The 57554-nt window shown below is 67.4% G+C and carries 52 protein-coding genes and 1 pseudogene (1 of these 53 running past the window's edge); 19 read left to right on the top strand and 34 right to left on the bottom strand.

Going from position 1 to position 57554, the window contains the following annotated elements; all coding sequences use genetic code 11:
- The 3 genes in view from AC5RVD_RS11960 to AC5RVD_RS11950 are tightly spaced (at most 4 nt apart) and all read left to right on the top strand, a layout consistent with a single transcriptional unit that may run on beyond the window.
- Positions 1-751 carry the 3' portion of an ABC transporter ATP-binding protein gene (locus AC5RVD_RS11960; protein ID WP_494127102.1) on the top strand. 143 nt of this gene lie to the left of the window's left edge, so only the last 751 of its 894 coding nucleotides appear in the window; its start codon lies off the left edge, out of view; its stop codon occupies positions 749-751.
- Positions 748-1494, top strand: a complete 747-nt coding sequence (locus AC5RVD_RS11955; protein ID WP_494127023.1) for an ABC transporter permease — start codon at positions 748-750, stop codon at positions 1492-1494. The genes AC5RVD_RS11960 and AC5RVD_RS11955 overlap by 4 nt, the downstream gene beginning before the upstream one ends.
- Positions 1495-1498: 4 nt before the next feature.
- The gene (locus AC5RVD_RS11950; protein WP_494127022.1) at positions 1499-2434 is read left to right on the top strand and encodes a COX15/CtaA family protein; all 936 of its coding nucleotides are present in this window, start codon (positions 1499-1501) and stop codon (positions 2432-2434) included.
- A 23-nt stretch (positions 2435-2457) separates the two neighbouring features.
- On the opposite strand, the gene AC5RVD_RS11945 is transcribed toward AC5RVD_RS11950, so the two are convergent.
- A complete protein-coding gene (locus tag AC5RVD_RS11945) occupies positions 2458-3396 on the bottom strand; it encodes a dihydrodipicolinate synthase family protein (RefSeq protein WP_494112740.1) in 939 nt (312 codons plus the stop codon).
- 85 nt (positions 3397-3481) lie between these two features.
- Positions 3482-4441, bottom strand: a complete 960-nt coding sequence (locus AC5RVD_RS11940; RefSeq protein WP_493987289.1) for a heme o synthase — start codon at positions 4439-4441, stop codon at positions 3482-3484.
- A gap of 405 nt (positions 4442-4846) precedes the next feature.
- On the opposite strand from AC5RVD_RS11940, the gene tkt reads away from it, so the two are divergent.
- Genes tkt through pgl form a run of 6 tightly spaced genes read left to right on the top strand, consistent with a single transcriptional unit; the run spans position 4847 to position 12975 of the window.
- On the top strand, positions 4847-6952 hold the full coding sequence (gene tkt / locus AC5RVD_RS11935) for a transketolase (RefSeq protein ID WP_494112742.1): 2106 nt from the start codon (positions 4847-4849) through the stop codon (positions 6950-6952).
- A 10-nt stretch (positions 6953-6962) separates the two neighbouring features.
- Positions 6963-8087: a transaldolase gene (gene tal, locus AC5RVD_RS11930; RefSeq protein WP_494112743.1), complete on the top strand. Its 1125-nt coding sequence runs from the start codon at positions 6963-6965 to the stop codon at positions 8085-8087.
- Positions 8084-9697: a phosphoglucose isomerase-related protein gene (locus AC5RVD_RS11925; protein ID WP_494112744.1), complete on the top strand. Its 1614-nt coding sequence runs from the start codon at positions 8084-8086 to the stop codon at positions 9695-9697. The genes tal and AC5RVD_RS11925 overlap by 4 nt, the downstream gene beginning before the upstream one ends.
- Positions 9697-11256 (top strand): glucose-6-phosphate dehydrogenase, encoded by a 1560-nt coding sequence (gene zwf, locus AC5RVD_RS11920; protein ID WP_494112745.1) that lies wholly within the window; start codon positions 9697-9699, stop codon positions 11254-11256. Before AC5RVD_RS11925 ends, zwf begins: the two co-directional genes overlap by 1 nt.
- Before the next feature lie 53 nt (positions 11257-11309).
- Positions 11310-12194, top strand: coding sequence for a glucose-6-phosphate dehydrogenase assembly protein OpcA (locus AC5RVD_RS11915; protein ID WP_494112773.1), 885 nt, complete (start codon positions 11310-11312; stop codon positions 12192-12194).
- Positions 12184-12975, top strand: a complete 792-nt coding sequence (gene pgl / locus AC5RVD_RS11910; RefSeq protein ID WP_494112746.1) for a 6-phosphogluconolactonase — start codon at positions 12184-12186, stop codon at positions 12973-12975. The genes AC5RVD_RS11915 and pgl overlap by 11 nt, the downstream gene beginning before the upstream one ends.
- A gap of 45 nt (positions 12976-13020) precedes the next feature.
- On the opposite strand, the gene AC5RVD_RS11905 is transcribed toward pgl, so the two are convergent.
- The 14 genes from AC5RVD_RS11905 to AC5RVD_RS11840 all read right to left on the bottom strand — a co-directional run bounded on the left by AC5RVD_RS11905 (position 13021) and on the right by AC5RVD_RS11840 (position 27571).
- On the bottom strand, positions 13021-13407 hold the full coding sequence (locus AC5RVD_RS11905) for an RNA polymerase-binding protein RbpA (RefSeq protein ID WP_494112747.1): 387 nt from the start codon (positions 13405-13407) through the stop codon (positions 13021-13023).
- A gap of 152 nt (positions 13408-13559) precedes the next feature.
- The gene (gene secG / locus AC5RVD_RS11900) at positions 13560-13811 is read right to left on the bottom strand and encodes a preprotein translocase subunit SecG (protein WP_493938941.1); all 252 of its coding nucleotides are present in this window, start codon (positions 13809-13811) and stop codon (positions 13560-13562) included.
- 46 nt (positions 13812-13857) lie between these two features.
- Positions 13858-14673, bottom strand: coding sequence for a triose-phosphate isomerase (gene tpiA, locus AC5RVD_RS11895; protein WP_494112748.1), 816 nt, complete (start codon positions 14671-14673; stop codon positions 13858-13860).
- 120 nt (positions 14674-14793) lie between these two features.
- On the bottom strand, positions 14794-16032 hold the full coding sequence (locus AC5RVD_RS11890) for a phosphoglycerate kinase (protein ID WP_494127021.1): 1239 nt from the start codon (positions 16030-16032) through the stop codon (positions 14794-14796).
- A 35-nt stretch (positions 16033-16067) separates the two neighbouring features.
- Entirely contained in the window at positions 16068-17078 is a 1011-nt protein-coding gene (gap, locus tag AC5RVD_RS11885; RefSeq protein WP_494112750.1) for a type I glyceraldehyde-3-phosphate dehydrogenase, read from the bottom strand.
- 90 nt (positions 17079-17168) lie between these two features.
- Positions 17169-17366, bottom strand: coding sequence for a hypothetical protein (locus AC5RVD_RS11880; protein WP_494127020.1), 198 nt, complete (start codon positions 17364-17366; stop codon positions 17169-17171).
- Between the two features lie 134 nt (positions 17367-17500).
- Positions 17501-18481, bottom strand: a complete 981-nt coding sequence (whiA, locus tag AC5RVD_RS11875; protein WP_493987300.1) for a DNA-binding protein WhiA — start codon at positions 18479-18481, stop codon at positions 17501-17503.
- A gap of 15 nt (positions 18482-18496) precedes the next feature.
- Entirely contained in the window at positions 18497-19537 is a 1041-nt protein-coding gene (locus AC5RVD_RS11870; RefSeq protein ID WP_494127019.1) for a gluconeogenesis factor YvcK family protein, read from the bottom strand.
- Complete coding sequence (gene rapZ / locus AC5RVD_RS11865) at positions 19537-20451, bottom strand: RNase adapter RapZ (RefSeq protein WP_493978538.1); 915 nt, start codon at positions 20449-20451, stop codon at positions 19537-19539. Before rapZ ends, AC5RVD_RS11870 begins: the two co-directional genes overlap by 1 nt.
- 36 nt (positions 20452-20487) lie before the next feature.
- Positions 20488-22578, bottom strand: a complete 2091-nt coding sequence (uvrC, locus tag AC5RVD_RS11860) for an excinuclease ABC subunit UvrC (protein ID WP_494127018.1) — start codon at positions 22576-22578, stop codon at positions 20488-20490.
- 47 nt (positions 22579-22625) lie between these two features.
- Positions 22626-23291: a lysophospholipid acyltransferase family protein gene (locus tag AC5RVD_RS11855; protein ID WP_494120613.1), complete on the bottom strand. Its 666-nt coding sequence runs from the start codon at positions 23289-23291 to the stop codon at positions 22626-22628.
- Positions 23288-24010, bottom strand: a complete 723-nt coding sequence (locus AC5RVD_RS11850; RefSeq protein ID WP_494127017.1) for an HAD hydrolase-like protein — start codon at positions 24008-24010, stop codon at positions 23288-23290. The genes AC5RVD_RS11855 and AC5RVD_RS11850 overlap by 4 nt, the downstream gene beginning before the upstream one ends.
- 77 nt (positions 24011-24087) lie before the next feature.
- The gene (uvrA, locus tag AC5RVD_RS11845; protein ID WP_494112774.1) at positions 24088-26934 is read right to left on the bottom strand and encodes an excinuclease ABC subunit UvrA; all 2847 of its coding nucleotides are present in this window, start codon (positions 26932-26934) and stop codon (positions 24088-24090) included.
- 253 nt (positions 26935-27187) lie between these two features.
- Positions 27188-27571: a GntR family transcriptional regulator gene (locus AC5RVD_RS11840; protein ID WP_494112756.1), complete on the bottom strand. Its 384-nt coding sequence runs from the start codon at positions 27569-27571 to the stop codon at positions 27188-27190.
- Positions 27572-27680: 109 nt separating this feature from the next.
- Between AC5RVD_RS11840 and AC5RVD_RS11835 the strand changes: the two genes are divergently transcribed.
- Positions 27681-28325 carry an MBL fold metallo-hydrolase gene (locus tag AC5RVD_RS11835; RefSeq protein ID WP_494127016.1) on the top strand — a complete coding sequence of 215 codons (645 nt, stop codon included), beginning with the start codon at positions 27681-27683 and terminating at the stop codon, positions 28323-28325.
- A gap of 96 nt (positions 28326-28421) precedes the next feature.
- Here the strand turns inward: AC5RVD_RS11835 and AC5RVD_RS11830 are convergent, their stop codons facing one another.
- From AC5RVD_RS11830 to AC5RVD_RS11805, 6 genes are all read right to left on the bottom strand, one after another.
- Positions 28422-29348 carry a DNA topoisomerase IB gene (locus tag AC5RVD_RS11830; protein ID WP_494127101.1) on the bottom strand — a complete coding sequence of 309 codons (927 nt, stop codon included), beginning with the start codon at positions 29346-29348 and terminating at the stop codon, positions 28422-28424.
- 32 nt (positions 29349-29380) lie between these two features.
- On the bottom strand, positions 29381-29824 hold the full coding sequence (locus tag AC5RVD_RS11825) for a hypothetical protein (protein ID WP_494127015.1): 444 nt from the start codon (positions 29822-29824) through the stop codon (positions 29381-29383).
- Positions 29825-30000: 176 nt separating this feature from the next.
- The gene (locus AC5RVD_RS11820) at positions 30001-30291 is read right to left on the bottom strand and encodes a hypothetical protein (RefSeq protein WP_494112759.1); all 291 of its coding nucleotides are present in this window, start codon (positions 30289-30291) and stop codon (positions 30001-30003) included.
- A gap of 249 nt (positions 30292-30540) precedes the next feature.
- Positions 30541-30756 (bottom strand): hypothetical protein, encoded by a 216-nt coding sequence (locus AC5RVD_RS11815; protein WP_493987309.1) that lies wholly within the window; start codon positions 30754-30756, stop codon positions 30541-30543.
- A 6-nt stretch (positions 30757-30762) separates the two neighbouring features.
- Positions 30763-31176 carry a CBS domain-containing protein gene (locus AC5RVD_RS11810; protein WP_494112760.1) on the bottom strand — a complete coding sequence of 138 codons (414 nt, stop codon included), beginning with the start codon at positions 31174-31176 and terminating at the stop codon, positions 30763-30765.
- A 323-nt stretch (positions 31177-31499) separates the two neighbouring features.
- Positions 31500-31718, bottom strand: a complete 219-nt coding sequence (locus AC5RVD_RS11805) for a CsbD family protein (RefSeq protein WP_494108793.1) — start codon at positions 31716-31718, stop codon at positions 31500-31502.
- 299 nt (positions 31719-32017) lie between these two features.
- Here AC5RVD_RS11805 and AC5RVD_RS11800 point away from each other — a divergent pair, with 299 nt between their 5' ends.
- Positions 32018-32914, top strand: coding sequence for a glucose 1-dehydrogenase (locus AC5RVD_RS11800; protein WP_494112762.1), 897 nt, complete (start codon positions 32018-32020; stop codon positions 32912-32914).
- Between the two features lie 38 nt (positions 32915-32952).
- On the opposite strand, the gene AC5RVD_RS11795 is transcribed toward AC5RVD_RS11800, so the two are convergent.
- Positions 32953-33729: a trans-aconitate 2-methyltransferase gene (locus tag AC5RVD_RS11795; protein ID WP_494127014.1), complete on the bottom strand. Its 777-nt coding sequence runs from the start codon at positions 33727-33729 to the stop codon at positions 32953-32955.
- 90 nt (positions 33730-33819) lie between these two features.
- Between AC5RVD_RS11795 and AC5RVD_RS11790 the strand changes: the two genes are divergently transcribed.
- From AC5RVD_RS11790 to AC5RVD_RS11775, 4 genes are all read left to right on the top strand, one after another.
- A complete protein-coding gene (locus tag AC5RVD_RS11790; protein WP_494127013.1) occupies positions 33820-36375 on the top strand; it encodes a DEAD/DEAH box helicase in 2556 nt (851 codons plus the stop codon).
- A 123-nt stretch (positions 36376-36498) separates the two neighbouring features.
- Positions 36499-37677 carry a zinc-dependent alcohol dehydrogenase gene (locus tag AC5RVD_RS11785; protein WP_494127012.1) on the top strand — a complete coding sequence of 393 codons (1179 nt, stop codon included), beginning with the start codon at positions 36499-36501 and terminating at the stop codon, positions 37675-37677.
- Between the two features lie 29 nt (positions 37678-37706).
- Positions 37707-38201 carry a GNAT family N-acetyltransferase gene (locus AC5RVD_RS11780; RefSeq protein ID WP_494127011.1) on the top strand — a complete coding sequence of 165 codons (495 nt, stop codon included), beginning with the start codon at positions 37707-37709 and terminating at the stop codon, positions 38199-38201.
- 38 nt (positions 38202-38239) lie between these two features.
- Positions 38240-39496, top strand: coding sequence for an alpha/beta fold hydrolase (locus tag AC5RVD_RS11775; RefSeq protein ID WP_494127100.1), 1257 nt, complete (start codon positions 38240-38242; stop codon positions 39494-39496).
- Positions 39497-39820: 324 nt separating this feature from the next.
- Here the strand turns inward: AC5RVD_RS11775 and AC5RVD_RS11770 are convergent, their stop codons facing one another.
- The 3 genes from AC5RVD_RS11770 to uvrB all read right to left on the bottom strand — a co-directional run bounded on the left by AC5RVD_RS11770 (position 39821) and on the right by uvrB (position 44678).
- Positions 39821-41152, bottom strand: a complete 1332-nt coding sequence (locus tag AC5RVD_RS11770) for an MFS transporter (RefSeq protein ID WP_494127010.1) — start codon at positions 41150-41152, stop codon at positions 39821-39823.
- Positions 41153-41191: 39 nt separating this feature from the next.
- Positions 41192-42322, bottom strand: a complete 1131-nt coding sequence (locus AC5RVD_RS11765) for a TerC family protein (RefSeq protein WP_494127009.1) — start codon at positions 42320-42322, stop codon at positions 41192-41194.
- Between the two features lie 259 nt (positions 42323-42581).
- The gene (uvrB, locus tag AC5RVD_RS11760) at positions 42582-44678 is read right to left on the bottom strand and encodes an excinuclease ABC subunit UvrB (protein ID WP_494120601.1); all 2097 of its coding nucleotides are present in this window, start codon (positions 44676-44678) and stop codon (positions 42582-42584) included.
- A gap of 163 nt (positions 44679-44841) precedes the next feature.
- Between uvrB and AC5RVD_RS11755 the strand changes: the two genes are divergently transcribed.
- Positions 44842-45675: a VOC family protein gene (locus AC5RVD_RS11755; protein ID WP_494127008.1), complete on the top strand. Its 834-nt coding sequence runs from the start codon at positions 44842-44844 to the stop codon at positions 45673-45675.
- A gap of 12 nt (positions 45676-45687) precedes the next feature.
- Here AC5RVD_RS11755 and coaE read toward each other — a convergent pair whose 3' ends face one another.
- Both coaE and AC5RVD_RS11745 read right to left on the bottom strand, forming a co-directional pair.
- Positions 45688-46899 carry a dephospho-CoA kinase gene (gene coaE / locus AC5RVD_RS11750; protein WP_494127007.1) on the bottom strand — a complete coding sequence of 404 codons (1212 nt, stop codon included), beginning with the start codon at positions 46897-46899 and terminating at the stop codon, positions 45688-45690.
- A 131-nt stretch (positions 46900-47030) separates the two neighbouring features.
- Positions 47031-47264: a DUF6480 family protein gene (locus tag AC5RVD_RS11745; protein WP_494112506.1), complete on the bottom strand. Its 234-nt coding sequence runs from the start codon at positions 47262-47264 to the stop codon at positions 47031-47033.
- 116 nt (positions 47265-47380) lie between these two features.
- Between AC5RVD_RS11745 and AC5RVD_RS11740 the strand changes: the two genes are divergently transcribed.
- Together AC5RVD_RS11740 and AC5RVD_RS11735 are read left to right on the top strand one after the other, a co-directional pair.
- Positions 47381-48055 (top strand): IMPACT family protein, encoded by a 675-nt coding sequence (locus AC5RVD_RS11740; RefSeq protein WP_494127006.1) that lies wholly within the window; start codon positions 47381-47383, stop codon positions 48053-48055.
- Positions 48048-49253 (top strand): class I SAM-dependent methyltransferase, encoded by a 1206-nt coding sequence (locus AC5RVD_RS11735; protein WP_494127005.1) that lies wholly within the window; start codon positions 48048-48050, stop codon positions 49251-49253. The genes AC5RVD_RS11740 and AC5RVD_RS11735 overlap by 8 nt, the downstream gene beginning before the upstream one ends.
- Before the next feature lie 54 nt (positions 49254-49307).
- Here AC5RVD_RS11735 and AC5RVD_RS11730 read toward each other — a convergent pair whose 3' ends face one another.
- The 4 genes from AC5RVD_RS11730 to polA form a co-directional block, all read right to left on the bottom strand.
- Positions 49308-49616, bottom strand: a complete 309-nt coding sequence (locus tag AC5RVD_RS11730) for a PRC-barrel domain-containing protein (protein WP_493987326.1) — start codon at positions 49614-49616, stop codon at positions 49308-49310.
- 232 nt (positions 49617-49848) lie between these two features.
- Entirely contained in the window at positions 49849-51321 is a 1473-nt protein-coding gene (gene rpsA / locus AC5RVD_RS11725; protein ID WP_494112509.1) for a 30S ribosomal protein S1, read from the bottom strand.
- 288 nt (positions 51322-51609) lie between these two features.
- Positions 51610-52920: a GNAT family N-acetyltransferase gene (locus AC5RVD_RS11720; RefSeq protein WP_494127004.1), complete on the bottom strand. Its 1311-nt coding sequence runs from the start codon at positions 52918-52920 to the stop codon at positions 51610-51612.
- Positions 52921-53029: 109 nt separating this feature from the next.
- Positions 53030-55804 carry a DNA polymerase I gene (gene polA / locus AC5RVD_RS11715; RefSeq protein ID WP_494127003.1) on the bottom strand — a complete coding sequence of 925 codons (2775 nt, stop codon included), beginning with the start codon at positions 55802-55804 and terminating at the stop codon, positions 53030-53032.
- Here polA and AC5RVD_RS11710 point away from each other — a divergent pair.
- On the top strand, positions 55803-56312 hold the full coding sequence (locus AC5RVD_RS11710) for a hotdog fold thioesterase (RefSeq protein WP_494127002.1): 510 nt from the start codon (positions 55803-55805) through the stop codon (positions 56310-56312). The two genes, polA and AC5RVD_RS11710, sit on opposite strands and share 2 nt — an antisense overlap.
- Positions 56313-56495: 183 nt before the next feature.
- Here AC5RVD_RS11710 and AC5RVD_RS11705 read toward each other — a convergent pair whose 3' ends face one another.
- Together AC5RVD_RS11705 and AC5RVD_RS11700 are read right to left on the bottom strand one after the other, a co-directional pair.
- Positions 56496-57119 (bottom strand): HNH endonuclease, encoded by a 624-nt coding sequence (locus AC5RVD_RS11705; protein WP_494127001.1) that lies wholly within the window; start codon positions 57117-57119, stop codon positions 56496-56498.
- Positions 57116-57554: pseudogene (locus tag AC5RVD_RS11700) on the bottom strand (hypothetical protein); the annotation flags it as partial. The gene AC5RVD_RS11705 and the pseudogene AC5RVD_RS11700, both read right to left, overlap by 4 nt.

Here is a 57554-nt window from a genome sequence, read left to right as displayed (position 1 = left end):
CAACGGCGGCACCGTTCGGCTCCTCGGCCAGGATCCCTACCAGGCGGGAGCGGAGCTCCGGAGCCGGGTCGGCGTCATGCTGCAGGAAGGCGGCCTGCCGCAGGCCATCCGGCCGCTGGCCCTGCTCCAGCACGTTGCCGGAATGTACCGGGACCCCCGCAGCGTGGACGAGCTGGCGGAGCGGCTGGGCATCAACGGATTCGCCAACACACCCATCCGCAGGCTCTCGGGCGGACAGAAGCAGCGGGTGGCCCTGGCCGCCGCCTTGGTCGGCGATCCGGAGGTCCTTTTCCTGGACGAACCAAGCGCCGGACTGGACCCACAGTCCCGGGCCGTGGTGTTCGACCTGATCCAGGAACTGCGGGCCGAGGGGCTGGGCATCATCCTCACCACGCATCTCATGGACGACGCCCAGCGGCTGGCCGACTACGTCTTCATCATCGATGCCGGCAGGACGGTAGTGCACGGCACGGTCGCCGAACTCACGGCGGCCACGGACGAGAGCGCCGGCGTCGAACGCCTGCTGACCTTCGATGCCGCCCCGGGCCTGTCCTTCGCCCTGCCCGAGCCGTTCACCGCCGTCGAGAACGTTCCCGGCCGCTACACGGTGGCCGGCCAAATCACCCCCGCACTGCTGGCCGCGTTGGCGGCGGAGTGGGCGGCCCACAATGTCATGCCGGCGTCCATTCATATGGCACCGCGTTCGCTGGAGGATGTCTTCCTCGATATTTCCGGGAAGGACCTGCGATGAGCGCGCCCGCCCCCTTGATCCGCCGGATCGCCCTCCAGGGCCGCTACGAGACCCTGGGCATGCTGCGCAACGGCGAGCAGTTGCTGATTGCGATCATCCTGCCGCTGCTGGCGCTCATCGGCCTGACCGTCACACCGCTGCTGGACACCTTCACGGACGACCGGATCGCCATGGCGGCCCCGGGCGTCCTGGCCTTGTGCACGGTATCCACCGCCTTGACCGGCCAGGGAATCGCCACCGGCTTCGACCGCCGCTATGGCGTCCTGCGGTTCCTGTCCACCACTCCCTTGGGACAGGGCGGCCTGATCCTGGGAAAGATTCTCGCCGTGCTGGCCATCATGGTGATCCAAGTCGTGGTGGTGGGCGGGACTGCCCTCCTGTTCCTCGGCTGGCAGCCCGCACTCGGCGGCATCGCGCCGGCAGCCGCGCAGCTGGTGCTCGGTGCCGCGGCTTTCACATCGCTTGGTCTCCTTATCGCCGGGACCGTGCGGCCGGAAGCCACGCTGGCGATTACCAACCTGCTGTGGGTGCTGTTGGCGGCCGCCGGCGGTATCCTCTTCCCGGTGGCCAGCTGGCCCGACGTTTTCGAGCCGGCCGCCCACGTGTTACCCTCGACTGCTTTGGGCGACGCCCTGCGCAGCGCGCTAATCGACGCGCAGTTTAATCTCACCGCATCAATCGTGCTGCTGGCCTGGACCGTAGTGGCCAGCCTTGCCGCCATCCGCTGGTTCAAATGGAGCTAAGTCAATGACCACCGCCACCCCGAAGTCCCGCGGCCTCCAGGATCGGCTGCCCGTCTCGGTCAACCGGACCGTGCACGGGCTGGCCATTGCCTCACTGGTGTCGCAGATTGGCATCATCATCACCGGCGGCGCCGTGCGGCTGACCAAGTCCGGCCTGGGCTGCTCGGAGTGGCCGAACTGCGTACCCGGTTCCATGACGCCGACGCCCGAGATGGGCATCCACGGGCTGATCGAATTCGGCAACCGCACGCTGACGTTCATCCTGGTCATCATCGCCGTGGCCATGCTCGTGTCGCTGTGGCGGATGCGCCGGTCGCACCGCACCCTGTTCGGCCTGGCGGTGGCACTGCTGTGCGTCATCCCGGTGCAGGCCCTGATCGGCGGCATCACCGTGTGGACCGATCTGAATCCGTGGGTGGTTAGCCTGCACTTCCTGGCCTCGGCGGCACTGGTCGCCGTGGCTACGCTGCTGGTGAACCGCACCGGTATGTACTTGCGCGGCGGCACCGCGGTGGCCGTCGCTCCGGTCCCGCGCATCCAGGCAACCCTGGGCTGGACCATCGCCGCTACCTCTGCTGCGTCCATCGTGCTGGGCACGATCGTGACCGGCACCGGCCCGCATGCCGGTGACGCCAGCGCCCCGCGGCACAACTTCAGCGCGGACCTGGTGACGCGGATCCACGTGGTGCCGGTCTACCTGCTGGTCGCGGCCATCGTGCTGGCGCTGGTGCTCGCCTACCGCCACGCCACCTCCCCGCAACTCCGTACCGCTCTCTGGTGGCTGGCCGCCGTGGTCCTGCTTCAGGGCGGCATAGGTTACCTGCAGCACTTCACCGGGCTGCCGGTCGGCCTCGTGCTGCTGCACATGCTCGGTTCCGCCCTGCTGACCGTCGCGGCCACGAATGTTTGGGACCGTTCCACCGGCAAATTCCCGCTGTAGTCCGATCAAGCGGCGGGCTGTCGCTACTGTCCTGCCGGTGCCCCATCAGCCGGGCGGAACGCCTCGATGCCTTCCATGAGGCGGGCGAGTTCGCGGCGGCTGCTCCCGGGCAAGGGGTGCAGCGGCAACCGCGGATCACCGGCGTCGATCCCGGCGGCCCTGGCCAACGCGTAGAGATTGCTGAGGGGGCGCAGCGAGCCGTAGTTGGCCATGAGCGGAGCCAAGGCGGCGCGTGCTGCGGCGGCAGTATCCTCATCGCCGGCCAGCAAGGCGTCGCGCAGCACCCGGTAGTGCGCCGGCAGCACGGCAATCGGCCCGCCATGCCAGGCGTCGGCCGCGAAGCCGGCCTCCGCGATCAGCGCGTCACCGCTCATGCCATGGCTGAAATCGCCCGCTTCGACCGGCAGCAGGCGGCGGAGTTCTTCATATCGCTCGCGGAATACTTCGGCACTGGGGGCGGATTCCTTCACGGCCACGATGTGGGGTTCAGCGGCCAGTTCGGCCACGAGCTCCAGGCTGAAGCTGAACTGCGTGGTGCGGGGATTGCTGTACAGGCACAGAGGGAGGCCGGACTGCCGGGCCGCCGCAACACACTGTGCCGCCACTTCCTCGTCCGTCAGGGGATAGTAGGAGACCGTGGAGACCAGGAGGCCGTCGGCGCCGGCAGCATTGGCGTCGTCGATGTTCTGCAGGAGTTCACGGGTGCCCACCGCGCTCACGCCGACGCACACCGGCAGCCCGGGCCGGACCGCCCTGGCCGACTCCACTGCCGCTATCACGACATCCCGTCGCTCCGCGCGGTCCAAATAGGCGAAGTTGCCCGAACTGCCGAGCACCGTGATGGCGTCGACGGGCGCGTCGCTCACCGCGGCGATATGGCGAATCAGCTCCGGAAGGTTGACACCGCCGTCGTCATGGAAGGGGGTCACCGGATAGGCAATCAGGCCGCGGAAGGGATTCATGCCGCAATCTTAGGGCAGCGCGGGCAGGACAGCCTGACGGCCGGGCCGGCCGGAAGGGATCACGCCGGCGTTGGGCGGGTGGCGCCTAGCCGAAGACGGGACCACCGATGAAGGGGTCCAGGGCCAGGGCCAGGAACAGCACCGTCAGGTAGCTGATGGAACCATGGAACACCCGCATGGCGCTCTTGTTCGTGACGGCGGTGCTCTCGGTTCCGCGCTTGGTCAGCGCGTAGAGCCGATGCGATTCGTAGACGAACCAGGAACCGCTAAGCAGTGCCACGATCGTGTACACCCAGCCGGCGCCGCCGACCGGAGCCAGCAGCAGCGAGCAGACCAGGGTGGCCCAGGCGTAGAGGACAACCTGAACTGAAACCTGCCGGGCGCTGGCGATGGCGCCCAGCATCGGCACGTTGGCGGCGTTGTAGTCGTCGCTGTATTTCATGGAGAGCGGCCAGTAGTGCGGAGGGGTCCACAGGAAGATGACCATGAACAGGATCACCGCCGGCCACGCCACCGTGTTGGTCACGGCGGCCCAGGCGATGAGCACCGGGAAGCACCCGGCGGCGCCGCCCCAAACGATGTTCTGGGAGGTGCGGCGCTTAAGGATCAGCGTGTAGATCACAACGTAGAAGAAGATCGCGCCGACGCCCAGCATGCCGGCCAGCGGATTTGCCCCGAACCAGAGGAGCGCCACGGCCACCACGGCGAGCACCCAGGAGAAAACCAGGGCCTCGCGCGGAGTCAGTTCCCCCGTTACGAGCGGGCGGTTCTCGGTCCGGTGCATGAGCTTGTCCATGTCCCGGTCGATGTAGCAGTTGAAGGAGCCGGCCGCTCCGGCAGCCAGGGCTCCGCCGACCATCGTGGCAGCCATCAGCCAGAGGTCGGGAAAACCGCCCTGGGCGAAGATCATGGTGGGCAGCGTGGTCACCAGCAGAAGTTCCATCACGCGGGGCTTCGTGAGCGCTATGTAGGCCTTGGCCTTGCGCGAGAAGCCGGGCTTGGCCGGAACGGCCAACGCCTGGTCCGGAACGGTCTGGATATTCAAGGAAAAACCACTCAGTTCTGCTGGAGTTCGTCTGACACACGAAAGCGCCCAGCCTAAAAGGACGGGCCAAGGTGCACCTACATCATACTCCTTCTATCTCTCGTAGAAACCGGTTGCGCCGGCCCTCGCCGAAACCTGCGCGGGCCCGCCCGCGTCTGGCCAGGCCCGCCCGCGTCTGGCGGCGTCAATCAATGGCTGCCTGTGACTGCGGGCACTGCGGCATGTCCTGCGCATTGCAGACTCAACGGATAGAGTGGGGAACAAGCGCCAATCCGCGGTGATGGGGCGCAGCAAGCTCGAGGCAGTATCAACGGCGAATGGTCCACTCGGCCGCGGCTGCGGCTGTTTTCCGGACCGTCGGCTGCCGACTGGACGTATCAGAAAGGGGCCCACCCGGTGCCACACATGGAAGATCAGGAATTGTCCTGGACATCGCTGGACCAGCGGGCGGTGGACACGGTACGTGTCCTCGCCGCCGATGCAGTGGAGAAGGTCGGCAACGGCCACCCCGGCACCGCCATGAGCCTGGCCCCGGCCGCGTACCTGATCTTCCAGCAGTTCATGCGCCACGACCCGACCGATCCGCACTGGGTGGGCCGCGACCGGTTCGTCCTCTCCCCCGGCCACACCTCGCTGACGCTGTACATCCAACTGTTCCTCTCCGGCTACGGCCTGGAACTGGAGGACCTGAAGGCGCTGCGGACCTGGGGCTCGCTCACGCCGGGCCACCCGGAGTACAAGCACACCCCGGGCGTTGAAATCACCACCGGACCGCTGGGCCAGGGGCTCGCCTCCGCCGTCGGCTTTGCCTATGCCCAGCGCCGCACCCGCGGCCTGTACGACGCCGATGCTGCCGCCGGCGAAAGCCCGTTCGACCACACTGTCTGGGTGATCGCGTCCGACGGCGACCTGCAGGAAGGCGTCACCTCGGAGGCCTCCTCCCTGGCCGGCCACCAGGAGCTGGGCAACCTGGTGGTGCTCTACGACGACAACAAAATCTCCATTGAAGACGACACCGACATCGCCTTCACCGAAGACGTGCTCAAGCGCTACGAAGCGTACGGCTGGCACACCCAGCGGGTGGACTGGACCCGGACCGGCGAGTACGTCGAAGACGTCCCGGCCCTGTTCGAGGCGTTGAAAGCCGCAAAGGCCGAGACCTCCCGGCCCTCGATCATCTCGCTGCGCACCGTCATCGGCTGGCCTGCCCCCAAGAAGCAGAACACCGGCAAGATCCACGGCTCCGCCCTGGGCGCCGACGAAGTCGCAGCCGTCAAGGAGGTGCTCGGCTTCGATCCGGAGCAGCATTTCGCCGTCGAACCGGAGGTTCTGGACCACGCCCGGCAGGTAGCCGTGCGCGGCAAGCAGGCCCGCGCGGACTGGGAGACCGGCTACCAGGCGTGGCGCGAGGCCAACCCGGAGAACGCCGCGCTGCTGGACCGCGTGCAGGCTTCCGAGTTGCCGCAAGGCTGGGAGGCGGCGCTGCCCGAGTTCCCGGCCGGCAAGGACGTCTCCACCCGGGCCGCCTCCGGCAAGGTGCTCAACGCCATCGGCCCGGTGCTGCCGGAGCTGTGGGGCGGTTCGGCGGACCTGGCCGAATCCAACAACACCACAATCGAAGGCTCCCCCTCTTTCGTTCCCGAGTCGCGCCAGACGGACATGTGGTCCGGCGGGCCGTACGGCAGGGTGCTGCACTTCGGCATCCGCGAGCACGCCGCCGCCGCCATCGTCAACGGCATTGTGCTCAGCTCCAACACCCGCGCCTTCTCGGGCACGTTCCTGATCTTCAGCGACTACCAGCGGCCGGCCATCCGGCTGGGCGCCCTGATGGGCGTCCCCTCCATCTACGTGTGGACGCACGATTCCATCGGACTGGGTGAAGACGGACCCACCCACCAGCCGGTGGAGCAGCTGGCGAGCCTGCGCGCCATCCCGGGCCTCGACGTCGTCCGCCCGGCCGATGCCAACGAGGTGGCGCAGGCTTGGAAGACGATGCTGGAGAACCACAGCAACCCGGCCGGCATTGTGCTCACCCGGCAGAACCTGCCGGTCTACGAGCGCGGCGAAGGCGGCTTCGCCTCCGCCGACAACGTGGCCAAGGGGGCGTACGTGCTGGCCGAGGCTCAGTCCGGCGGCACGGACACGACCCCGCAGGTGATCCTGCTCGCCACCGGTTCCGAAGTGCAGCTGGCCGTCCAGGCCCGCGAAACGCTGCAGGCCGACGGCATCGCCACCCGCGTGGTTTCCGTTCCCTGCCTCGAGTGGTTCAACGGGCAGGACCCCGCCTACCGCGAGTCGGTGCTTCCGGCCGGCATCAAGGCCCGCGTGTCGGTGGAGGCAGGCATCGCGCAGTGCTGGGACGGTTTGGTCGGCGACGCCGGCCGCAGCGTGTCCCTGGAGCACTACGGCGCCTCCGCTGACTACAAGACCCTGTTCCGCGAGTTCGGACTCACGGCCGAGGCTGTTGTCGAGGCCGCCCGCGACTCGCTCTCCCAGACCACCAATTCCTAAGGAGGACGCAATGTCCAACGCGAATACCCAGGCACTCTCCGATGCCGGCGTTTCCATCTGGCTCGACGACCTTTCGCGCCAGCGGATCAACTCCGGGACCCTGAAGGCTTTGATCGACGAAAAGAACGTGGTGGGCGTCACGACCAACCCCTCCATCTTCGCGGCGGCCCTGCAGGACGGCCGCAGCTACGAGGCACAGGTTCAGCAGCTGGCCGCCGACGGCGCGGACGTGGATTCGGCGGTCTTCGCCATCACGACGTCCGACGTGGCCGAGGCCTGCGACCTGTTCTCCCCGCTCGCCGCCGATACCGAAGGTGTGGACGGCCGCGTGTCGATCGAGGTGGACCCCCGGCTGGCCCGTGACGCGCGCGGCACGGTTGCCGAGGCCCAGCATCTGCACAAGGCCGTGGGCCGCACCAACGCCTTCATCAAGATCCCGGCCACCAGCGAAGGTTTGGAGGCCATCACCGAAACCCTCGCGCTCGGCATCAGCGTCAACGTGACCCTGATCTTCTCGCTGCAGCGCTACCGCGAAGTGATCAACGCGTTCATGCTGGGGCTGGAGCAGGCCAAGGAAAACGGCAAGGACCTGGCGACCATCCACTCGGTGGCTTCGTTCTTCGTCTCCCGCGTGGATTCCGAGATCGACAAGCGCCTGGACGCGGCCGGAACCGAAGAGGCCGCCGCGTTGAAGGGCAAGGCCGGCGTCGCCAACGCACGCTTGGCCTACCAGATCTACGAGGAGCAGTTCGCGACCGAACGCTGGCAGGTGCTGGCGGCCGCCGGCGGCCGGCCGCAGCGGCCCCTGTGGGCTTCCACCGGCGTGAAGAACCCGGACTACCCGGACACCCTGTACGTCACCGAACTCGTGGCCCCGAACGTGGTCAACACCATGCCGGAGCAGACGCTGGAAGCCGTCGCCGACCACGGCAAGGTCGAGGGAGACCGGATCACGGGCACCTACGCCGAAGCCAACAAGGTGCTCGACGACATCGCGCAGGCCGGCGTTTCCTACAACGAGGTGGTGGAACTGCTCGAGGACGAGGGCCTGGAGAAGTTCGTGGCCAGCTGGCAGCAGTTGCGGGAGACCGTCCAGAACGCTCTCGATTCGGTGCCCGGAGCCCGGAAGTCATGAGTTCGCTGGCTTTCGAAGCGTCGGGAGCCGCACTCGCCGCCGTCCGCCGTCATATCGGCACCCTGGTGGACGACCGCGTCGCGTCCCGCATCGCGGCCCAGGACAACACCCTGTGGGGCCCGGAGGCAGAAGCCGAGGCGGCCGTCCGGCTCGGCTGGGTGGACGCCGCGGCGCTGTCCCGGCCGCTGGTTCCGGAGATCCTGGAGCTGCGCAAGGCGCTAACGGCCGAGGGCGTGACGCGCTTTGTGCTGGCCGGGATGGGCGGCTCCTCGCTGGCGCCCGAAGTGATCGCCAACACCGCCGGCGTGGAGCTCACCGTCCTCGACAGCACGGATCCCCAGCAGGTGGGTGCCGCGCTGGCAGAACGGCTTGCCGACACGGCCATCATCGTGTCCTCCAAGTCCGGTTCCACGCTGGAAACCGATTCGCAGCGCCGTGTCTTCGAGCAGGCTTTCGCCGACGCCGGTTTGGACGCCGCTTCGCGGATCATCGTGGTCACCGACCCCGGCTCTCCGCTGGATGAGGCGTCGCGGGAAGCCGGGTACCGGGCGGTGTTCAACGCCGACCCCAACGTCGGCGGGCGGTATTCCGCGCTGACCGCCTTCGGCCTGGTTCCCGCCGGACTGGCCGGCGTGGACATCGAAAGACTGCTTGACGACGCCGAAGAGGCCGCCGAGGTGCTCTCCGAGGATTCCGCGGACAACATGGCCCTGGCCCTGGGCGCAGCACTGGCCGGCACCGAGCCGCTGCGCAACAAGGTAGCCATCGCCGACGAAGGTTCCGGCATCGTCGGCTTCGCCGACTGGGCCGAGCAGTTGGTCGCCGAGTCCACCGGCAAGCTGGGGACCGGACTGCTGCCGGTGGTGGTCAACGCCGGCGATCCGGAAACCGTCTCCGGAGCCAAGGATGTGCTGGTGGTCCGGCTGGTCTCCCCCGATCACGAGGTGACAGTCGGAGCCGACGAAGTTGCCGTGGGCGGGAGCCTGGGCAGCCAACTGCTGCTGTGGGAGTACGCCACGGCGGTAGCCGGCCGCCTGCTGGGCATCAATCCCTTCGACCAGCCGGACGTGGAGGCGGCGAAGGAGGCCGCACGCGGGCTGCTGGACGAACGTCCGGCGGCGGCACTGCCCGATTTCACCGACGGCGCCGTCCAGGTGCGCGGCAGCGGCTTGGCCATGGGCGCGTCGCTGGACGACGCGCTGCGCGACCTGCTGGGCAAACTGGGACCGGACGGCTACGTGAGCGTCCAGGCCTACCTCGACCGCTTTGGCCAGGCCGAGCTGGAACGCGTCCGGCCCCTGCTGGCCGAGGCGACCGGGCGGCCCGTGACCTTCGGCTGGGGCCCGCGGTTCCTCCATTCCACCGGGCAGTTCCACAAGGGCGGACCGGGCGTTGGTGTCTACCTGCAGCTGACCGGCGAGGCCGCGACGGACATCCCCATCCCCGGACGCGAGTTCAGCTTCGGCGAACTCATCGATGCCCAGGCCGCCGGCGACGCCAACGTGCTGCGGGAGGGCGGCCGCCCCGTCCTGCGCCTGCATCTGGCCGACCGGGCGGCCGGTGTGCGCCAGGTGATGGACGCCGTGTCCCGACTGGCTGGAAAGCAGTAATGGCCCCTTCCGCACGACAACGGCGTCTCGCCAACCCACTGCGTGACCCGCGGGACCGCCGGCTTGACCGCATTGCAGGACCCTGCTCCCTGGTGCTGTTCGGGGTCACCGGAGACCTGGCCCGCAAGAAGCTCATGCCGGCGGTCTACGATCTGGCCAACCGCGGGCTGCTGCCGCCCAGCTTCGCGCTGGTCGGCTTCGCCCGCAGGCCCTGGGACGACGACGAGTTCGCCGCCCAGGTGAAGGAATCCGTGCAGCGGCACGCCCGCACCCCGTTCCGCGAGGACGTCTGGACCCACCTGGCGGCCGGCATCCGGTTCGTCCAGGGCGCTTTCGACGACGAGGCCGCCTTCGAGCAGCTCCGCGGCACCTTGGAAGAGCTGGACGAGCAGCGCGGGACCCAGGGCAACCACGCCTTCTACCTCTCGATCCCACCCAAGGCCTTCGAGCAGGTGTGCAAGATGCTCTCGTCGCACGGCCTGGCCCAGGCAACCGATGAAGCAGACGGCATGCCGTGGCGCCGGGTAGTCATCGAGAAGCCCTTCGGGCACGACCTTCAGTCCGCCCGTGAACTGAACAACATCGTCGAATCGGTCTTCCCGCCGGACGCAGTGTTCAGGATCGACCACTATCTGGGCAAGGAGACGGTCCAGAACATCCTGGCCCTGCGCTTCGCAAACCAGCTGTTCGAGCCGCTCTGGAACGCCAACTACGTGGACCACGTGCAGATCACCATGGCGGAAGACATCGGCATCGGCGGCCGGGCAGGCTATTACGACGGCGTCGGGGCGGCGCGCGACGTCATCCAGAATCACTTGCTCCAGTTGCTGGCCCTGACGGCCATGGAGGAACCCATTTCCTTCAACGCGGAGGACCTGCGGACGGAGAAGGAAAAGGTGCTGGCCGCCGTCAAGCTCCCCGAGGACCTGTCGGCCCATTCGGCCCGCGGCCAGTACACCGGCGGGTGGCAGGGCGGCGAGAGAGTCGCCGGCTACCTGGAGGAAGAAGGCTTTAATCCGGACTCGGTCACCGAGACCTACGCGGCGTTGCGGCTGGACATCCACACCAGGCGCTGGTCCGGGGTGCCCTTCTACCTGCGTGCCGGCAAGCGGCTGGGCCGCCGGGTGACGGAGATAGCGGTGGTGTTCAAACGCGCGCCCAACCTGTTGTTCCCCAACCATAATGAGGACGACTTCGGCCAGAACGCGGTGGTGATCCGCGTCCAGCCCGACGAAGGGGTCACCATGCGCTTCGGTTCCAAGGTGCCCGGCACGCAGATGGAAGTCCGGGATGTCACCATGGACTTCGGCTACGGGCACGCGTTCACCGAGTCCAGCCCGGAGGCGTACGAACGGCTGATCCTGGACGTACTGCTCGGCGAGCCGCCGCTGTTCCCCCGCCACCAGGAAGTCGAACTCTCCTGGAAGATCCTTGACCCGTTCGAGGAGTACTGGGCCAATAGCCGCACCCGACCGGAACCGTACTCCCCCGGCAGCTGGGGACCTGCGTCGGCCGATGAGCTGTTGGCCCGTGACGGACGCACCTGGAGAAGGCCGTGATTAAAGAGCTCAAGGACACGACCACATCGAAGGTCTCGAAGGAAATCGTGGCCATGCGGGAGCAAGGCGGCGTGGTGGCCCTGGGGCGCGTGCTGACCCTGGTGGTCGTGACCTCGCTGGGCTACGAAGAAGAGGCAATCTACGCGGCCAACGCCGCCAGCCGGGAACATCCCTGCCGGATCATTGCCCTGGTCGATGCGGGGTCGGAGGCGAAGACCAAGCTGGATGCCCAAATTCGGGTCGGCGGCGATGCCGGAGCAGCCGAAGTGGTGGTGCTGTACGGCTACGGCCAGCTGGCAGCCGAAAGCGAGTCCCTCGTGGCTGCGCTGCTGCTGCCCGATGCCCCGATCGTTGCGTGGTGGCCGCACGGCATGCCGAAGGATGCTTCGCGCACGTCCATCGGCCGGATTGCGCACCGCCGCATCACCGATTCCGACAAGGAGCCCGACCCGCAGCAGGCACTGTTCAGCCTGCGCGAGACCCATACCGCCGGGGACACGGACCTGGCCTGGACGCGGTTGACCAGTTGGCGCGTCCAGCTGGCCGCCGTCTTTGACCAGCTGGAACCTGCCCCGGTCACCTCGGTTGACGTGGAGGGCGCCTCCGACTCCCCCAGCACCGTCCTCTTGGCGGCGTGGCTGACGCTGGCCCTGAACGCGCCGGTGACCATCGTGGAGGACACGGCGGGGACCGGCATCAGGGGCGTGCGCATCTCACGGACGACGGGCGACATCCGGATCCTGCGTCCCGGCCCGTCGGTGGCCGAGCTCATCATGCCCGGCCTGCCGGTGCAGCGTATTACGCTGCCGCGCCGTCCGCTGGAAGAATGCCTGGCCGAAGAACTCCGCCGGCTGGACCCGGACGAAGTGTTCGGCGAGGTGCTGATACATGGATTGCCCCGGACCAATTTGAGGAGCGTGCGCCGCAGTGACCGCTGACCCACACGTCGTAGTCCATTCCGACACCGCCGCCGTCGCCGGCTCGGCCGCCCGGAGGCTGGTGGAGCGCCTGGCTGCGGCCCAGGCCGAGCGCGGCGATGCCACCGTGGTGCTCACCGGCGGCAGCCTGGGCATCAACACGTTGAAGGCGGTCGCCGCCGTCGACGCCCCCGCCGGCTTCGATTGGTCCAGAGTCAACATCTGGTGGGGCGACGAGCGGTTCGTCGCCAAGGACAGCCAGGACCGCAACGAACGGCAGGCCCGCGAAGCGCTGCTGGACGCGCTCCCCCTGGACCCGGCCCGGGTGCACCCCTTCGGCGCGGCCGGCGAACACGCCGACCCGTTCGCTGCGGCCGCGGCCTATTCCGCCGCGCTGCGGCAGGCCGCGGCCGAAGAGGGCACGAGCGGCCCGGTGCCCAGATTCGACGTGCTGTTGCTGGGCGTCGGTCCTGATGCCCACATCGCATCGCTGTTTCCCGAGATGGGCGGCATCCGCGAGGAAGAGCGTTCGGTGGTCGGCGAGACCGATGCGCCGAAACCCCCGCCGGAGCGTGTGTCCCTGACGCTCCCGGCGATCAACTCTGCGGACGAGGTCTGGCTGGTGGTGGGCGGCCAGGACAAGGCCGGTGCCGTGGGACTGGCCCTGGCCGGCGCCAACCCGGTGCAGGTTCCCGCCGCCGGTGCGCGCGGTCGCAAACGCACCGTGTGGCTGCTGGACCAGGACGCCGCATCCAAGCTGCCGCACGCGCTGGTGTCCGCGGCCGAAAGAGGCGACGGCTAACAGCGTTGAACCGGGCGCCCGGCATGGCCGGTGGGTTCGGGCCCGCTAGCGCGCCTCTCGACGCCGTCGCCGCAACTTCTCGAGCGCCTGTTCCACCACGGCCTCCGCCTCGTCCGGGCTGCGCCGTTCCTTCGCGTACTCCAGGTGGCTCTTGTAGGGCTCGTCGCTGCTGCGGGCTTCGGTGGTGTACACGCCCGGTTCCCTGGCTGCTGTCTGGCCGCAGTGCGGGCAGTCCCACGACGGCGGGATGTCGGCTTCGCTGAGATTGGCGAAGACCGGTGTGGTCTGGTGTCCCTTCGGACACCAATACGTGACAGGAACCTTGGTCACCGGAACTACCGTCCGCCCGGTCACGGCCTGCCAGCCCGCAAGCCCGGCACCCGACTCGGACCCCACCCGTACCGCGCGGAAAGAATTCGACGGATCAACCATGTTTGCTCCCCCGCTGAGAAGAATCGATGCCCCCTGCATCGGGCACCAGTCTACGGGTCGAACAGCGATGGGTTAAGGGGTTGGCCGAAGTCTTCGGTCCGTCGGACCCAGACAGCGGAGCCCGGCGCGGAGCCGGGCGCCGGAAGCGTCGGTCAGGATTCCGCGCTGAAACGCATCATGAGGCCGAGAGCCACGATGACCGCGCCCCAGACAAGCCCCAGGACGACGGTGAACCGGTTGAGGTTGCGCTCCGCGACGCCGGACGATCCCAGGCTGGTGGTCATGCCGCCGCCGAACATGTCGGACATGCCGCCGCCGCGCCCCTTGTGGAGCAGGATGAGCAGGGTCAGCAGCAGGCTCGTGATGCCGAGCAGGATTTGCAGCGTGATCTTCAGAGCTTCCACAGTGGCCTTTCGTCAGCTGTCGGGATATCCCAGTGGCGGGCAGACATCACTTTGTCAGCAGGTGGTGTTCGAACCTGACAATATTAGCAAATTCGCCTGCATCCAGGCTGGCGCCGCCGACCAACACGCCGTCTACGTCGCGCTCGTTCAAAATCGCGGCCGCGTTCGCCGCCTTCACGGAGCCGCCGTAGAGCAAACGTGCCCCGGCTGCCACGCTGTCATCGAAGAGGACGGCCATCTCCGCGCGGATGGCGGCGCACATCTCCTGGGCATCCTCGGGGCCGGCCACCTCCCCGGTGCCGATGGCCCACACCGGTTCGTAGGCGATGACCAACCCGGCCGCCTGCCCGGCTTCCAGGCCCGCTACATCCGCGCGCAGCTGACCGAGCGTGTGCTCCACGTGGTTCCCGGCCTGGCGCACGGCGAGGCCTTCGCCCACGCACAGCACCGGGGTCAGCTTGTGCCGGTAGGCCGCCTTCAGCTTCGCGTTCAGCAACGCGTCGTCCTCGCCGTGGATCTCGCGCCGCTCGGAATGCCCGACCAGCACATACCGGCAGCCCAGCTTGGCCAGGAATTGTCCGGAGATGTCACCGGTGTAGGCGCCGGCATCGTGCGGCGAGAGGTCCTGGGCGCCGTAGACAAGCTTCAGGTCGTCGCCGTTGACCAGCGTCTGCACGCCGCGCAGGTCGGTGAACGGAGGGAAGACGGCGACCTCGACCCGGGCAAAGTCGTGCCGGGCATCGCTCAGCGTCCACGCCAGTTTCTGCAACAGGGTGATGCCCTGGACATGGTCCATGTTCATTTTCCAGTTGCCGGCGATCAGCGGGGTGCGGTCGAACTTACCGTTGGTCGAGGTGGTCACTGAGGTCTCCATCTGTTGTGGGCGTCGCGGTGGACGCCGTGCTGCGCTGAGGGGCGGCGCCGTCGGGCTTGGGCGGTACCGGCAACCCCTGCCGCCCGAGGCGGCAGGGGTTGCCTGCGATCAGTCCTCCAGCGCTGCCAGGCCGGGCAGTTCCTTGCCCTCGAGGTATTCGAGGCTGGCACCGCCGCCGGTGGAAATGTGTCCGAAGGCGCCGTCGTCAAAGCCGAGGGCACGCACGGCGGCGGCGGAATCGCCTCCGCCGACGACGGTGAAGCCGTCGCTCCCGGTGAGGGCCTTGGCTACCGTGCGGGTGCCGTTGGCGAACGCGGCGAACTCAAACACGCCCATCGGGCCGTTCCAGAAGACGGTGTTCGCCGAGTGGATCTGGTGGGCGAAGGCTTCGGCCGACTCCGGGCCGATGTCCAGGCCGATGCCGCTGGAGCCGAACGATGCCGACTCGATGCTGTCCGCCGGAACCACTTCCCAGGCCGCATCGGCGGCGAACTTCTCGGCGACCACGATGTCGGTCGGCAGGATGAACGTGCAGCCCAGTTCCTTGGCGCGTGCGAGGTAGCCGCGGACGGTGTCCAGCTGGTCCTGTTCCAGCAGGCTGGAGCCGACCTTGTAGCCCTGGGCCGCCAGGAAGGTGAAAACCATGCCGCCGCCGACCAGCAGGTAGTCGGCCTTGCCCAGCAGGTTCTCGATCACGGCCAGCTTGTCCGAGACCTTGGAACCGCCCAGGACCACCACATAGGGCCGCTGCGGGGCCTCGGTGAGCCTGTTCAGGACCTGCAGCTCCGTGCGGACCAGGTCGCCCTGGTAGGCCGGAAGCCGGCGGGCGATGTCGAAGACCGAAGCATGCTTGCGGTGGACGGCGCCGAAGGCGTCGTCCACGTAGGCTCCGTCGTCACCGGTCAGGGCGGCGAGTTCGGCAGCAAAGGCCTCCCGGTCGGCGTCGTCCTTGCTGGTTTCCCTGGGATCGAACCGCACGTTCTCCACCACCAGCACTTCCCCGTCCTGCAGGCCGGCGGCCGCCTCCCGGGCGGCCGGACCCACCGTGTCCGCGGCGAACTTGACCGTGACCGGTGCCAGTTCTTTCAGCCGGGCGACCGCGGGGCGCAGCGAGAACTTCTCCTCGGGTGCGCCCTTGGGGCGGCCCAGGTGGGCCGTCACGATGACCCGCGCTCCGGCTTCCGCGAGCTTCGTAATGACCGGCAGGGACGCCCGGATACGCCCGTCGTCGGACACCTTCAGCTCCGGAACTTCACCCTCCAGGGGGACGTTCAGGTCCGAGCGGACCAACACGCGGCGTCCACGGACCCCGGCGGCCAGCAGGGCATCAAGAGAATGTGCAGTCATTTCTTCCTTCGTGCGGAGGACGGGACAGGCGGGACCTAGGACAGCTTTGAGGCAATCAGAGTCGTCAGGTCCACCAGGCGGTTGGAGTAGCCCCACTCGTTGTCGTACCAGCCAACAACTTTCACCTGATTACCCATAACCTTAGTCAGTCCCGAGTCGAAGATCGAAGAGGCCGGGTCTGTGACGATATCGGAGGACACGATGGGGTCCTCGGTATACGCGATGATCCCGGCCCAGTGCGGGTCGCCGGCGGCCGCCTTGAACGCCGCGTTGACCTCGTCCACATCGGTTTCGCGGGACACGGTAACGGTCAGGTCGGTCATTGAGCCGGTCGGCACCGGCACACGGACCGCGAAGCCGTCCAACTTGCCCTGCAGTTCCGGGAGGACCTGCCCGATGGCCTTCGCTGCGCCGGTTGATGTCGGCACCAGGTTGATGGCCGCCGCCCGGGCGCGCCGCAAGTCCCGGTGCGGCCCGTCCTGCAGGTTCTGGTCGGCGGTATAGGCGTGGATGGTGGTCATGAGTCCGTGCTCGATGCCGAACGTCTCGTGCAGCACCTTCGCCATCGGCGCCAGGCAGTTCGTGGTGCAGGAGGCGTTCGAAATCAGGTGGTGGGAACCGGCGTCGTACTCACTGTCATTGACGCCCATCACAATGGTGATGTCCTCGTCCTTGGCCGGGGCCGAGATCAGGACTTTCTTCGCACCGGCGTCGATGTGCTTGCGGGCGCCGCCGCCTTTGTTGAACCTGCCGGTGGATTCGATCACGATGTCGACGCCGAGGTCGCTCCACGGCAGGTCGGCCGGTTCCTTTTCGGAGAGGACGCTGACCTTGCGGCCGCCGACGATCAGGTTGCCGGCATCCACCTCAACCGTTTCCTTCAGCACGCCCAGGACGCTGTCGTATTTGAGCAGGTGGGCCAGGGTGTGGGCATCGGTCAGGTCGTTGACCGCCACGATTTCCAGGTCCGTGTTTTGCGCCAGGGCGGCGCGGAAGTAGCTGCGGCCGATCCGGCCGAATCCATTAATTCCAACTCGAGTAGTCATGAGCCTCTACCTCGTGGATGGGGCCGTGGCCGGCGGGGCTCTCCCCCGCCGGTCCGTGCCATGTTGTTTGGCCTGCGTGGCCGGGGGTGGTCAGCGCGGAAGCGCCGGTGCGGGCGGCGGCGAAGCGGGCGGCGACGTCGGCCCCGTTGACGGTACCGGCGCGGTGTCCGCGTCGGTCCCGTAGGCGGCGTGGTGCTTGGAGCGGTGCGGCTCCGTGATCCCCGCCGGGAGGTGCGGCCCCGGGGCCGCATATGCGAAGTTGAGCCCGGGCAGTTCGTGCTTGCTCATGGTTCCCTCCGTCTTCTCCCGACCGCTGTTTGCGGCCGGGTCGGATGATCCAACCGGACGGGCTTGTCCGTCCGGCAGCTCCCGGGCCGGTCTTCGTTGACCGGTACCGGGCAATGCCCGGCATACCGCCGTGCCTAGTCGTCCAGCATCTCCGGCGTCACGTTCGCTTCGGTGCCCGGGATGCGCAGCTCCAGCGCCCGCTTGTCGGCCATGGCCAGCAGGCGGCGGATCCGGCCGGCGATGGCGTCCTTGGTCATCGGCGGGTCCGCCAAACGTCCGAGCTCGTCCAGGGAGGCCTGCTTGTGTGCCACCCGGAGCTCACCGGCATACCGCAGGTGCTCGGGCACTTCGTCGTCGAGGATCTCGAGGGCACGCTCCACGCGGGCACCCGCTGCAACGGCGGCCTGGGCCGAGCGCCGCAGGTTGGCGTCGTCGAAGTTGGCCAGCCGGTTTGCGGTGGCCCGCACTTCCTTGCGCATCCGGCGTTCTTCCCACACCATCAGGGCATCATGGGCGCCCATCCGGGTCAAGAGCGCCGCGATGCTGTCGCCGTCGCGGATGACGACCCGGTCCACGCCGCGGACTTCCCGGGCCTTGGCCGCGATGCCCAGCCGGCGCGCCGCGCCCACCAGCGCCAGCGCGGCTTCCGGGCCGGGGCAGGTGACTTCCAGGGCCGAAGAGCGGCCGGGTTCGGTCAGCGAACCGTGCGCCAGGAAGGCGCCGCGCCAGACGGCCTCGGCGTCGGCGGCCGAACCGTTCACGACCACGGACGGCAGGCCGCGAACCGGCCGGCCGCGGCCGTCCAGCAGGCCGGTCTGCCTAGCGAGGGACTCCCCGTCCTTGACCACGCGCACGACGTAGCGGTTCCCGCGGCGCAGGGCACCGCCGGAGACCACGATGATGTCGCCGCTGTGGCCGTACACTTCCGAGATGGCGGTGCGCAGCCGCCGGGCGGTCGCAGCCAGATCAACTTCGGCCTCGATGACTATGCGGCCGGAAATGATGTGAAGCCCGCCGGCGAAACGGAGCGTCGACGAGACCTCCGCCTTCCGGACCTGGGACTTCTTGATGTCAAGGCGAGCGAGCTCATCCTTGACTGCTGCGGTCAGCGCCATGCACCTTTTCCTTACCTAATCCTTGTGGCCTTCGAAAATGTCGTGGTAGGCACTCGCCAGTCTCAACGGATCGTGTACGGGGCGTCCGCCTGAACTCCCTACTCTACCGAAGACAACGCGTGCACCGAGCGCTGCCGCGGCATCCTCGAAACGCCCCTTGTCGTCAATCACGGTCGGATCGGCCAACACCACGTCGAAACGCATCCCGGGCGCACAGCGCCTCACGGCAGCCAGATGGTCCGAGGCCGTCATCCCGGACGTTTCCTTGGTGTCCACCGACAGGTTCATGGTCAGGCAGCGGCGCGCCGGGGTGTCGCAGAGCGCTTCGCGCATCTCCTTCAGCATCAGGTGCGGCAGCACCGAGGTATACCAGGAACCGGGCCCAAGGACCACCCAGTCGGCATACTCGACGGCGTTCAGCGCCTCGACGCAGGCCGGGGCGTCGTCCGGCAGCAGGCGCACGTCGTGGACGTGGCTGTTCCGGCCGGCCGCTGCCAGCCGGGACTGGCCGGAGATCAGCGCCGTCCGCAGCCGGCCGTCGTCGCCCTCCACCAGCACGTCGCCCTCGATGGTCAGCGGCACGGTGGCCATCGGCAGCACCTCCCCGCGGGCCCCCAGCAGCGCGCCGGCCCACTTCAGGCCGGCAACGGGGTCGCCGAGCAGCTCCCACAGGGTGACGATCAGCAGGTTTCCGAGCGCGTGGTTGTCCAGCGACGGCTCGGCGCCCGGGGATGACTTGAAGCGATGCTGCATCACATCGCGCCAGGTCCGGCCCCAGTCGGTGTCATCGCACAGCGCCGCGAGGGCCATCCGCAGGTCTCCCGGCGGGAGCACGCCGAATTCCTCGCGCAGGCGGCCGGAGGATCCGCCGTCGTCGGCCACCGTGACGATGGCGGTCAGTTCCGTGGTGAGCAGCCGCAGCGCGCCCAGCGAGGCGGAGAGCCCGTGCCCGCCGCCCAAAGCCACCACGGAGGGAGGCGTGCCGTTCTTCCCGGTCCGGCTGCGGGAGGCACCCGGGGCGGGAACCAGCGGCATCGGTCCGGTCAGGATCGCCACTATTCGCGCCCCAGGTCCCGGTGCTGGACGGTGACCTTGACGCTCGGCAACTGGGCCAGCCGCTTCCCGATTTCCTCGGCGACCGCAACGGACCGGTGCTTGCCCCCGGTGCACCCGATGGCGATGGTGCCGTAGTGCTTGTTCTCGCGGCGGTAGCCCTCCAGCACGGGCTCCAGAGCGTCCACGTAGCGGTTGACGAATTCATCGGCTCCGGAGTCCACCAGCACGTAGTCGCGGACCTTCTCGTCCAGCCCGGTATGGGGGCGCAGCGCGGGGACCCAGTGCGGGTTGGGAATGAAGCGGGCGTCGGCGACGAAGTTGGCGTCCACCGGCAGCCCGTACTTGAAGCCGAAGCTGACGACGTTGATGCGCAGGACGATCGGGCCGGATTCGGTGAAGAGTTCCGTGATCGCGGTGGCCAGGGCGTGGACATTCATCTCGGTGGTATCCACCACCAGGTCGGCGGAGTCCTTGAGGCTGCTCAGCAGTTCCCGTTCCGCGGTGATGCCGTCGGAAATGCGGCCATCGCCCTGCAGCGGGTGCGGCCGCCGGCCCTGTTCAAAGCGGCGGACCAGGACGTCTCCGGAGGCGTCCAGGAAGAGCACCCGGTAGTGGATGCCGCTCGCCGCCAGGGCATGCAGCGCCTCGCGGATGTCGCGGAACAGGCTCTGGCTGCGAACGTCCACCACCACGGCAAGCTTGGGCAGCGACTGCGGCATCCGCGACACCAGTTCGGCCAGCGTGCCCAGCATCTGCGGCGGCAGGTTGTCCACCACGTACCAGCCGTGGTCTTCGAGGGCGTGCGCTGCCGTGGTCCGGCCGGCGCCGGACATGCCGGTGACCACCAGGAGTTCGGATTCCACCGGCTTTTCCGGCGTCAAGTCCTCGTCCACCGTCATCGTCATTCCATCCATCCCGACCCCCACTCCTCGATTCCAGCTCTAGCCTAACTAAGATTCGATGATTTCGCCGGTCGCCATGTTCACCGCCGGTGCGGGCTCCTCCCCGGCACCGGCAGCCAACTGGCGCTTTAACGAAGCCGCCAGCGCGGGGCCGATGCCCGGCACCTGCTGCAGCTCCTCGACGCTGGCCGCCTTGAGTTTCTTCGCCGAGCCGAAATGTTTCAGCAGCGCCTTGCGCTTGGCCGGCCCCAGGCCCTGGATGCCGTCCAGCACCGAAACCGTCATGGCCTTGCCGCGCTTCTGCCGGTGGTAGGCAATCGCAAACCGGTGGGCCTCGTCGCGGATGCGTTGCAGCAGGAACAGCCCCTCGGACGAGCGCGGCAGGATCACGGGGAAATCGTCGTCGGGCAGCCACACTTCTTCCAGCCGCTTGGCCAGGCCCACCACGAACACGTCGGTAATGCCCAGGTCGGCCAGCGCCCGGGAGGCGGCGGCCACCTGGGGCGGCCCGCCGTCCACCACCACCAGGTTGGGCGGATAGGCGAACTTGGTCTTGGGCGCGGGAGTCAGCGTCGCCTCAAGCACGACGGCGGTGTCCCCGCCGGCGGCGGCAGCTTGCGGCTGCGCGGGGTGCCCGGCTCCGGACGCTCCCGCGGCGGCTCCTCCTGCCGGGCCGATGCCCGCGTCACGGGCGAGGGCATCGCCTGCACCGGTTGCCGCCGGAACGGTCCGATGACCTTGTTCCGCCAGGTAGTTTCGGAACCGCCGGCTGATCACGTCGTACATCGCCGAGGTATCGTCGCGCGCGGCCTCGCCGGTGATCGCGAAGCGGCGGTAGTCGGACTTCTTCGGCAGCCCGTCTTCCACCACCACCATGGAGGCCACCACGTTGGTGCCCTGCACGTGGGAGATGTCGTAGCACTCGATCCGCAGCAGCGCTACGGGCAAGTCCAGGGCTTCCTGCAGCTGCTGGAGGCCGGCCGAGCGCGTGGTGATGTCGCCGGCCCGCCGGCTCTTGTGCAGGGCCAGGGCCTGCTCGGCGTTCTCCCTCACGGTGGACACCAGGGCGGCCTTGTCCCCGCGTTTCGGCACGTGGATCTGGACCTTGCTGCCGCGGAGTCCGCTGAGCCAGGCCTGCAGTTCGGCGGCGTTCTCCGGTTCCTGCGGCAGCATGACCTGGCGAGGGATCCGGTCCGGCCCGTCGGCGTCCCCGTAGACCTGTTGCAACAGGTGTTCGGCCAGGTCGGCGGTGCTTTGGTCCTCGACCTTTTCCACCACCCAGCCGCGCTGGCCGCGGATCCTGCCGCCGCGGACATGGAAGACCTGGACGGCCGCCTCCAGTTCGTCCTGGGCGAGGGCGAACACGTCGGCGTCCGTGTCTTCGCTGAGCACCACGGCATTGCGTTCGAAGACCCGGCGCAGCGCGGCGATATCGTCCCGGTGCCGCGCCGCCGTTTCGTAGTCGAGTTCCGCCACCGCCGCGGCCATCTTCTTTTCCAGGGCCCGGATGAACCGGTCGGCTTCGCCGCCCATGAACGCGCAAAACTCGGCGGCCAGGGCCTTGTGGTCCTCCGGAGAGATCCGCCCCACGCACGGCGCCGAGCACTTGTCGATGTAACCGAGCAGGCACGGCCGGCCGGTGCGCTGGGCGCGGTTGAAGACGCCGGTGCTGCAGGTACGGACCGGGAAAACCCGCAGCAGGGTGTCCACGGTCTCGCGGATCGCCTTTGCCGGGTAGTACGGGCCGAAGTACTTGACGCCCTTGCGCCGCTCGCCGCGCATCACCTGCACGCGCGGGAACTTCTCCCCCAAGGTCACGGCGAGGTAGGGGTAGGACTTGTCGTCCCGGAACATGATGTTGAAGCGCGGCGTGAACTCTTTGATCCAGGTGTACTCGAGCTGGATGGCCTCCAGTTCGCTGCCCACGATCGTCCACTCCACCGAAGCCGCGGTGTGCACCATCGCATGGGTCTTGGGCGGCAGGTTCTTGGGGCTGGCGAAGTAGCTGTTGAGCCGTGACCGCAGGTTTTTCGCCTTGCCGACATAGATGACGCGGCGGTGTTCGTCCCGGAAGCGGTAGACGCCCGGATTGGTCGGGATCTCCCCCGTCCGCGGACGGTAGGAAGCTGGATTAGCCATGGCCGGTCACTCCCTTCCTCGCCTGGGTCCTGGTGCCGTCCGGCCGGTCAGGCCGACGGTGTCTTGTTGTAGCTGTTCGAGCGTTCCTGGCCGGTCAGGTCGGCTATCGCGTCCATGATCTGGTCGGTGGCCGACCGGCGCGCCGGCAGCGAGTGCTCCGGCCCGGTCCGCTTGAAGTACAACGGCTTGCCGATTCGCACCGTGAAGTGGTTCGGCCGGATCATCATCCTCCCGGCGGGCTGAAGCTGTTCGGTGCCGATCAGCCCTACCGGCAGCACCGGCGCACCGGTGGTGAGGGCCAGCCACCCCACGCCTGTGCGGCCCCGGTACAGCTTGCCGTCACGGGACCGTGTTCCTTCAGGATAGATCCCGAAGGCCTGGTTGCGTTCCAGTACGTCCAAGGCGCTCTGCAGAGCAGCCACGCTGGCCGCCTGTTCGCCCCGCTCCACCGGTATCGAGCCGACGCTGTGGAAGAACCACCGCATCGCGGCGCCCTTGGGACCCCGGGTGGTGAAGTATTCGGCTTTGGCGAAGAAGGCCACTTTGCGCGGCATCATCGCCTGGATGATGACGCTGTCGAAGAAGGACAGATGGTTCGGCGCCACAATCACGGGCCCGGTCGCGGGAAAGTTCCCGATGCCTTCGATCGTCGGCCGGCAGCTGAGCCGCAACCCGGCGCGGAACGAGGCGCGTGTCGCTTCGAACGTCCTCATGCGGCCGGTCCCCGGGGTCCGGACAGGACACCGTCCTCCTGCTCGGCGGTCAGCCGCCCGATGGCGGCCTCAAGTTCGTCGGCGGAATGCACGACGACGGCAGCGCCCGCGGCTTCCAGTTCCCCGGGGGCGGCGAATCCCCAGCCGACCCCAATGGCGGGGATGCCGAGCTGGAGCGCCGCGGCAGCGTCGTAGAGACGGTCGCCCACCATCAGCACCGGGCCGAACGCGTCGGTGACGCCGTCCAGCGCAGCCTGCAGGATCGGCACCTTGCCCAGTCCTGGTCCCGCCGCCGGGGCGGGATCGTCGCCCTCGGCTCCGTAAATCCCCGCAAAGTACTGTTCCAGGCCCTTCAACCGCAGCAGGTCCCGGGCCAGTCCGGTCGGCTTTTGCGTGGCGACAGCGAGGATCGCGCCAGTGGAGAGGAGCCGCTCCAGCAGGCCGGTGATGCCCGGGTACACGCGGCTTGCCGCCATGCCGGACCGGCGGTAACCGGCCCTGTACAACGCGATGACCTCGCCTAGCCGGTGCTCCGGCACGCCGGCGCGGCGCAGGGACTCACCCAGCGGCGGCCCCACCAGCGACTCGAGTCCTTCCTGCGGCGGGACCGGCAGTCCGGCCGCCGCGAGGGCGCCGGCTATTCCGGTGGTGATAGCGCCTGCGGGGTCAACCAGGGTTCCGTCGAGGTCGAAAAGTACCAGCGCAGGCAATTGAGTCACTCGGGCATTTTCCCACAGATCCGCGGATCCGCCGGAATCCATTCCTGCTGGGGAATATGTTATTCCGTCCGGCAGGCTCACTTGTGGCCGAGCGCCTCCGCCAGGAAACGGCCGGTGTGGCTTCCCTCGACCGCCGCTACCTGCTCCGGCGTGCCGCTGGCGATGATCTGGCCGCCGCCGGAACCGCCCTCGGGCCCCAGGTCCAAAACCCAGTCGGCACTCTTGATCACGTCAAGGTTGTGCTCGATGGTGATCACCGTGTTGCCCTTGTCCACCAGCCCCTGCAACACCTGCAGCAGCTTGCGGATGTCCTCAAAATGCAGGCCGGTGGTCGGCTCGTCCAGCACGTAGATGCTCCGCCCGTTCGAACGGCGCTGCAGTTCGCTGGCGAGCTTGACGCGCTGGGCTTCCCCGCCGGACAACGTGGTGGCGGGCTGCCCGAGCCGGACGTAGCCGAGCCCGACGTCCACCAAGGTCCGCAAGTGGCGCGCGATCGGGGTGAACGCGGCGAAGAATTCCGCGGCTTCCTCGATCGGCATGTCCAGGACTTCGGCGATCGTCTTGCCCTTGTAATGGACTTCGAGGGTCTCGCGGTTGTACCGCGCACCGTGGCAGACCTCGCAGGGTACGTAGACGTCCGGCAGGAAGTTCATCTCGATCTTCAGCGTGCCGTCGCCGGAGCACGCCTCGCACCGCCCGCCCTTGACGTTGAACGAGAACCTGCCGGGCAGGTAGCCGCGGAGCTTCGCCTCGTTGGTCTCGGCGAACAGCTTGCGGATGTTGTCGAAGACGCCGGTGTACGTGGCCGGATTGGACCGGGGCGTGCGGCCAATCGGGCTCTGGTCGACGTGGATGACCTTGTCCAGCTGGTCCACGCCTTCCACCCTGGTGTGCCGGCCGGCAACATGCTTGGCTCCGTTGAGCTTGTTGGCCAGCACCTTGTAGAGAATGTCGTTGACCAGGGTCGACTTCCCGGAGCCGCTGACGCCGGTGACGGCGGTGAAGATGCCCAGCGGGAACGACGCGTCGATGCCCCGGAGATTGTTTTCGCGGGCGCCGACCACTTTCACTTGGCGCTTCTTGTCCATCTTCCGGCGCTTGGCCGGCAGTTCGATCCGGCGCCGGCCCGACAGGTAGTCACCGGTGATGGATCGCGTGTTGTCCAGCAGTTCCTGCAGCGAGCCGGAGTGGACCACTTCGCCGCCGTGCTCTCCGGCGCCCGGTCCGATGTCCACTATCCAGTCGGCCTCGGCGATGGTGTCCTCGTCGTGCTCCACCACAATCAGGGTGTTGCCGAGGTCGCGCAGCCGCGTGAGGGTCTCGATCAACCGCCGGTTATCCCGCTGGTGCAGGCCGATCGAGGGCTCGTCCAACACGTAGAGCACGCCGACCAGACCGGAACCGATCTGCGTTGCCAGCCGGATGCGCTGGGCTTCCCCGCCGGACAACGTGCCGGCGGCGCGCTCCAGGTTCAGGTACTCCAGGCCGACGTCCAGGAGGAAACGCAGGCGCGCCTGGATCTCGATGAGTACCTGGTGGGCGATCTGGGTTTCGCGGGCGGAGAGCTCCAAACCGGCCAGGAACGAACTTGCCTCCCGCAGCGGCAGGGCAGACACTTCCGCGATGGACTTGCCGTTAATCAGCACGGACAGCGACGCGGGGTTCAGCCGCGCTCCGTTGCACTCCGGGCACGGCACCTCGCGCATGTACTCCTTGTAACGGTCCCTCGCCCACTCGGACTCGGTTTCCTCATGCTTTCGGTGGATGTACTGGAACGCGCCTTCGAAACCGGTGCTGTATTTGCGCTCCCGGCCGAAGCGGTTGCGGTACTGCACCACGACCTTGAAGTCCTTGCCGTGCAGTACGGCTTCCCGGACCTTTTTCGGCAGGTTCTTCCACGGCTCGTCCATGGAGAACCCCAGTTCGTGGGAGAGCCCCTCGAGCAGCCGGGTCCAGTACTCCTGGGTGGCTTTGCCCAGCGACCAAGGGGCGATGGCGCCTTCGGACAGGCTCCGGTCCGGATCCGGGACCACCAGGTCCACATCGACCTCGAGCTTGCTGCCGATACCGGTGCAGGCCGGACAGGCGCCGAACGGATTGTTGAACGAGAACGAGCGCGGTTCGATCTCGTCGATGGCGAGCGGGTGTTCGTTCGGGCAGGCCAGGTGTTCCGAGAAGGCCCGCGTACGGCCCGGCTCGTCCTCGGCAACATCCACGAAATCAGCCAGGACGCGTCCCTCAGCCAGCGCCAGGGCGGTCTCCACCGAATCGGTCAGACGCTGATGGATGCCTTCTTTGGCGACCAGCCGGTCCACCACCACCTCGATGGTGTGCTTGTACTGCTTCCCCAGCTTCGGCGGTTCGCTCAGCTGCACCAGCTTGCCGTCCACCTTGGCGCGGGAAAAGCCCTTGGTGCTCAGTTCCTTGAACAGGTCGACGAACTCGCCCTTGCGCCCGCGCACCACCGGAGCCAGGATCTGGAAGCGCGTCCCATCGGGAAGCTCCTGCAACTGGTCCACGATTTGCTGCGGGGTCTGCTTCTCCACGGGCTCACCGCACTGGGGGCAGAAGGGGCGGCCGACGCGGGCCCACAGCAGGCGCAAGTAGTCATAGATCTCGGTGATTGTTCCCACGGTAGAGCGCGGGTTGCGACTGGTGGATTTCTGGTCGATCGACACCGCCGGCGACAAGCCTTCGATGAAGTCCACATCGGGCTTGTCCACCTGCCCCAGGAACATCCGCGCGTAGGAGGAAAGCGATTCCACGTACCGGCGCTGGCCCTCGGCGAAGATCGTATCGAAAGCCAAAGACGACTTGCCGGAGCCGGACAGTCCCGTGAAGACGATCATGGCATCGCGGGGCAGGTCCACGCTGACGTTCTGCAGATTATGCTCGCGGGCGCCCTTGACTACCAGGCGGGACATGTCCGCGGAGCGGGAAACGGGGGTGGCGGACTCGGAATCGGTCGCCGGGACGGACGTTTCGCTTGCTTTTAGCACGGTATCTACTCTAATCGAAAATTCGTTCGAACTTGTATTACATCGGTCACGGCCGGGGGCCGCTGCGGACAGCGACTGTCCGCAATCACACGCCCTGCCTTGGCTGCCGCCGGCACGATCGCGGTGCGGTCGGGGCCGCGGGGCTCCCTCAGCGAGGCACCGCCGCCTGCCGCGTCGCCTACCTGATGCCGTGGCGCTCCAACGCGGCCTTGGCGGCCGCGAGTGCTTCCTTGCCGCCGATGCCTTGGCCGTGAACGGCGCGGGCAAACGCTTCGGCGGCGTCGCCCAGTTGTTGGCGCGCCTTGCCTGCTCCGGCGCTGACCACGGTACCGGCACGGCCGTGTGTTTCCACCCGGCCGGCAGTTTCAAGCTCCCGGTAGGCGCGCGCCACGGTATTCGGGACCACACCCAAATGATCGGCCAGCCGCCTGACGGGCGGCAGCTTCGTGCCCACCGGCAGTTCGCCGGCGTCGGCAGCTTCGATGATCCGCAGCCTCAGCTGCTCGAAGAGCGGCACGGCGCTGTCGCGGTTCATCCGCCAGTCAAACTCGCTCGCTTCCATCGCCTGCGCCCACTCCCCGTCGTGTCCGCAGCATCCCGCTGCCTGTCCACTGCTACAACCAGAATGACATCCTGAGCCGTCGGGGTCGACTGTCGGTAGGCTGGGAAGCATGTTGCTTCACGAAGATCCTGCAGTCACGGTCCGCGGCATTTCCGTTTCCGAGATGGACAACAACGTCTATTTGCTGACAGCCAAGTCTTCCGGCGCCCAGGTGTTGATTGACGCTGCCGACGACTTTCCGGCCATTGCACAACTGCTGCGTGACGGCGCCGGGGATGCGGACCAGCCGGCCAAGGTCGCCCTGATCGTGACCACGCACAGCCACTGGGACCATGTCCGGGCCTTGCCGGATGCTGTAGCCGCTACAGGTGCCAGAACGGCGGCAGGCGCGGAGGATATTCCTGAGATCGAGGTGCGTACTGACGTTGCGCTCGAGCATCAGGACATCGGCCGGTTCGACGGATTCTCGTTGGAAGCCATCAAGCTGCGCGGGCACACGCCGGGTTCCGTGGCGCTGCTTTACCGCGCACCCGACGGTCCCCCGCACCTGTTTACCGGAGATTCGCTGTTTCCGGGTGGGGTGGGCAATACGCAAAAGGATCCCGAGCGGTTTGCGTCCCTCTACAGCGATGTGGTCGAACGGGTGTTCAACTACCTGCCGGACGATACGGTGGTCCATCCCGGCCACGGCGCGGGTACGACGCTCGGGGCAGAACGGCCCCATCTGGACGAGTGGAAATCGCGCGGCTGGTAACAGGTCGCGTCAACCCCGACAGACGTGGACGTTGGGGGGAATCCCGCCTGCCGGGGCCCTCTAATTCTAGCGCCGCGGGCTGCTTTCGCTCCCCTGTCACCCGAGGAAGGATGGCAGGCTGCGTTCCGCCGCGGAGTACGTTGCAGCATCCGGAACCTGTCCGGCCATGAAGCGGTCGACGAGCCGCGGATCTACGTACGATTTGCGGGCTATGGCGGGCGTATTGCCCAGCCTCTCCGAGACGGCGTGCATGGCCGCGACCACGGCCTTGCGCCGGCCGGTGAGATTCGGTCTGCCGTTGTAGCCGGCCAGTGCCACGGCGGCCGTTACCGTCCCCTGCCACGTCCGGAAGTCCTTGGCGCTGAACTCCTGCCCGCAGAGTTCGTGGATAAACTCGTTCAACTCCGACGCCGACAGCCCGGACCAGTGTCCGGTGCCGTTACGGTAACCGATGGCCGGATCGTCGGCCTTCAGGCCCTGCACCGTCGCCAACTGGACGGCGATATCCGGATCTTTCAGTTCCACGTCCCATTGCAGCCCGCTCTTCCCGGGAAAATGCAGGCGCACGGTATCCTCCCGCACCTGCACGTGGCGAACCAACAGCGTAGTAACCCCGTAGGAACCGTTGTCTTCGGCGTAGACTTCGGAGCCGATCCGCAAGGACGCGCTGTCAAGCAAGCGGAAGGCAACGGCACAGGCCACCTGTCGGGTTTGTTCCCCGGACCTCAGCAGCCGCGTCACCTTGCGGCGCGCGGTGGTCAGGGTGGATCCGAAGGCCAGGGAGCGGTCGAACTTTTCCCGATCCCTCAGTTCCCGCCAACGGGGATGGTAGATGTATTGCCGCCGTCCGGCGTCGTCCGTTCCCGCTGCTTGGATATGCCCATTGGGCGCCGGGCAGATCCACACATCCGACCATGCCGGCGGGACCGCCAACGCCTTGATCCTTCGGAGCTCGTCACCGGCAGGCTTCGAACCGTCCGGGTTGCGGTAGGAGAACCCCGACCCGTGGCGCCGGCGGGTGATGCCGGGTGCACGGATGTTGCTGCGCCTTAGCCTCAGATGGGAACCTCCATCTTGAATCCGCAGCTGCAGCGAAGGATTTCAACGTCGACCCGCACGGTCGGGAGCGGGCCGGTTTCCGGGGAGCCGGCGTCCACGGGATCAACGATCGAGTGGTCGATGCGTTCCACCGGCTGCATCGGCTCCCCGCAGTGCATGTAGCCCTCGGCGCCGAAATCGATTCCCACGCTCTCGGATTCCGTCGCGGGCACCTTGAAGGTTTCGTGCCCGTAATAACCGTCGCAGCGGCTGCACCAGTAGCTGACGTCCCATCGCGGCAGTGCGGGGGCTCCCGCCTGCGGCGGCAGCAGCGTTACGGCATCGAACACCAGGTACTCGTCGGTGCTGCACGCGGAGCACCACGGATCGGGCAAGTCGCTTCCCGGATCCCGGTCCTTGTCCTGGCCGGCATGGGCACTTGAACTGTCATTGGCAATCATGATCGTCTGCCCTTCCAATCTGCATCCCACTATTGATAAGCATACTGTTTGTAACCCATCATACGGGGGTAGGGAAGAGCAGCATAAGCGCCGGGGCGCAGACGCGGGAAGGGTGTACGCCCACCCGCGGCGCGGACCGTCGGGATCCGCCGGCGGGCCAAGGCCAGCGACAGAGCCTAGCTGGTGCCGTCATACAGCGAGTCCGGCGGCTCGCCCCCCGGCTTGCCATACAAACCGCGGACCCGGCGCCTGCTTGCCTGCAGCGCATCCCTGCTGTCCCGCCGGTCGAGCTCGACACGCAGCTCCTCCAGGCGGAACTCGGTCTCGGGATCGGCCGCGCCGTACTGGATACTCTCCCGCTCGAGCTGGCGCATGGCCCTGCCGTACAGCGCCAGCAGCTCGGGGTCGCCAAGGGGAGCCAGGTCAACCGGAAATTCGTCAGCCGGTGACAGATGGCGGTGCCGCATCAGTTCCGCCCCAAACCAACGGAGCACCCTGCGTCCCGACCGGCAGCGAACCTGTCCATGGGCAGCCTCCAGATAGCCCGAGAGCCGTTTCGGCTCCAACTGGTGCGAGCTTACAAGCGCTTCTCCGCTCCGGCAACGAATCATCAAAATATCGCTCCGGCTCGGTTAACTTTACGCTTGGGTCTTGACAGGCTGCAGCCCGGAATGCTCACGGCACCCCGGGCCTCCGGCCAACGGCGGGCCGGCGGTTTATTCGTCGTAGCGTTCTTCCCGGATCGTTCCGAACGGGACCTCCTCGGTCGCCATGGCTTGTACTTCGTTGGGGAGGAACCGCACCAGCACACCGCGCTCGCCGTCCGCGGCCGATTGCTTCAGCACCGGCAGGATGGCGTCGGCTTGGGTTGGTTCACATCCTGCCAGGTACTTGGCATACGCCTCCGGCAACTGCTCCGACATGATGGCCACCGGAAATCAGTAGGAGATGAACTCGACCAGTTCACCCACGCGGTCTTCCGGGTAGTTGCGGGCGACATCGGCCTGGCTGACAATTCCGACCAGGTCGTGTCCATCGATGACCGGCAGCCGGCGCACCTGGTGGTCCTGCATGGTTCTGATGGCCTCTTCGATACTGTCATCGGCCCCGATCGTCACCGGCTTGCCCTGGCCCAGCTCGCCCGCTTTGATCGTGCGCGGATCCCTTCCGTCGGCCAGGCACTTCACCACAATGTCCCGGTCCGTGACCATGCCTTTGAGCCTGTTGTCCTCACCACAGATGGGCAACGACCCGACGTCGAGGTCCCGCATTTTTTGGGCCGCCAGCTCCAGCGTCTCGTTCTCTCCGATGCATTCAACACCACCGGTCATGATTTCCCTTGCGGTAGTCACGGATATCAGTCCCTTCAGGTAGTTCGAGCCGCTTAGCGCGTCGTCCAGCCAGCAGGGGCGAGCACGCCAAGCTGATTTATAAGGTTACTTACAATTACCACAGGCTGCGTGGGAATTGAAGGGTAGCCGGCGCCTCCCCCGGCGCGGGCGCGGTTTTCCTGTCCATCCCCCTTTTGTTGCCGGTCGCGGCCACGCCTTGGAAGTTCCGGCGCCCCCTGAGGGACGCCGGCATCGGGGAACCTGCGTGGCCACCAGCACCGCTTTAACCGACAGATCCCCCGTGAGCCAGTGGCCCACGGGGGATCAGAGACAAAAGAACCGGTTTAGCGCCTGGCGCCGCCTTCAGTGTCGTCGGCAACGCGGTCGGCGTCCTCGTTCAGGTGGGCCTTGGCATCGGCGATCTTGTCCTTGGCCCCGCCCTCGACCTGCTGGCCCTTGCCCTTCAGCTGCTGGGACTTGTCATCCCTCGCCTCGCCGACGGCTTCGTTGACCTTGCCGGTCACCTTGTCCTTCGCAGCATCGAACTTGTCGCCCATACCCATATCAGCACCTCTTTCGGTTCAGGTTTTCCTACAGGTCCAGCCCCCAGATTACCCCGCCGCGGCCCAAGTAGAAAGCTTGCTGACCTTAGGCGGTTCGCCGGCAGCGTGCACGTCGTCGTTCCGGATCCTCACGGAGAAGGGCCGGCAACGGCCGGCTGTACGACCGATGCACGACAGCGTAGGGTGGCAAACGATCAGCATACTGACCATGCCGGCCGCCCCGGCCCCGCCTTTCCATCCAGCGCAGCACCAAGGGTGCCGGCGGAGCTTTCGATGCGGCCGCAAGAAGGGAGCCAGACATGACGTCCGATCAGTACACCTTCCAGAATCCCGTTGACCGTTTTCCCAGTATCTCGCCGCCCAAGCAGAGCCAGCCGGAGCCCGGGCTGGACAAAGACCTGGAGCCGCAGACCGACCGCGGCGAACAGTCGTACCGCGGCACCGGCAGGCTGACCGGCCGCAAGGCGCTGATCACCGGGGCCGACTCCGGCATCGGCGCCGCCGTGGCCGTCGGCTTTGCCCGGGAAGGAGCAGACGTCGCCCTGTCCTATCTGCCCGCCGAGGAGTCCGACGCACAGCACATCGCTTCGGTGATTGAGAAGGAAGGGCGCAAGGCGGTACTGCTGCCGGGCGACATTTCGGACGCCGCCGCTTCCCGCGAACTCGTCGCCCAGGCCGTCGAACAGCTGGGCGGGCTGGACGTCCTGGTCAACAACGCAGGGCGCCAGATCGCCGTCGAGAAGATCGAAGACATTAGCGACGAACAGTTCGAGGACACGTTCCGCACGAATGTTTTTGCCATGTTTTGGATCACCAAGGCCGCGGTGCCGCACATGCCGCCGGGCTCGACGATCATCAACACCACGTCCGTGCAGGCCTACAACCCCTCGCCGGTCCTGCTTGACTATGCCTCCACCAAGGCCGCGATCAACAACTTCACCAAGGGCCTCGCCCAGCAGTTGGCCAGCCGCGGCATCCGCGTTAACGCGGTGGCCCCCGGCCCGTTCTGGACCCCGTTGCAGGTCAGCGCGGGCCAGCCGAAGGAGAAACTACCGGAGTTCGGCAAGAATGTGCCCCTGGGACGCGCGGGGCAGCCCACCGAACTTGCCCCGGCCTACGTCTTCCTGGCCTCGCCGGAGTCGAGCTACGTTTCCGGCGAGACGCTGAATGTCAACGGCGGTACTCCCACGCCCTGAGGCGGGGTCCGTCCAGCGAGCGCCACCGGAGGGCAGGTTCAGCCGAGCTTGCGCCCCACCGCGAAAATACGCCGGAATCCGAACAGGGTCCCGTGTTCGCTGGCCGGGTAGGCGTCGCGCAGCAGCGTGGCGTACTCGGCTTCGAACTTGGCCGCTTCCGCCGCCGGGAGCGCGGCCAGGACGGGGCGCAGGCCGGTTCCCCTGACCCATTCCAGGACCGGATCCGCGCCGTGGAGCAACTGCTGGTAGGTCGTTTCCCAGACGTCGGCTTCACAGCCTTCGTCCGAGAGCAGCTCGAAATAGTCCTGTGGCTCGGACACTGCGTCCTCGTGGCGGAGCACCCCGTCCAGGCGGCGCTGCCATCGCGGTGAGCCGGCGAGCGCGCGCATGAGCGCATGCGACGGAGCGGCAAAGTTTCCCGGTACCTGCACGGCGAGCCAGGCGCCGGGCTTCATGGCGCGCAGCCAGGAACGCATGATGTCCTGGTGCCCGGGCACCCACTGCAGCGCGGCGTTGGAAACCAGTACATCCAGGCCTGCCGGAGGCGTCCAGGTACGGATATCCCCCGCGACGAATTCCACCGTGGCCGATGTGTGCCGTTGCTGCGCCTGCCGGATCATCTCGGGTGAGGAGTCCACTCCGGTGACGCTGGCACCCGGCCAGCGTTCCGCGAGCGCTGCCGTCAGGCCGCCGGGACCGCAGCCCAGATCCACCACCACGGCGGGGTCGGCGGCAGCTATCCGTCCGGTCAGGTCAAAGAACGGCCGGTCGCGGTAGTCGGCGAATTCCACATACTTGTGCGGGTCCCAGTGCATGGGCAGTACGTTACGCCACGCCCCCGCCACGGCGGAGGACCATGGGCGCCCGCATGGCGCGGGGCCACCACCGCCTAAGCTGGGAAGAACATGAATCTCCTCCAGCTCCTGCCGGACACCGGCACTGCCTCAGATCCCGACGACGTCTACACCCGGTTCATCGAGTGGGTCGAATCCCGTGGGATGTCGCTCTACCCCGCCCAAGACGAAGCCGTCATGGAGCTGGTCACCGGCAACAACGTCATCCTGGCCACCCCCACCGGGTCGGGGAAGTCGTTGGTCGCGATCGCCGCCCACTTCCACGCCATGTCCACCGGGTCCGTCAGCTACTACACGGCACCCATCAAGGCGCTCGTCTCGGAAAAGTTCTTCGCCCTGTGCGACATCTTCGGACCGGAGAACGTCGGCATGGTCACCGGCGACTCGGCCGTCAACCAGGATGCCCCGATCATCTGCTGCACCGCCGAGATCCTGGCCAACATCGCGCTGCGGGAAGGCTCCGCCGCGGACCTCGGCACGGTGGTCATGGACGAGTTCCACTACTACTCCGATCCGCAGCGCGGTTGGGCCTGGCAGGTGCCGCTGCTGGAACTGCCGCAGGCGCAGTTCCTGCTGATGTCCGCGACGCTGGGCGACGTGACCCGGTTCGAGAAGGAGCTCACCGATCTCACCGACAGGACGACGGTCACCGTAAGCTCGGCGGAGCGTCCCATCCCGCTCCACTACTACTATGTGCAGACCAGCGTGCAGGAGTCTCTGGAGGAACTGCTCTCCACCAGGCAGGTTCCCGTCTATGTGGTGCACTTCAGCCAGTTGGAAGCCATTGAGCGCGCCCAGAATCTCATGAGCATCAACGTCTGCACCCGGGAGGAGAAGGACCGCATTGCCGAGCTGATCTCGGGTTTCCGGTTCGCGGCGGGCTTCGGCAAGACCCTTAACCGCCTGGTCCGGCACGGCATAGGTGTCCACCACGCGGGCATGCTGCCCAAGTACCGCCGGCTCGTGGAGCAGTTGGCCCAGGCCGGGCTGCTGAAGGTCATCTGCGGCACGGACACGCTGGGCGTGGGCATCAATGTGCCCATCCGGACCGTGCTGCTCACCGCCTTGAGCAAGTACGACGGCGTGCGCACCCGGCTGCTCAATGCGCGCGAATTCCATCAGATCGCCGGCCGCGCGGGGCGGGCCGGGTACGATACGGCGGGCACCGTCGTCGTGCAGGCCCCGGAACACGTGGTGGAGAACACCAAGGCGATGGCCAAGGCGGTGGCCAAGTTCGGCGACGACCAGAAAAAACTTCGCCAGGTGGCGAAGAAGAAGCCGCCGACCGGTTTCGTGAGCTGGGGCGAACCGACCTTCCACAAGCTGGTGGAGAGCGACCCCGAGCCCCTGACATCCAGCTTCACCATCAGCCACGCGATGCTGCTGAACATCCTGGAGCGCCCCGGGGACCCGTTCGCCGCCGCCAAGCGGCTGCTGACGCGCAACCACGAAACACGCGCCTCGCAGCTGAAGCTGATCAAGAAGGCACTGGGCATTTACCGGGAGCTGGTGGTCTCCGGCCTGGTGGAACGCCTGGACGCACCGGATGAGAACGGGCACCTCGTCCGGCTCAAGGTGGACCTGCAGCCGAATTTCGCGCTGAACCAGCCGCTTTCCCCTTTCGCCGTGGCCAGTCTGGACCTGCTGGACCCGGAGGACGGCGGCTACGCACTGGACGTGGTCTCAATCATCGAGGCCACGCTGGAGAAGCCCCGCCAGATCCTGTCCGCGCAGGAGAAGAAGGCCCGCGGCGAAGCGGTGGCCGCGATGAAGGCCGACGGCATCGAATACGACCAGCGGATGGCACTGCTGGACGAGGTGACCTACCCGCGGCCGCTGGCCGAGCTGCTCGAGGCCGCCTTCGAGACCTACCGGCACGGTGCGCCCTGGCTGGGCGACTTTGAACTTGCCCCGAAGTCCGTAATCCGTGACATGTACGAACGGGCGATGAATTTCGGCGAATTCGTGCAGTTCTACGGGCTGGCCCGCAGCGAGGGCATAGTGCTCCGCTATCTGACCGACGGCTACAAGGCGCTGCGGCAGACCGTGCCGGCCGAGGCCCTGCGCGAGGACCTGGCCGACATCATCGCCTGGCTGGGTGAGCTGGTGCGGCAGGTCGACTCGAGCCTGCTGGACGAATGGGAAGAACTGGCCGCGGGCAAGGGCGCGGCGGATCTGGCGGCCGAGCACGCCGCCGAGTCGGTTTTCACGCAGGAGCCACCCAAGCTGACCGACAACATCCGGGCCTTCCGCGTCATGGTGCGCAACGAGCTGTTCCGCCGGGTCGAGTTGTTCGCCGACGAGCAGGAGGAGGAACTGGGTGCACTGGACGCCGATGCGGGCTGGGACGCCGACCGTTGGGCGGACGCCATGGACGCTTACTTCGAGGAGTACGACGACATCGGCGTCGGGCCCGATGCGCGCGGACGGGCGCTGCTGATCATCGAGGAGCAGCCGGCGGTCTGGAAGGTGCGGCAGATCTTCGATGACCCGGCCGGAAACCGGGACTGGGGCATCAGCGCCGAAGTCGACCTTGCCGCCAGCAACGAGACGGGAGCTGCAGCGGTCCGGGTTCTCGACGTCGGACCGGCCGGCCGCTTGGCCTGATCGCGGAGCCGCGGGGTTCGGGGCCGCTTGCAGGCGCTTGGCAGCGACCCTAGGGTAATAAGCACACTTACCTTCCGCGGGGCGCAGGGTGTGCTCCCCCGGCGACGCGACAGGGAGACGATAGTGAAAGCACTGACCTGGCAAGGCAAACGGAAGCTGAGCGTCGAACAGGTTCCGGACCCGGTCCTGCGGGAACCGACCGACGCCATCATCAGGGTCACCTCCACCGCCATCTGCGGGTCCGACCTGCACCTCTACGAACTGTTCGGCCCGTTCCTGTCCCCCGGCGACGTCCTGGGCCATGAACCGATGGGGATCGTCGAGGAGACCGGCAGCGCCGTGCCGGGGCTGAAGCCCGGCGACCGGGTCGTGGTTCCCTTCAATATCGCGTGCGGGCGCTGCCACATGTGCAGCCGGGGCCTGCAATCGCAGTGCGAAACCACGCAGGTCAAGGACAAGGGTTCGGGCGCTGCATTGTTCGGCTACACGGAGCTCTACGGCTCTGTTCCGGGCGGGCAGGCCGAGTTCCTGCGCGTCCCCCACGCGGACTACGGTCCCATCAAGATCGAGGACAGCCAGGCGCCGGACGAGCAATACCTGTTCCTCTCCGACATCCTCCCGACCGCCTGGCAGGCAGTGGCCTATGCCCAGGTTCCCGACGGAGGCACGCTGGCGGTCTTCGGGCTCGGGCCGGTCGGCCAGTTCGCCGCCCGCATCGGCCGCCACCTGGGCCACCGCGTCATAGGTGTCGACCTTGTTTCGGAGCGGCTGGAAATGGCCCGCAGGCACGGCATCGAGACCCTGAAGTGGGGCCCGAGGATCGCCGACGAACTGCGTGACGCGACCCAGGGCCGCGGGCCGGAGTCGGTGGTCGACGCCGTCGGCATGGAAGCGCACGGCGCGACGGCTGCGGCCACCGCACAGTTCGCCGTCGGGCTCCTCCCCGACGCCGTGGCCAAAAAGCTGATGTCGACCGCAGGCCTGGACCGCCTGTCCGTCCTGCACGCCGCCATCGACGCCGTGGCCCGCGGCGGCACCATCTCGCTGTCCGGCGTCTACGCCGGCCAGGCCGACCCCATGCCGATGCTCACGCTCTTCGACAAGCAGGTCACGCTGCGGATGGGCCAGTGCAACGTCCGGCGCTGGATCGACGACGTGCTGCCGCTGGCGGGCGATCCGGCAGATCCCCTCGGCGTCGGCGACCTGGTCACGCATACTGCCCCGCTGGACGAAGCGCCGGCGATGTACGAGAAATTCCAGAAGAAGGACGACGGCTGCATCAAGGTGGTGCTCAAGCCGTAGCGCCCGCTCCGGGACGCTAGGCTTTTGTCATGTCTGTGATACGCCCGGCCGACGAAGCCGATGTCCCCGTCATCCTCGACCTGATCCGCGATCTGGCGGTGTACGAGAAGGAACCGGATGCGGTCAAAACCACGCCGGAACAGCTGCAAGACGCCCTGTTTTCCGCTCAGCCGTCCGTCTTCGCGCATGTCGCCGAAGACGACGGCGGCGTGCAGGGCTTCGCTCTCTGGTTCCGGAACTTCTCCACCTGGGAGGGCGTACACGGGATCTATTTGGAGGACCTGTACGTCCGGCCTGAGGCCCGCGGACGGGGGTACGGCAAGGCCCTGCTGCAGACGTTGGCCAGCCACGCGGTGGCGTCCGGGTACGCCCGGGTGGAATGGGCGGTACTGAACTGGAACCGCCCGTCCATCGACTTCTACCGCAGCCTCGGCGCCCGGCCGCAGGAGGAATGGTCAACGTTCCGGCTGGCCGGCGACGCCCTCGCGTCGTTCGGCTCGGGAGCGGGCAAGGTGCACGCGTGACGGGACACCGGGTGACCGGCACACACCGCAGCCGTGGAATGAGGACGGCCGGGTATTTCTTCGACGTCCCGCTCGACCACGCGGACCCGGACGGCGAGACCGTGGAAATCTTCGCGCGCGAGTATTCCTCCCTGGAACACGACGACGCCGCGGCTGCGCGGCTGCCGTGGCTGCTGTTCCTGCAGGGCGGGCCCGGCGGCCGGGGCAACCGGGTGACGTCGTTGGCCGGCTGGATGAAGGAGGCGGCCAAGACCTTCCGCATCCTGATGCTGGACCAGCGCGGCACCGGCCTCTCCTCCCCCGTGAACCGGCAGACGTTGCCGTTGCGCGGCGACGCCGCGGCACAGGCGGCCTTCCTGGCACATTTCCGCGCGGATTCGATCGTGCGCGACGCCGAACTGATCCGGCAGGAACTCGGCAGCGGACCATGGAGCATCTTCGGACAGAGCTACGGCGGCTTCTGTGCGCTGACCTACCTCTCCCTCGCACCCGAGGGGTTGAAGGAAGTGCTGATCACCGGCGGCCTGGCCCCGCTGGCGGGAGGAGCCGACCGGGTCTACCGGGCCACGTTTCCCCGGGTGGAAGCCCGCAACCGGGAATACTTCGCCCGTTACCCGGAAGACCGGGCCCGGGTCACCGCCGTCGCACGACACCTGGAGTCGGTGCCCGAGTACCTGCCGTCCGGCGAGCGGCTGACCACCGGCCGGTTCCAGATGGTTGGGTCGTATCTGGGCGGCAACACTCGGATCGACGCCCTGCACTACCTGCTGGAGGACGCCTTCGTCCCGACTCCGTCCGGCCAGCGGCTCTCGGATTCCTTCCTGGAGCAGGTCGCCGCACTCGTGAGCCGTGCTGCCAACCCGCTCTATGCCCTGATGCACGAATCCATCTATGCCCAGGGCGAAGCGACCGGCTGGGCGGCATGGCGCGTACTCCGCGACTTCCCGCAGTTCGCCCCGGAGGCGGCCGAGCCGCTGCTAACCGGCGAGATGGTCTATCCCTGGTACTTCGAGCAGGATCCGGCGCTGGTGCCGCTGCGCGAGGTTGCCGAGCTGCTGGCCGCGAAGTCCGACTGGCCGGCCCTCTACGACGCCGACCGGCTGGCCGGGAACGACGTGCCCGCCGCCGCCGCCGTATACCGCGACGATATCTACGTGGAGCGCGGCCTGTCGCTGGAAACGGCCGCGCAGGTGAAGGGGCTGCAGGTCTGGGAAACCGGAGAGTTCCATCATGACGGCATTGCCGACGACGGCGAGGCCGTCTTCGAGCGCCTGCTCGGCATGGTCCGGGGCTAGCTGCCTTCCCTCATGCCTCGGCAATGCACCGGAATGCCTTACCCGATGGTCTGTACGTAGAAGTTTTCGTTCCGAAGGCATCCCTCCGGCGCGCTCTCAGAGAGTCGGTCGAGTTGGTCCTGTCGGAGGGTTCCCCCGCCAAAGAATACCGGTCCTCCGATCGCCATAGACCGGCCTTCGACTTCCACGGTCAGCAGTTCCTGCCCCTGACCGAATGTGGCGTCGGCCGGAAACACCAGCATGATCTCACGACCCGACGTGTCCTGACCGATGACGCAATTCTCCGCCGACAGCTCGAGGGTTCCTCGAAGACCTGGCGGTGGCTCACGATGGGCTCCTGTCGCCGGAACCAACTCCTGCCCGGACGCCCCCGCTGCGGGCGGCAAGAACCGGTGCCAGCAGTATGACGACGGCAACGGCGGCGGCGGCCGCGTTCAGGCCGGCGAACCCCAAGGCCGCCAGCAGCGGGCCCGACAAAGCCGCACCCAGGGCCCCCGCGGCGCCCATGAGCGTGTCGGACAGGCCCTGTGCCGGCACGCGACCGGACTCCGGCACCGACTCGGCCAACAGCGTGGAGCCGGCAATCACCGAGGCCGACCACCCCAGGCCCAGCAGCACCAGCCCGGCACCCACCAGCCACGTGTCCTGCTGTCCCAACCCGGCCAGCGCCGTCGCGGCCAGGAGGACCAACTGCCCGGCCACGATGGTCCGGGCGCGTCCCAGACGGTCGGTCAGCCAGCCCATCAGCGGCGAGAGGGCGTACATGCCGGCCAGATGCAGCGAGATCGTGAAGCCGATGATGGCGAACGTGTCTGTCTGGCTGTGCTGGTGCCCGCCGGCATGATCCAGCGCCTGCAGGTGCACGGGCGTCATGGACATGACCGCTACCATCACCAACTGGGCGCCCACCACGGCCGCCAGTCCGAGCGCGGCCAGGGGATGGTGCCGGACCGCTGCCACGCCCGTCAGCAGGGTTCCGCGGCGGTTGACCGGCAGGGCCTCCCCGCGGCCGCGTGAACGCGCATAGCCCAACGGGTCCGGCCGCAGGCCCACCAGCAGCAGCGCAGCGCCGATGGCCATGCCCGCCATCGAGAACAGGAACGGCCCGGACGATTCCGGCAACCCGAGCGCGGCGCCCAACTCGGCGCCCGGGCGGATCAGGTTAGGTCCGGCCACGGCACCGACCGTGATGGACCAAATCACGAAGGCCAGATCCCGGCCGCGGTGCTGTGGCACGGCCAGGTCCACCGCCGCAAAACGGGCCTGCAGATTAGCCGCGTTGCCGACCCCCAAGAGGGCGGAGCCTGCCAGCAGCACCGCAAAGGATCCGGTGACCGGTGCCAGGGCCATCAACGCCGAACCCAGCAGGGCCAGCAGCAGACCGGTGACGAGCGCCCGCCGGCGTCCGGAACAGGCGGCGACAGCGGCCAAAGGCAGCGCCGCCAGCGCGCCGGCCAGGGCTATCGCCATGGTGGACGTTCCTGCCAGGGCCTCGCTGCCGGTCAGCTCCACGGCCAGCAGCGAGCCGATGGCCAGCCCCGCGCCGTGGCCCAAGCCGCTGAACAGCTGGGCCAGGGACAGGGAAACAACGACGCGGCGCTGAACGGCCCTCGTGCGAGGGTCTGCGTTCAGCGCCGCGTCTGGTTGCCGGGTCACACGCCGATCCTAGTCGACCTGCAACCGGTTGAACCGCCGTTACTCGGTGTCGGACTTGGCGCGCTCGGCGTCCGACTGGACGGGCCCGGCATCCGACCGGGCTGGCTCGGCATCCGACTGGGCGGGCTCGGCGTCCGCCTCGCTGTTTGCCCTGGCGCGTTCGGCGTCCTTTGCCAGCCTTGCATCGATGGCTGCCTGACGGCCGGCCGGGCTGAGCAGGCTGGCCACCGTGGCGACCACCAGGGTCCCGATGATCACGCCGAGCGACAGCTGGGTGGTGATCACAGGGATCCACTCAACATGCTGGCCGCCGTTGATGAACGGCACCTCGTTCTCGTGCAGCGCGTGGAAGATCAGCTTCACGCCAATGAAGGCCAGGATGATCGACAGCCCGTGCTTGAGGTAGACCAGGCGGTCCATCAGTCCGCCCAGCAGGAAGTACAGCTGGCGCAGGCCCATCAGCGCGAAGATGTTCGCCGTGAAAACGATGAACGCGCTCTGGGTGAGGCCGAAGATCGCCGGGATGGAGTCAACCGCGAACAGCAGGTCGGTCATGCCGATGGTGATGAAAACGATGACCATGGGGGTGAACAGGCGCTTGCCGTCGACGGTGGTGCGCAGCTTGTTGCCGTCGTAGTGCTCGCTGACCGGCAGCTTCTTGGTCAACCGGGAAATCAGCCCGGACTCGGAGCCTTCTTCCTCGTCCTCGCCCGAGTCTGTTGCCTGCTTCCAGGCGGTCCAGAGCAGGAACGCCCCGAAGATGTAGAACACCCAGCTGAACTGGGCGATCAGCGTCGCGCCCAGCAGGATGAAGATGCCCCGCAGGATCAGCGCGATGATGATGCCGAACATCAGCACTTCCTGCTGGTACTTCCTCGGCACGGAGAACCTGGCCATGATGATGATGAAGACGAACAGGTTGTCCACGCTGAGGCTGTACTCGGTGATCCAGCCCGCCAGGAATTCCTGGCCGTAGTCGGGGCCGGCCTGCCAGAACAGCATGCCCGCGAAGATCAGCGCCAGGGTGACGTAGAAACCGACCCAGAGGCCGGCTTCCTTCATGGACGGCTCGTGCGGCCGCTTGACCACGTACAGCAGGTCGAACAGCAGGATGGCGCCCAGAACCACGAAGGAAATGACCTCAAAGGGCAGCGATAATTGGTCCGACACGGAACCTTGCCTTTCACAGAAGATGCCGCGCGTGTGCGGTGCGCGGGTGCGAGTGTTCGCCGCAAGTCTCTCCGCCTGCCGCTCTGCGGCCAGGCCACTGCGCCCGGCGGGGCGTCGATGCCCCGCGTGTTGACGTCCACAGTGTTCGGGATACTCCCCTACGCTCGGTCAAGTGTAGCGCAGGTGCGCCTGACGACGGCGGATGCGCACCGCCGTCGTCATCTGCCCGCCGGAAACCGGTGCCGCAGCCGCCGAGGGCTTAGGCGTGGCCCGCGGCGCGCATCTGCCGCAGGTCCTTCTTCAGGTCCGAGACCTCGTCGCGCAGCCGGGCAGCCAGCTCAAACTGCAGCTCCGCCGCTGCGGCGTGCATCTGCTCCGTCATCTGGGCTATCAGCTCGCCCAGATCCTCGGCCGGTGCCGCGGCCAGCCCGTCGCGGCGGATCTTGTCCTTCGACACGGCCGCGGAAATCCCTCGCTTGCCCTTGCCGTAGTCGAAGTCTTTCAGCAGCTGCTGGGTGTCGGCGTCTTCGCGGGCCAGCTGGTCGGTGATGTCCGCGATCCGCTTGCGCAGCGGCTGCGGGTCCACGCCGTGCTTCTTGTTGTGCGCCACCTGGATCTCACGGCGTCGGTTGGTTTCCTCGATCGCGTTGGCCATCGAGTCCGTGATCTTGTCCGCGTACATGTGCACCTGGCCGGAGACGTTGCGGGCGGCACGGCCGATGGTCTGGATCAGCGAGGTGCTGCTGCGCAGGAAGCCTTCCTTGTCCGCATCCAGGATGGCCACTAGCGAGACTTCGGGCAGGTCCAGGCCCTCGCGCAGCAGGTTGATGCCCACCAGGACGTCGAAGGTGCCCATCCGCAGTTCACGGAGCAGTTCCACGCGGCGCAGCGTGTCCACGTCCGAGTGCAGGTACTGGACCTTCACACCGTGCTCATTGAGGTAATCGGTCAGGTCCTCGGCCATCCGCTTGGTCAGCGTGGTGACCAGGACGCGTTCGTTCCGCTCCACCCGTGCGTTGATCTCGCCCAGCAGGTCGTCGATCTGGCCCTTGGTCGGCTTGACGATGACCTCGGGATCCACCAGGCCCGTGGGCCGGATAATCTGCTGGACATAGCCGTCGGACTTGGACAGCTCGTACTTGCCCGGCGTGGCCGAAAGGTAGACCGTCTGCCCGATTCGTTCCAGGAACTCGTCCCACTTCAGTGGCCGGTTGTCCATCGCGGACGGCAGCCGGAAACCGTAGTCCACCAGGTTGCGCTTGCGGGACATGTCGCCTTCGTACATCGCGCCAATCTGCGGCACGGTGACGTGCGATTCGTCGATCACCAACAGGAAATCGTCCGGGAAGTAGTCCAGCAGGCAGTGCGGCGCCGTGCCCGGACCGCGGCCGTCGATATGCCGCGAGTAGTTCTCGATGCCGTTGCAGAACCCCATTTGCTGCATCATTTCCAGGTCATAGGTGGTGCGCATCCGCAGCCGCTGTGCTTCCACCAGCTTGTTCTGCGACTCGAGCACCTGCAGCCGGTCACGCAGCTCGTCCTCGATGTCCCTGACCGCCCGGCTCATCCGGTCCTCGCCGGCCACATAGTGCGACGCCGGGAAGACGTACATTTCCGTCTCCTCGCGGATGATCTCCCCGGTGACCGGATGCAGCGTCTGGATCTGCTCGATCTCGTCGCCGAAGAACTCGATCCGGACGGCCAGTTCCTCGTACATCGGAATGATTTCCACGGTATCGCCGCGGACCCGGAAGGTGCCCCGGTGGAAATCGACGTCGTTGCGGGCGTATTGCATGGCCACGAACCGGCGCAGCATGTCGTCCCGGTTCATTTCGGCGCCCTTACGGAGCGTGACCATGCCCGCGATGTATTCCTCCGGCGTGCCCAGACCGTAGATGCAGGACACGGTGGCGACCACGATGACGTCGCGCCGGGTCAGCAGCGCGTTGGTGGCAGAGTGGCGCAAACGTTCGACTTCCTCGTTGATGGAGGAGTCCTTCTCAATGAAAGTGTCCGTCTGTGCCACGTAGGCTTCCGGCTGGTAGTAGTCGTAGTAGGAAACGAAGTACTCCACGGCATTGTTCGGCAGCAGCTCACGGAACTCGTTGGCCAGCTGGGCGGCCAGAGTTTTGTTCTGCACCATCACCAGGGTGGGCCGTTGGACCTGTTCCACGAGCCAGGCGGTGGTGGCGGACTTGCCGGTGCCGGTGGCGCCGAGCAGCACCACGTCCTTCTCCCCGGCCTGGATCCGTTCGGTCAGCTCCTTGATCGCCGCTGGCTGGTCGCCGGCAGGCTGGAATTCACTGACCACCTCGAAGGGCGCTACAACGCGTTTGATGTCCTGCGCAAGACTCATGCCGTTAACGGTAGACCCGATTGCGGTCAGTGTGGGTCCGGAATCGCTCTGGGCCTAACCCCCGCCGCGGATTGGCCGACCCGCCATGGCCCCTTGCCCATTGCCCGGTAGCGCTGCGTGCGGTACATCTGTGGGTGCAGCGACGACGAGCGGAAGGCACGCCATGGACGCGGTCCGGACCTATCCCGAGGGTGTGACGTCGTGGATTGACGTCGAACACCGTGATGTTGGGGCGGCCAAGGACTTCTACGGCGGACTCTTTGGCTGGACCTTCGCCGAGGCTACCCCGCCGGGCGTATCCCCGCGCTATGTGATCGCCAAGCTCGACGGCCGGGACGTCGCCGGTCTCGGCCAGGGCATTGCTGGGGCAAACCCCGCCTGGAACACGTACGTAGCGGTGGTGGATTCGGAGGCGGCGGCGGACAGGATCCGCTCTGCGGGCGGACAAGTGCTCTCCGGCCCGACCGATGCCGGTGAGGGCGGCCGCGCGACGCTTTGTGCTGATCCGGCCGGCGTTCCGTTCCGACTCTGGCAGGCCCGAAACAGGCCGGGCGCCCAGGCAGTCAACATGCCGGGCGCGTGGAATTTCAGCGACCTGCACGCCGCCGATCCCGCCACAGCCGCAGCTTTCTACGGCCTGGTCTTCGGCTGGCAATTCGACGACGTCGGCTTCGGCAGCATGATTCGCGTCCCCGGCTACGGCGACCACCTGCAGGCGACCAGTGACCCCGGCATCCACGAGCGCCAGTCTGGCATTAACGTCCCGCCCGGGTTCGCGGATGCCATCGGATGGCTCACGGCCCTGCGGCCCGGCGAGACGGCACACTGGCACGTGGCGTTCACGGTTGCCGATCGCGATGAGACCGCCGCCGCCGCTGAACGGTTGGGCGGGACGGTGCTTGGCCAAACCAACACCGACTGGACGCGGGATGCACTGGTCCGGGACCCGTTTGGCGCAGTCTTCACCGCCAGCGAGTTCGCACCGACCTTCGGGTGAGAGGCGAAGGAGCTAGCTGCCGGCGGCCGGCGGCCTCCACCCGGTCTCCCGGGCCCACTGGTTCATCTGCGGATCGGCCGTCCGGCTGAACCAGTCTTCCTTCGCGCGGGCGTAGCGGCCGGTGGAAGCGTCCGAGGCATGCAAGCCGGCGAGTCGCCGTTTCTCGGCTAGATACGCCGCGGCGGCGCCGGGGTCGGCCCGCAGCCAGTCCCGGAACAGCAGGGCATAGCGCCACCCCGGCGAGCCGGCCGCCCGGATGTGGACGTTGACCGCACGACCGGGGTCGGCGTTGCCGTGCAGTCTCTTCTGCCAGTCCCCCGGCTCCGGATGCTCCGGTCTCGGGGTGTCGCGCCAGGTACCGGGCCAGCGCGGGAATCCGGCCGCGGCCAGTGCGTCCGCGGCGGAATCGGCGTCGTCCAGGCTGCGCACGGTCACCTGCAGGTCCAGCACGTCCTTGGCCGGCAGCCCCGGAACGGCCGTCGAACCAACGTGATCGACGGCAAGGATGCGCGGGTCGGCGCGACTGATCCGCTTCGCGAGCAGGGATGCCTGCGCGGGCCAGTGCGGCTGGGGGTCGAGCAGGACCGGCGGGCCGGTGCGCGGAGCCAGCCGACCGGCCAACAGATTCTGGTTAAACGGCACCAGCCGTTCCGCCCAGAGCGCGTCCAGTTCGGCGAACAATTGTTCCCGGGTGCCGTTGTTCTCCAGCACGACGTCGGCCGCGGCCCTGCGTTCTGCCGGGGAGGCCTGGGCGGCCATGCGGGAGCGGGCGTCGGTTTCGGTCATGCCGCGGTCCTCAACCATGCGCCGCAGCCGCTCGTCTTCGGGCGCGTCGATCACCAGGACCAGATGGAAGGAGGGGCTCTGCCCGGTTTCCACCAGCAGCGGGATGTCCTGGACCAGGATGGCGCCCTCGCCTGCCGCGGCTACCTGGGCCGCGGCGCTGGCGCGGACCAGCGGATGCACAATCCCGTTCAGGCGCTCGCGTTGCGCGGGATCGTTGAATACCAAGGCGCCGAGCGCCGGACGGTCAAGCCTGCCGTCAGCGGTGAGGATCCCGGGGCCGAACGCATTGACGACGGCGAGCAGGCCGTCGGTGCCGGGCTCTACCACTTCCCGGGCGATGGCGTCGGCGTCGATCAGGGTGGCGCCGAGCTCGGCCAGCCGCCGGGCAGCCAGCGATTTTCCGGCGGCGATACCACCGGTGAGTCCGATTCTGAGCACGGCCTCAGTCTAGCCAGCGCGCAGGCCGGACCGCGCCACCGCGTGTCCCGCCTCGGCCGCGCCGGACCGGAGCGCGCCACCGCGAGCCCGGCGTCGGCCGGCCTCCGGCGGCCAGGGATGGCCTGCGCCCGCTACTCCTCGTGCCCTTGGTCTGCGCTCATCTGGTCTTCGGCCGGCGGAGTTTCTCCGGGCGGGACGCCACCGCCGGGTTCCAGTCCCGTGATGTTCTGGCTTTCGGGATCAGGGTTGGCCGAGTCGCCCTGGTCGGCCGAGACCCGGCCTTCATTGCCGCCGTCGGGCGTGGCCGGGCCGTGGCCCTTTCCGCCCTGGACGCGCGGGTCGAATTCCGGCTGGTTCTTCGCCATGGTTCCGCCGTTCGTTGCGTTCTCCGGCCGCCGAAGCACTGGCGGCCCTGTGCCACCCAGACTAGGCACGTCCGGCGCCGCCGGACAAGGGACCGGGGCGCACTAGGCTGGATCCTATGGTTTCCCCGTCCCCCAGCAGCAGCTACACCACCGTCGCCGGCGAGCACCGGCATGAGATCGAGATCAAACGCTCGCGGTTCATCACGGTGCTGCGACGGTCGGAGACGGAGGAAGAGGCCCGCGGCCTGGTCGCGGAGCTGCGCCGCGAATTCCACGACGCCCGGCACCACTGCAGCGCCTTCCTGCTGGGCCCGGACCGGGGCGTCCAGCGCTCGAACGACGACGGCGAGCCCGCCGGCACGGCCGGGGTCCCCATGCTGGAGGCCCTGCTCAAACGCGAGACGGCGCCCGGGGTGACGGACCTCAGCGACGTCGCGGCCGTCGTCGTACGCTATTTCGGGGGAATCCTGCTGGGAGCCGGAGGACTGGTGCGGGCTTATTCGGAGTCGGTGTCGCAGGCTGTGGCGACCGCGCCGCTGGTCCGGCGGCGCCGGATGCGCCTGTTCGCGGTACCGGCCGCGCATGCCGACGCCGGACGCTTGGAAAATGAGCTGCGCGCCGCGGGCACCGTGGTGCTGGGCAGCGAGTACGGAGCCGACGGCGTCCGGATCAACCTGGCAATGGATGACCAGCCGGCAGTCATCTCGCGCTTCGGGGAGCAGCTCGCCGCGCTGACGTCGGGTGGCCCGGGCGCGGAACCGCTCGGCACGGAATGGGTGGACCTTGACTGAACATGGCGAAAGTGCGCCCAAAGCGCCGAACGCGGCGGGCTCCTGGCGGGAGGCAGCGGACTCCGCTCCGGAGCGGCCCGCGCTCGATTTTTCCGCGCTCCGGCGCTGGCCCGATGTGGAGGCGGACAACCTCTTCGCCTACGACGCGGCGGACAGGTTGTTGCTGGACACCGCCGCACCGTTGCTGGACGGCGTGGACGGAAGCCACATCACGGTGGTCAACGATCACTACGGGGCGCTGACGCTGGCCCTCGCGGCGGCCGGCAAGCACGGCATGCGCGTGGTCCAGGATCCGCTCAGTTCCGAGCGGGCCTTGGCCAACAATGCCTCGCGGATGGGACTGACCGGCTACCGCAACTTCCCGCTGGAGCCGACGGCGTTCGACGGCGCACGGCTCGTGCTGCTGCAACTGCCCCGTGCGCTCGATGCGCTGGAGGAGATTGCCGGCTGCATCGCGGCGGCCGCCTCGCCCGGCGTCACGGTGCTCGCCGGCGGCCGTGTGAAGCACATGACCACGGCAATGAACTCCGTGCTCGGCGCCTCCTTCTCCTCCGTGACAGCGGGGCTGGCACGGCAGAAAGCGCGCGTGCTCACCGCCACCGGTCCGCTGCCGGCGTCGGGCGGGCGCTTTCCCCTGGCGGAAGAGCACGACGTCGGGCTGCCGGTTCCGTTGCGGCTGCTTGCCTTCGGCGGCACCTTTGGCGGGCCCAGGCTGGATCCCGGGACCCGGTTGCTGCTGCCCTTGTTGGCGGGCGCCCGGCAGGCGGACCGCGCCGTCGACCTCGGCTGCGGCAACGGTTCCATCGCCGCGTATCTGGCCCTTGCACGCCCGGAAATGCGGGTACTGGCCACCGACCAGTCGGCCTCCGCCGTCGCGTCGGCCCGTGCCACGGCGGAAGCCAACGCTGTGGCGGACCGCGTGCAGGTCCGCCGGGACGATGCGCTGTCCTCGCTGCCGGCGGCATCCGAACAGCTGGTGGTGCTCAACCCGCCGTTTCACATCGGCAACGCCGTGCACGCTGGCATCGCGCTGAAGCTCTTCGCCGACGCCGGGCGGGTGCTGGGACCGGCCGGGGAGCTGTGGACGGTCTGGAACAGCCACCTGGCCTACAAGCCGGCGCTGAACCGACTGGTGGGCCCCACGCGGCAGGTGGCGAGGAACTCCAAGTTCACGGTCACCGTCAGCACCCTGGCCTGAGGAGCAGCTCACGGGTGGCAGGCGTCCGCTGCCGTGTCCCGGTCATGGACGCCTCTAGGTGCCGTAGTATCTGCGCAACTCGGCCTCTTCCTCCGGAGTGAGGCTGTCGGACGCTTCCGGCGAGGGCGAGTCCTTAATGGTGTCGTGGCTGTAGGCGACGTACACGTCGCGTGAATTGATGCGGGCGCCGGCAATCGGCACGAACTTCTCGCGGCTGTCGGCCAGGCCGAGGCCTACGGTGAGCCAGGTGATGGTTCCGGTAACCGGATCCTGATGGACCTGCCCCACGGCGCCCAGTTTTTGCTGCTCGTTGTCCCACACGGTGGATTGCTGCAAGGCGTGGATATCGACTTTATCTGCCATGTTCTCTCCGTTCCGGCCAACGGCCTGCGCGGGTGTGCTTACGTTCCTCACCCTAAGTGCCGCGTCTGCACCGGGGCAAGGACCGCAGCGGCCCCGGACCGGGCAACGGCCGCGCAGCGACGGGCGTTCCGGCGATCCGGAAAGGCGCCGGACACAGCGGAACCCCCGCACCCTGACGGTGCGGGGGTTCCTCAGTCAGCGATGCCGGGTTGCCCGGCGCTGAGGGCCGTTGTTACTGGCCGGTCAGCTTCTCGCGCAGTGCAGCCAGGGCTTCGTCGGAAGCCAGGGTGCCGCCGCTGGAGGCCGGAGCCGCCGGGGCGTCGGAGGAGTAGCTGGTCGGGGCGGCCTCGGACTCGCTCGGAGCCTCGGCTTCCTCTGCCATGGAAGCAGCAACCTGCTTCTTGTGGGCTTCCCAACGCGCCTGGGCGTCGGCGTACTGCTGCTCCCACGCGGCGCGCTGCGCCTCGTAGCCTTCGAGCCACTCGTTGGTCTCCGGGTCGAAGCCCTCCGGGTACTTGTAGTTGCCCTGCTCGTCGTACTCGGCAGCCATGCCGTACAGGGCCGGGTCGAACTCGGAGCCCTCCGGATCGACGCCCTCGTTGGCCTGCTTCAGGGACAGGGAGATGCGGCGGCGCTCCAGGTCGATGTCGATGACCTTGACGAAGACCTCGTCGTTGACGGAGACAACCTGCTCGGCCAGCTCCACGTGGCGCACGGCCAGCTCGGAGATGTGAACCAGGCCCTCGATGCCGTCTTCGACGCGGACGAACGCACCGAACGGAACCAGCTTGGTGACCTTGCCCGGGACGATCTGGCCCAGGGCATGGGTACGCGCGAAGGTCTGCCACGGGTCTTCCTGGGTGGCCTTCAGGGACAGGGACACGCGCTCGCGGTCCAGGTCCACCTCGAGTACCTCGACGGTGACTTCCTGGCCAACCTCGACGACCTCGGACGGGTGGTCGATGTGCTTCCAGGACAGCTCGGAGACGTGCACCAGGCCGTCGACGCCGCCCAGGTCCACGAAGGCACCGAAGTTGACGATCGAGGAGACGACGCCCGGACGGACCTGGCCCTTCTCCAGCTTGTTGAGGAAGGTGGAGCGGACCTCGGACTGGGTCTGCTCAAGCCATGCACGGCGGGAGAGCACAACGTTGTTGCGGTTCTTGTCCAGCTCGATGATCTTCGCTTCGATCTGCTGGCCGATGTACGGAGCCAGGTCGCGCACGCGGCGCATCTCGACGAGGGAGGCGGGCAGGAAGCCGCGCAGGCCGATGTCGAGGATCAGGCCACCCTTAACAACCTCGATGACGGTGCCGGTAACAACGCCGTCCTCTTCCTTGACCTTCTCGATGTCGCCCCAGGCGCGCTCGTACTGAGCACGCTTCTTGGACAGGATCAGGCGGCCTTCCTTGTCTTCCTTGGTCAGCACCAGGGCTTCGACCTCGTCACCGACGGCGACAACTTCGCCCGGGTCGACGTCGTGCTTGATGGAAAGCTCGCGGGAGGGGATGACACCTTCGGTCTTGTAACCGATGTCGAGCAGAACTTCGTCGCGGTCAACCTTGACGACAGTGCCTTCGACCAGATCGCCATCATTGAAGTACTTGATGGTCGCGTCGACGGCTGCGAGGAAGTCTTCAGCGGTACCGATGTCGTTGATGGCGACCTGCGGGGTACCGGGCTTCTCGGTGGAGGTGATGGTCATGTAGTAGGGGCTCCGATGTGGATAGTTTTCTGAGTTCCGCTGCTGCCCTGCTTCCCGGCGCACAGCAGCATTCGACCGCTGCTGCACAAGGGATGCATTGCCGTTTACGGAAACGGACTGATGTATTTTGGTGAAGCTCATGGAGCCTGCCCTTCACCGAAGGGCTCTCCATACGCATTACGCGCCCAATAAGTCTAACTGGTCGCGCCAATCCCGGCAAAGCGGCGCGCCCTGTCGAGGCGCAGGGTTACGGCTAAGCGGCGCCTCGACGGCGCGCCCCCGGCAGGGTCAGAAATGCGTGATGCAGTACGGCGGGGTGTCCGATGAGAACAGGCGGTCCATGCTGGAGACGGCTTCCGCTGTGGCACCGGAGAAGTGGCCGGCCGCCGCCAGGGTCCGCGCCTGGACTCCGCCCAGATAGAGCGAACCGAACGAATCCACGGGCACTACGGCGTCGACGCCGGCACCCTCCGGCAGGACGTCAACCGTTCCCCGGCCGTCCCTGACGGTCAGTCGGTAGACGCCGCCGCAGATATCCAGCGGATCGGTGATACGCAGGGTGCACGAGCCGTCGTGCAGGTACGGCCTGGCTTGGAGGGCCGCCACCGGGTTTAGCACGCGCAGCCACAACACGTCTTCAACCGCCGCCACCTCGTAGCCGCGGCTGTCCGCCAGTCCCCACGCCAGCGGATCCTCCACCGGCCCGAGCGGGAACTTGATCCGCTCCACCAGATCCAGCGACCCGAGATAACGCCACAACTCCAGGTACGCATCCTGCCCGGCGGCAACCAGGTCAACCACCTTCACGGTGTAGGGCTTGCTGTCCCAGCCGGCAAACCGATAGCTGACATAGCCGTCCGGCCGGCCGTCGCCGTCGTAATGTACAGCCGCTCGCAGCGACTTGTCTTCGGACGGCTTGTCCTGGCTCCAGCGGCCCGAGACCCGGAAGGCGTAACTGGCCTGGCGTCCGATCGAGCCCAGGGTCCGGGCGTGGAACCCGCTGAATATTTCCGGCGCCAAGTCCTGGAGCGAAGCCGGGTCGGCCAACTCCATAGTCCCGGTGGCCGCGGCCAGCAGACCGAACCGCTCGCGGGCATCAATTTCCACTTCGCGGATGAACGTTGCGGCCCCGAAACCGAAGCGTCCGTAGATGGTGGCCTCGGAAGCGGTAAGCGCCGCCATCGCGAGTCCCCGGCCGGCGGCCTGCTTCAGATCGTCGGTGATCATCCGCCGCAGCAGCCCGCGGCGCCGGTGCGTCGCCCGGACCGTCACCGCGGTGATCAGGTGCGTGTCCAGCAGCCGCCCGCCGCCCACGTTGAGGGTGTTGACCATGGTGGCGTAGGTAGCGACGGGTACTGCGGGGTCCCACACGCCCGGGCGCTGCGTGTCGTCGTAGGCGCCCCAAAGAATCCGCTGGTCGGCGCCGTAGGTCCTGGTGTAGGCAGCAATGTCGGAGGCATCGGGTTTACCGTCGTGGAACCCGAAGCTGACCGCTTCGAACCAGCCGAGGGTCTTGGCGTCCGGCTTGTCGCCATCGAGCCCGGCGGCAAACCGGTCGATGCGGATGTCCTGGCGGGTTTCTTGTGTGTGGGTGGTCACGGTCTTCGAGCCTAGCCGCACCTCCCCCGGTCCGCCAGAGGAAGCCGCAGGCAGCGCACAGAACCGTCACGCCCCTGCGTGCCCGCGACGCCCCGGCCAAGCGACCGGACTAGTGTCCGGCTTCCTGCCAGTTGGCGCCCACGCCCACCGACACGTCCAGCGGCACGGTCAGTTCGGCGGCGCCGCCCATCTGGGCCCGCACCAGCTGCTCCACCTGTTCCCGCTCCCCCGCCGCTACTTCGAGCACGAGTTCGTCATGGACCTGCAGCAGCATCCGGGACTTCAGTCCCTGGTGGCGCAGCTCCTCCGAGACACCGAGCATGGCCTTCTTGATGATGTCCGCGGCCGACCCCTGGATGGGCGCGTTGAGGGCCGCACGCTCCGACATCTCGCGCAGCTGGCGGTTATCGCTGGCCAGGTCCGGCAGGTAGCGGCGGCGACCTTCGATCGTCGAGGTGAACCCGTCCACCCTGGCCTTGTCCACCACGCCGCGCAGGTAGTCGCGGACAGCACCGAACCGGGAGAAGTATTCCTTCATCAGTGTCCGGGCCTCATCCACGGAGATGTTCAACTGCTTGGACAGCCCGAAGGAACTCAGCCCGTACACCAGGCCGTAGGACATGGCCTTGACCTTGGCGCGCATCTCGCTGGTGACATCCTCCGGGGCGACCCCGAAGATGTGCGAACCGACGAACCGGTGCAGGTCCTCGCCCGCCCGAAACGCCTGGATCAGGCCTTCGTCTCCGGACAGGTGTGCCATGATCCGCATTTCGATCTGTGAGTAGTCGGCGGTCAGCAGCAGCTCGTAGCCCTCGCCGACGACGAACGCCTCGCGGATGCGGCGGCCCGCCTCCGACCGGACCGGGATGTTCTGCAGGTTCGGGTTGATGGAGGAAAGCCTGCCGGTGGCGGCGACGGTCTGCGCGTAGGTGGTGTGGATCCGGCCATCATCCGCCACGGTCTTGCGCAGGCCTTCCACCGTTTGCCGCAGCTTTGAAGCATCACGATAGGCCAGCAGCTGGACCAGGAATTCGTTGCCCGTCTTGGCGAACAGGTCGTTCAGCGCATCCGCGTCGGTCGAATAACCGGTCTTGATCTTCTTGGTCTTCGGCAGCCCCAGCTCCTCGAACAGCACCGCCTGCAGCTGCTTGGGAGAGCCAAGGTTGATTTCCTTGCCGATGATGCCGAAGGCTGCCGAGCTGGCCGCGTCGATGGTCACCGTGAAGTCGTCCACCAGTCGGTCCAGCGCGCCGGCGTCCACGGCAATGCCGTCCAGTTCCATCCGCGCCAGTACCAGCGACAGGGGCAGGTCAAGCCCGCCCAGCAGCTGGTTGGCGCCACGATCCACCAGTTGTCCGGCGAAGTGTTCGCTCAGCTGCAGCGCAGCGAACGCCTGCACCACGGCAGGCCCGGCCTTGTCGTCCTCGGACAGGCCAAGCTCCAGCTGCCCGTTCGCCGCGGCTTCCGGGGCCGCCACGGACATCTTCAGGTGGTACTGGGCCAGGTCCGCCAGTTCGTAGCTGCGCCGGTCAGGCTGGATGAGATAAGCCGAGATGGCGGTGTCGTCGACTACGCCCAGCAGCTCGAACCCGCGCCGCGAGAGAACCTTGTAGGCGTACTTGAAGTCGTGGACGATCTTCGGTGCGTCCAGGTCGGACAGCCAGTGTGCCAGCAACTGCTCGGCGTCTGCGTCCAAGGCAGTCAGCGGAACATACGCCGCCTGTGCGTGGGCCACCAGGGCCAGCCCGACGGCGTCGTCCCCGCCTTCCGCAGCTTCGGCCACCAACTGCAGGGCAACGTTGTGCTGGTTGGTCTCCTCCAGCCATTCCTTCAGGGCAGCCGCATCGGTGACCACCGCGTGGGCGGGGGCGTTGACCTCCGTCTCGCGGACGGCGTCCTCCTCACCGAAGAGGTCGAAGAGTCGCTTGCGCAGGGTGTTGAACTGCAGCGCATCGAAGAGTTCCTCGATGGCGGCGCGGTCGGGGTACTGCAGCACCATGTGCTCCAGCTTCACCGGAAGGTCCAGATCCCGCAGCAGATGGTTCAGCCGGCGGTTGCGCTTGACCAAATCGACATTGGCCCGAAGCGCCTCGCCGACCTTGCCGCCGATCGAATCCAGGTTCTTTAGGATGCCCTCCACGCCGCCGTAGAGGTTGATCCACTTGGCAGCGGTTTTTGGGCCCACGCCCGGAACGCCGGGGAGGTTGTCCGCGGTTTCACCGACCAGCGCCGCGAGATCCGAATACCGTTCCGGCCGGACGAAATACTTGGCTTCCACCGCGTCGCCGTCCATTGGCGGGATGTCGCTAATGCCCTTCTTCGGGTACAGCACGGTGACTTTGTCCGTGATGAGCTGGAACGCGTCGCGGTCTCCCGAGACCACAAGAACCTCCCAGCCGGCGGCCTCGGCCCGGGCACTGAGGGTGGCGATGACGTCGTCGGCCTCGTATCCGTCCAGGGTGACGGTGGGGATCTGCATCGCCTCCATCACCTTGACGATCAGGTCCACCTGGCCGTGGAATTCCTCGGGCGTCTTGTTGCGGCCGCCCTTGTACTCGGAATACTCCTCAGTGCGGAAGGTGGGAGTGTCCAGGTCAAACGCCACGGCGATGTGGGTCGGTTCGCGCTGCTCGATCATCTTGATCAGCATGGAAGTGAAACCGTAAACGGCATTCGTGTGCTGGCCGGTATCGGTGGAAAAGTTTTCCACCGGCAGGGCATAGAACGCGCGGAACGCCATCGAATGGCCATCGATCAGCAGCAGGCGCTTTGGCCCCGAAGCTTCGCTCTCCGGGCCGGTAACGGGGGCTCCCTCGGCCTCCACTATCGCGGTCGCTGCTTCCGGTTTGTTAGTTTCACTCACACCTGCCAGCCTAGTTCCCATGAGCGACAAATTCACACCCGGCGACAGTGCTGCGGGACACTCGCAGGGCTCGCCCCCGGCCTCGGCCGCAGCCACGATCGCCGAACTCGTCGACGCCGGTGTCCCGGAACACTTGCACCGGTGGCTGATACACACCGGTGTGGGAGCGCTCGTGGTGAAGATGGGCATCGTTTTCAGCGAGATGACGCCGCAGCGCATGGTGGCAACCATGCCGGTGGAAGGTAATACCCAAGTGGCGGGCATCCTGCATGGCGGCGCGCATGTGGTGCTGGCCGAAACGCTGGGTTCCTTCGCAGCGACTCTGCACGCGGGCCCGGGCCGCCACGCCGTCGGCATCGAAGTTGGCGCCAGTCATCACCGTTCGGTCTCCTCGGGACGCGTCACCGGCACCGCGACGGCGATCCAGCTGGGCCGTTCGCTGACCGTCCACGAAGTCGTGATGACCGATGACGACGGGCGGCGCCTCTCCACGGCGCGGATCACCAATCTGATCCGCGACAACGGGTAAGTAGCCTTCCAGGCCTCGGCCCGCAGTAAAGGTTCCGCTCCGCGCACTGTACGGATCGGCCAAGTGCCGCTCCCCTGCGCTGGTTAGTGCCACGCCACTCCCTTGCGCTGGTCGGTGCCTGCCCCTTGCGCTGGCCAGCGCACTCCCCCGCGCTGGTAAGCCACTGCCCCTTGAGCTGGATATTTAGGCGGCAGACCGAGCGAGCTTGTTCCTCGAAATCCTTACTACTGCCCAACCGCCGGCAGTGCACACGCCCAGGCGGGCGCCGTCGTCGGCGTCTCCATCACTGTTCGTCCTGCAAGCGGCCAAAGCGCGGCGAATGATCTCCGCGCTCGACAGGGTTCCCTGAGCCGTCCCGAATGCCGGAATCGTTGTGCCCGCCGGCACCGTCCCGATTGTGGCCTTATCCGCCCCTGACGCTCCGGGCGGCGGCGTGCCTGGGAGCGGTGGCGGGGTAGACGTGTAGGTGTGTCCGGTGGGGGTGGTGGTCTCCACCGCGTGGTGCGGTCCGTCGACGGTGCGGCTGGACCACCCTTCGGCTTCCTTGGACTGGTTGCATTGTTCGCAGAGTCCGTGGCCGTTGGTCATGGTGGTTTTGCCGCCTTGTGACCAGGGCACGATGTGGTCGATGTGCCGGATCGGGGCGTCGCACCAGGGCCTGCCGCAAACGGCGTCGCGGGCGAGGATCATCCGGCGCATCCCGTCGGGGAACTTCCGGGCGGCCGAGTCCATCCCCAGCAACTGCCCGGTCCCCGGCGCGGTGTAGAGGCGGCGGACCCAGATGTCCTCCAGACTGCCTTGTTTCAACACTTTGGTGCGGTGGGCCTGCTCGCGGGCGGTCTCCAGCCCGTCTCGGTCCCGGCCGGCGGCGCCTTCTGCCCGGTCCGGCCGGGCGGGCTGGCTTCCGTGTTGGCTTCCGGTGCGTGCGCCGTTGCCGGCGGTCGGTTTGGCCACAGGGTGAGGTTGCGGGCGTAGCGGGCCGGGACGATGCCGTACCCGGTTAGCCAGGCCGGTTCGGCCTCGCCGCGGAGCAGGGCGCGGTCGGTCATCACCAGCTGGATTTCCAGCCGGGCCGGGTCGGCGGTGCTGCGGCCGGTGACGCGTTCGAACACGGTGTCGGCCATCATCTGGCCGCGGGAGCGGGAGTCTCCGCTGTTGCGCAGCCGGTCCGCTTCCCGGTGCAGGGCGGCCATCACCGCCACGCCCTGGACCACCGGCAGCAGGGTCCGGACCGAGACCATG

This window comes from Arthrobacter sp. THG-b23 (assembly GCF_059091265.1).
Note: the sequence above shows the minus strand (reverse complement) of the source record. Positions and strands in the feature narration are given on the sequence as shown.

Bases quoted from the DNA above. Each gene is read 5' to 3' on its own strand.
- AC5RVD_RS11805 (WP_494108793.1), bottom strand. From the start codon at position 31,718: ATGGGTATGGGCGACAAGTTCGATGCTGCGAAGGACAAGGTGACCGGC.
- AC5RVD_RS11880 (WP_494127020.1), bottom strand. From the start codon at position 17,366: ATGAGCAAGCACGAACTGCCCGGGCTCAACTTCGCATATGCGGCCCCG.
- rapZ (WP_493978538.1), bottom strand. From the start codon at position 20,451: ATGGATGGAATGACGATGACGGTGGACGAGGACTTGACGCCGGAAAAG.
- uvrB (WP_494120601.1), bottom strand. From the start codon at position 44,678: ATGAGTCTTGCGCAGGACATCAAACGCGTTGTAGCGCCCTTCGAGGTG.
- uvrA (WP_494112774.1), bottom strand. From the start codon at position 26,934: ATGTCCCGCCTGGTAGTCAAGGGCGCCCGCGAGCATAATCTGCAGAAC.
- AC5RVD_RS11710 (WP_494127002.1), top strand. From the start codon at position 55,803: ATGAGCGACAAATTCACACCCGGCGACAGTGCTGCGGGACACTCGCAG.
- rpsA (WP_494112509.1), bottom strand. From the start codon at position 51,321: ATGACCATCACCTCCACCGAGAAGCCCGGTACCCCGCAGGTCGCCATC.
- AC5RVD_RS11950 (WP_494127022.1), top strand. From the start codon at position 1,499: ATGACCACCGCCACCCCGAAGTCCCGCGGCCTCCAGGATCGGCTGCCC.
- AC5RVD_RS11855 (WP_494120613.1), bottom strand. From the start codon at position 23,291: ATGAGGACGTTCGAAGCGACACGCGCCTCGTTCCGCGCCGGGTTGCGG.
- AC5RVD_RS11795 (WP_494127014.1), bottom strand. From the start codon at position 33,729: ATGCACTGGGACCCGCACAAGTATGTGGAATTCGCCGACTACCGCGAC.
- tal (WP_494112743.1), top strand. From the start codon at position 6,963: ATGTCCAACGCGAATACCCAGGCACTCTCCGATGCCGGCGTTTCCATC.
- AC5RVD_RS11755 (WP_494127008.1), top strand. From the start codon at position 44,842: ATGGACGCGGTCCGGACCTATCCCGAGGGTGTGACGTCGTGGATTGAC.
- AC5RVD_RS11775 (WP_494127100.1), top strand. From the start codon at position 38,240: ATGAGGACGGCCGGGTATTTCTTCGACGTCCCGCTCGACCACGCGGAC.
- AC5RVD_RS11780 (WP_494127011.1), top strand. From the start codon at position 37,707: ATGTCTGTGATACGCCCGGCCGACGAAGCCGATGTCCCCGTCATCCTC.
- whiA (WP_493987300.1), bottom strand. From the start codon at position 18,481: ATGGCGCTGACCGCAGCAGTCAAGGATGAGCTCGCTCGCCTTGACATC.
- tkt (WP_494112742.1), top strand. From the start codon at position 4,847: ATGGAAGATCAGGAATTGTCCTGGACATCGCTGGACCAGCGGGCGGTG.
- AC5RVD_RS11745 (WP_494112506.1), bottom strand. From the start codon at position 47,264: ATGGCGAAGAACCAGCCGGAATTCGACCCGCGCGTCCAGGGCGGAAAG.
- AC5RVD_RS11890 (WP_494127021.1), bottom strand. From the start codon at position 16,032: ATGACTGCACATTCTCTTGATGCCCTGCTGGCCGCCGGGGTCCGTGGA.
- AC5RVD_RS11955 (WP_494127023.1), top strand. From the start codon at position 748: ATGAGCGCGCCCGCCCCCTTGATCCGCCGGATCGCCCTCCAGGGCCGC.
- AC5RVD_RS11835 (WP_494127016.1), top strand. From the start codon at position 27,681: ATGTTGCTTCACGAAGATCCTGCAGTCACGGTCCGCGGCATTTCCGTT.
- AC5RVD_RS11840 (WP_494112756.1), bottom strand. From the start codon at position 27,571: ATGGAAGCGAGCGAGTTTGACTGGCGGATGAACCGCGACAGCGCCGTG.
- polA (WP_494127003.1), bottom strand. From the start codon at position 55,804: ATGGGAACTAGGCTGGCAGGTGTGAGTGAAACTAACAAACCGGAAGCA.
- gap (WP_494112750.1), bottom strand. From the start codon at position 17,078: ATGACTACTCGAGTTGGAATTAATGGATTCGGCCGGATCGGCCGCAGC.
- AC5RVD_RS11915 (WP_494112773.1), top strand. From the start codon at position 11,310: ATGCGGGAGCAAGGCGGCGTGGTGGCCCTGGGGCGCGTGCTGACCCTG.
- AC5RVD_RS11820 (WP_494112759.1), bottom strand. From the start codon at position 30,291: ATGCGGCACCGCCATCTGTCACCGGCTGACGAATTTCCGGTTGACCTG.
- uvrC (WP_494127018.1), bottom strand. From the start codon at position 22,578: ATGGCTAATCCAGCTTCCTACCGTCCGCGGACGGGGGAGATCCCGACC.
- AC5RVD_RS11905 (WP_494112747.1), bottom strand. From the start codon at position 13,407: ATGGTTGATCCGTCGAATTCTTTCCGCGCGGTACGGGTGGGGTCCGAG.
- zwf (WP_494112745.1), top strand. From the start codon at position 9,697: ATGGCCCCTTCCGCACGACAACGGCGTCTCGCCAACCCACTGCGTGAC.
- AC5RVD_RS11740 (WP_494127006.1), top strand. From the start codon at position 47,381: ATGGTTTCCCCGTCCCCCAGCAGCAGCTACACCACCGTCGCCGGCGAG.
- AC5RVD_RS11825 (WP_494127015.1), bottom strand. From the start codon at position 29,824: ATGATTGCCAATGACAGTTCAAGTGCCCATGCCGGCCAGGACAAGGAC.
- AC5RVD_RS11730 (WP_493987326.1), bottom strand. From the start codon at position 49,616: ATGGCAGATAAAGTCGATATCCACGCCTTGCAGCAATCCACCGTGTGG.
- AC5RVD_RS11925 (WP_494112744.1), top strand. From the start codon at position 8,084: ATGAGTTCGCTGGCTTTCGAAGCGTCGGGAGCCGCACTCGCCGCCGTC.
- AC5RVD_RS11790 (WP_494127013.1), top strand. From the start codon at position 33,820: ATGAATCTCCTCCAGCTCCTGCCGGACACCGGCACTGCCTCAGATCCC.
- AC5RVD_RS11945 (WP_494112740.1), bottom strand. From the start codon at position 3,396: ATGAATCCCTTCCGCGGCCTGATTGCCTATCCGGTGACCCCCTTCCAT.
- AC5RVD_RS11800 (WP_494112762.1), top strand. From the start codon at position 32,018: ATGACGTCCGATCAGTACACCTTCCAGAATCCCGTTGACCGTTTTCCC.